The sequence below is a fragment of the Actinoalloteichus fjordicus genome (genome assembly GCF_001941625.1).
Lineage (GTDB): Bacteria > Actinomycetota > Actinomycetes > Mycobacteriales > Pseudonocardiaceae > Actinoalloteichus_A > Actinoalloteichus_A fjordicus.
The window spans coordinates 115,344-173,014 of the sequence record NZ_CP016076.1 but is presented as its reverse complement, the minus strand read 5'-3'; the positions used below and the strand labels follow the sequence as shown (position 1 = coordinate 173,014).

General features: G+C 69.9%; 50 protein-coding genes and 1 tRNA gene (2 of these 51 cut by a window edge). 24 read left to right on the top strand and 27 right to left on the bottom strand.

Features of this window, described 5'->3' with window-relative positions:
* From UA74_RS00750 to UA74_RS33225, 4 genes are all read left to right on the top strand, one after another.
* Positions 1-452 carry the 3' portion of a GntR family transcriptional regulator gene (locus UA74_RS00750; protein WP_232237586.1) on the top strand. Its footprint begins 331 nt before the window's first position, so 452 of the gene's 783 nt are visible here — the last part of the coding sequence; its start codon lies beyond the left edge, outside the window; the stop codon is at positions 450-452.
* Positions 453-564: 112 nt separating this feature from the next.
* On the top strand, positions 565-987 hold the full coding sequence (locus UA74_RS00745; protein ID WP_075737990.1) for a hypothetical protein: 423 nt from the start codon (positions 565-567) through the stop codon (positions 985-987).
* Between the two features lie 214 nt (positions 988-1,201).
* On the top strand, positions 1,202-2,119 hold the full coding sequence (locus UA74_RS33230) for an FtsK/SpoIIIE domain-containing protein (protein WP_232237585.1): 918 nt from the start codon (positions 1,202-1,204) through the stop codon (positions 2,117-2,119).
* A complete protein-coding gene (locus tag UA74_RS33225; RefSeq protein WP_232237584.1) occupies positions 2,062-2,679 on the top strand; it encodes a hypothetical protein in 618 nt (205 codons plus the stop codon). The genes UA74_RS33230 and UA74_RS33225 overlap by 58 nt, the downstream gene beginning before the upstream one ends.
* A 184-nt stretch (positions 2,680-2,863) precedes the next feature.
* Here UA74_RS33225 and UA74_RS00735 read toward each other — a convergent pair.
* The 4 genes from UA74_RS00735 to UA74_RS00720 all read right to left on the bottom strand — a co-directional run bounded on the left by UA74_RS00735 (position 2,864) and on the right by UA74_RS00720 (position 7,191).
* Positions 2,864-2,948 (bottom strand) — tRNA-Ser (locus tag UA74_RS00735).
* A gap of 28 nt (positions 2,949-2,976) precedes the next feature.
* Positions 2,977-3,408 (bottom strand): MarR family winged helix-turn-helix transcriptional regulator, encoded by a 432-nt coding sequence (locus tag UA74_RS00730; RefSeq protein ID WP_157434533.1) that lies wholly within the window; start codon positions 3,406-3,408, stop codon positions 2,977-2,979.
* A 691-nt stretch (positions 3,409-4,099) separates the two neighbouring features.
* Complete coding sequence (locus UA74_RS00725) at positions 4,100-5,248, bottom strand: endonuclease/exonuclease/phosphatase family protein (RefSeq protein ID WP_083683874.1); 1,149 nt, start codon at positions 5,246-5,248, stop codon at positions 4,100-4,102.
* 422 nt (positions 5,249-5,670) lie between these two features.
* Positions 5,671-7,191, bottom strand: coding sequence for a M28 family peptidase (locus UA74_RS00720; protein WP_075737988.1), 1,521 nt, complete (start codon positions 7,189-7,191; stop codon positions 5,671-5,673).
* Positions 7,192-7,773: 582 nt separating this feature from the next.
* Here UA74_RS00720 and UA74_RS00715 point away from each other — a divergent pair.
* Entirely contained in the window at positions 7,774-8,760 is a 987-nt protein-coding gene (locus UA74_RS00715; RefSeq protein WP_075763682.1) for an NAD(P)H-quinone oxidoreductase, read from the top strand.
* A 241-nt stretch (positions 8,761-9,001) separates the two neighbouring features.
* Here UA74_RS00715 and UA74_RS00710 read toward each other — a convergent pair whose 3' ends face one another.
* Both UA74_RS00710 and UA74_RS00705 read right to left on the bottom strand, forming a co-directional pair.
* The gene (locus tag UA74_RS00710; RefSeq protein WP_075737984.1) at positions 9,002-9,664 is read right to left on the bottom strand and encodes a class I SAM-dependent methyltransferase; all 663 of its coding nucleotides are present in this window, start codon (positions 9,662-9,664) and stop codon (positions 9,002-9,004) included.
* Positions 9,665-10,023: 359 nt separating this feature from the next.
* On the bottom strand, positions 10,024-11,223 hold the full coding sequence (locus tag UA74_RS00705) for a cysteine desulfurase-like protein (RefSeq protein WP_075737982.1): 1,200 nt from the start codon (positions 11,221-11,223) through the stop codon (positions 10,024-10,026).
* Positions 11,224-11,584: 361 nt separating this feature from the next.
* Between UA74_RS00705 and UA74_RS00700 the strand changes: the two genes are divergently transcribed.
* The 5 genes from UA74_RS00700 to UA74_RS00680 all read left to right on the top strand — a co-directional run bounded on the left by UA74_RS00700 (position 11,585) and on the right by UA74_RS00680 (position 15,444).
* Entirely contained in the window at positions 11,585-12,172 is a 588-nt protein-coding gene (locus tag UA74_RS00700; RefSeq protein WP_075737980.1) for a bacterial proteasome activator family protein, read from the top strand.
* A gap of 121 nt (positions 12,173-12,293) precedes the next feature.
* A complete protein-coding gene (wzm, locus tag UA74_RS00695) occupies positions 12,294-13,154 on the top strand; it encodes a galactan export ABC transporter permease subunit Wzm/RfbD (RefSeq protein ID WP_075743258.1) in 861 nt (286 codons plus the stop codon).
* A gap of 15 nt (positions 13,155-13,169) precedes the next feature.
* Entirely contained in the window at positions 13,170-13,988 is an 819-nt protein-coding gene (gene wzt / locus UA74_RS00690; RefSeq protein ID WP_075737978.1) for a galactan export ABC transporter ATP-binding subunit Wzt/RfbE, read from the top strand.
* Positions 13,985-14,932, top strand: a complete 948-nt coding sequence (glfT1, locus tag UA74_RS00685; protein ID WP_075737976.1) for a galactofuranosyltransferase GlfT1 — start codon at positions 13,985-13,987, stop codon at positions 14,930-14,932. Before wzt ends, glfT1 begins: the two co-directional genes overlap by 4 nt.
* Positions 14,933-15,189: 257 nt before the next feature.
* Positions 15,190-15,444, top strand: coding sequence for a hypothetical protein (locus tag UA74_RS00680; protein ID WP_075737974.1), 255 nt, complete (start codon positions 15,190-15,192; stop codon positions 15,442-15,444).
* 178 nt (positions 15,445-15,622) lie between these two features.
* Here UA74_RS00680 and UA74_RS00675 read toward each other — a convergent pair whose 3' ends face one another.
* From UA74_RS00675 to lhgO, 4 genes are all read right to left on the bottom strand, one after another.
* Entirely contained in the window at positions 15,623-17,641 is a 2,019-nt protein-coding gene (locus UA74_RS00675) for a glycosyltransferase (RefSeq protein WP_083682823.1), read from the bottom strand.
* A gap of 3 nt (positions 17,642-17,644) precedes the next feature.
* A complete protein-coding gene (glf, locus tag UA74_RS00670; RefSeq protein ID WP_075737972.1) occupies positions 17,645-18,832 on the bottom strand; it encodes a UDP-galactopyranose mutase in 1,188 nt (395 codons plus the stop codon).
* Between the two features lie 935 nt (positions 18,833-19,767).
* Positions 19,768-19,929: a hypothetical protein gene (locus UA74_RS31340; RefSeq protein ID WP_157433922.1), complete on the bottom strand. Its 162-nt coding sequence runs from the start codon at positions 19,927-19,929 to the stop codon at positions 19,768-19,770.
* Positions 19,930-20,630: 701 nt separating this feature from the next.
* Entirely contained in the window at positions 20,631-21,824 is a 1,194-nt protein-coding gene (lhgO, locus tag UA74_RS00660) for an L-2-hydroxyglutarate oxidase (RefSeq protein WP_075737968.1), read from the bottom strand.
* 187 nt (positions 21,825-22,011) lie between these two features.
* Between lhgO and UA74_RS00655 the strand changes: the two genes are divergently transcribed.
* From UA74_RS00655 to UA74_RS00635, 5 genes are all read left to right on the top strand, one after another.
* Positions 22,012-24,006, top strand: coding sequence for a DUF6541 family protein (locus UA74_RS00655; RefSeq protein WP_075737966.1), 1,995 nt, complete (start codon positions 22,012-22,014; stop codon positions 24,004-24,006).
* Positions 24,007-24,952: 946 nt separating this feature from the next.
* On the top strand, positions 24,953-25,858 hold the full coding sequence (locus tag UA74_RS00650; protein WP_232237583.1) for a glycosyltransferase family 2 protein: 906 nt from the start codon (positions 24,953-24,955) through the stop codon (positions 25,856-25,858).
* A 241-nt stretch (positions 25,859-26,099) separates the two neighbouring features.
* Complete coding sequence (locus tag UA74_RS00645) at positions 26,100-27,719, top strand: lipopolysaccharide biosynthesis protein (RefSeq protein WP_157433921.1); 1,620 nt, start codon at positions 26,100-26,102, stop codon at positions 27,717-27,719.
* 132 nt (positions 27,720-27,851) lie between these two features.
* Positions 27,852-28,538, top strand: a complete 687-nt coding sequence (locus UA74_RS00640) for a glycosyltransferase family 2 protein (protein WP_075737961.1) — start codon at positions 27,852-27,854, stop codon at positions 28,536-28,538.
* Positions 28,539-28,542: 4 nt separating this feature from the next.
* Complete coding sequence (locus UA74_RS00635) at positions 28,543-28,911, top strand: DUF2304 domain-containing protein (protein WP_075737959.1); 369 nt, start codon at positions 28,543-28,545, stop codon at positions 28,909-28,911.
* Between the two features lie 266 nt (positions 28,912-29,177).
* Here the strand turns inward: UA74_RS00635 and UA74_RS00630 are convergent, their stop codons facing one another.
* The 3 genes from UA74_RS00630 to UA74_RS33945 form a co-directional block, all read right to left on the bottom strand.
* Positions 29,178-30,110 carry an NAD-dependent epimerase/dehydratase family protein gene (locus UA74_RS00630; protein ID WP_075737957.1) on the bottom strand — a complete coding sequence of 311 codons (933 nt, stop codon included), beginning with the start codon at positions 30,108-30,110 and terminating at the stop codon, positions 29,178-29,180.
* A 155-nt stretch (positions 30,111-30,265) separates the two neighbouring features.
* Positions 30,266-31,213 (bottom strand): HAD family hydrolase, encoded by a 948-nt coding sequence (locus tag UA74_RS00625; RefSeq protein WP_083682822.1) that lies wholly within the window; start codon positions 31,211-31,213, stop codon positions 30,266-30,268.
* A 3-nt stretch (positions 31,214-31,216) separates the two neighbouring features.
* The gene (locus UA74_RS33945; RefSeq protein WP_257787494.1) at positions 31,217-31,348 is read right to left on the bottom strand and encodes a hypothetical protein; all 132 of its coding nucleotides are present in this window, start codon (positions 31,346-31,348) and stop codon (positions 31,217-31,219) included.
* Between the two features lie 239 nt (positions 31,349-31,587).
* On the opposite strand from UA74_RS33945, the gene UA74_RS00620 reads away from it, so the two are divergent.
* Positions 31,588-32,475 (top strand): LLM class flavin-dependent oxidoreductase, encoded by an 888-nt coding sequence (locus UA74_RS00620; protein ID WP_075737955.1) that lies wholly within the window; start codon positions 31,588-31,590, stop codon positions 32,473-32,475.
* A gap of 108 nt (positions 32,476-32,583) precedes the next feature.
* Here the strand turns inward: UA74_RS00620 and UA74_RS00615 are convergent, their stop codons facing one another.
* Entirely contained in the window at positions 32,584-33,153 is a 570-nt protein-coding gene (locus UA74_RS00615) for a helix-turn-helix domain-containing protein (protein WP_075737953.1), read from the bottom strand.
* Positions 33,154-33,456: 303 nt separating this feature from the next.
* Between UA74_RS00615 and UA74_RS00610 the strand changes: the two genes are divergently transcribed.
* The gene (locus UA74_RS00610) at positions 33,457-34,143 is read left to right on the top strand and encodes an endonuclease (protein ID WP_232237582.1); all 687 of its coding nucleotides are present in this window, start codon (positions 33,457-33,459) and stop codon (positions 34,141-34,143) included.
* Positions 34,144-34,240: 97 nt separating this feature from the next.
* Here the strand turns inward: UA74_RS00610 and UA74_RS00605 are convergent, their stop codons facing one another.
* From UA74_RS00605 to UA74_RS00595, 3 genes are all read right to left on the bottom strand, one after another.
* Positions 34,241-34,711 carry a DUF350 domain-containing protein gene (locus tag UA74_RS00605; RefSeq protein WP_075737951.1) on the bottom strand — a complete coding sequence of 157 codons (471 nt, stop codon included), beginning with the start codon at positions 34,709-34,711 and terminating at the stop codon, positions 34,241-34,243.
* 282 nt (positions 34,712-34,993) lie between these two features.
* Positions 34,994-36,157: a glutathionylspermidine synthase family protein gene (locus UA74_RS00600; protein ID WP_075737949.1), complete on the bottom strand. Its 1,164-nt coding sequence runs from the start codon at positions 36,155-36,157 to the stop codon at positions 34,994-34,996.
* Positions 36,158-36,161: 4 nt separating this feature from the next.
* Positions 36,162-36,797: a hypothetical protein gene (locus UA74_RS00595; protein WP_318533281.1), complete on the bottom strand. Its 636-nt coding sequence runs from the start codon at positions 36,795-36,797 to the stop codon at positions 36,162-36,164.
* Between the two features lie 262 nt (positions 36,798-37,059).
* Between UA74_RS00595 and UA74_RS00590 the strand changes: the two genes are divergently transcribed.
* Together UA74_RS00590 and UA74_RS00585 are read left to right on the top strand one after the other, a co-directional pair.
* On the top strand, positions 37,060-38,313 hold the full coding sequence (locus tag UA74_RS00590; RefSeq protein ID WP_075737947.1) for a septum formation family protein: 1,254 nt from the start codon (positions 37,060-37,062) through the stop codon (positions 38,311-38,313).
* The gene (locus tag UA74_RS00585) at positions 38,303-38,653 is read left to right on the top strand and encodes a metallopeptidase family protein (protein ID WP_075737945.1); all 351 of its coding nucleotides are present in this window, start codon (positions 38,303-38,305) and stop codon (positions 38,651-38,653) included. The genes UA74_RS00590 and UA74_RS00585 overlap by 11 nt, the downstream gene beginning before the upstream one ends.
* 277 nt (positions 38,654-38,930) lie before the next feature.
* Here UA74_RS00585 and UA74_RS00580 read toward each other — a convergent pair whose 3' ends face one another.
* Positions 38,931-39,548: a histidine phosphatase family protein gene (locus UA74_RS00580; RefSeq protein WP_075743253.1), complete on the bottom strand. Its 618-nt coding sequence runs from the start codon at positions 39,546-39,548 to the stop codon at positions 38,931-38,933.
* A 5-nt stretch (positions 39,549-39,553) separates the two neighbouring features.
* Positions 39,554-40,555, bottom strand: coding sequence for a prephenate dehydratase (pheA, locus tag UA74_RS00575; protein ID WP_075737943.1), 1,002 nt, complete (start codon positions 40,553-40,555; stop codon positions 39,554-39,556).
* 203 nt (positions 40,556-40,758) lie between these two features.
* On the opposite strand from pheA, the gene UA74_RS00570 reads away from it, so the two are divergent.
* Positions 40,759-41,337, top strand: coding sequence for a macro domain-containing protein (locus tag UA74_RS00570; protein ID WP_232237581.1), 579 nt, complete (start codon positions 40,759-40,761; stop codon positions 41,335-41,337).
* A 684-nt stretch (positions 41,338-42,021) separates the two neighbouring features.
* Here UA74_RS00570 and UA74_RS00565 read toward each other — a convergent pair.
* Entirely contained in the window at positions 42,022-42,558 is a 537-nt protein-coding gene (locus UA74_RS00565; protein ID WP_075737939.1) for an Hsp20/alpha crystallin family protein, read from the bottom strand.
* Positions 42,559-42,692: 134 nt separating this feature from the next.
* Here UA74_RS00565 and UA74_RS00560 point away from each other — a divergent pair, with 134 nt between their 5' ends.
* A complete protein-coding gene (locus tag UA74_RS00560; RefSeq protein ID WP_075737937.1) occupies positions 42,693-43,325 on the top strand; it encodes a response regulator in 633 nt (210 codons plus the stop codon).
* Between the two features lie 94 nt (positions 43,326-43,419).
* Here the strand turns inward: UA74_RS00560 and UA74_RS00555 are convergent, their stop codons facing one another.
* The 7 genes from UA74_RS00555 to UA74_RS00520 form a co-directional block, all read right to left on the bottom strand.
* Positions 43,420-44,580, bottom strand: coding sequence for a GAF domain-containing sensor histidine kinase (locus tag UA74_RS00555; protein WP_075737935.1), 1,161 nt, complete (start codon positions 44,578-44,580; stop codon positions 43,420-43,422).
* Between the two features lie 175 nt (positions 44,581-44,755).
* Positions 44,756-48,589 (bottom strand): thiol reductant ABC exporter subunit CydC, encoded by a 3,834-nt coding sequence (cydC, locus tag UA74_RS34105; RefSeq protein WP_157433919.1) that lies wholly within the window; start codon positions 48,587-48,589, stop codon positions 44,756-44,758.
* Positions 48,586-49,593, bottom strand: coding sequence for a cytochrome d ubiquinol oxidase subunit II (gene cydB / locus UA74_RS00545; protein ID WP_075737931.1), 1,008 nt, complete (start codon positions 49,591-49,593; stop codon positions 48,586-48,588). The genes cydC and cydB overlap by 4 nt, the downstream gene beginning before the upstream one ends.
* A 213-nt stretch (positions 49,594-49,806) precedes the next feature.
* Entirely contained in the window at positions 49,807-51,372 is a 1,566-nt protein-coding gene (locus tag UA74_RS00535) for a cytochrome ubiquinol oxidase subunit I (protein WP_075737927.1), read from the bottom strand.
* Between the two features lie 211 nt (positions 51,373-51,583).
* A complete protein-coding gene (locus UA74_RS00530) occupies positions 51,584-52,285 on the bottom strand; it encodes an IclR family transcriptional regulator (RefSeq protein ID WP_083683872.1) in 702 nt (233 codons plus the stop codon).
* 17 nt (positions 52,286-52,302) lie between these two features.
* Entirely contained in the window at positions 52,303-53,508 is a 1,206-nt protein-coding gene (gene fahA, locus UA74_RS00525) for a fumarylacetoacetase (protein ID WP_075737925.1), read from the bottom strand.
* Between the two features lie 202 nt (positions 53,509-53,710).
* Positions 53,711-54,577, bottom strand: a complete 867-nt coding sequence (locus UA74_RS00520; RefSeq protein WP_265737131.1) for a hypothetical protein — start codon at positions 54,575-54,577, stop codon at positions 53,711-53,713.
* Positions 54,578-54,645: 68 nt separating this feature from the next.
* Here UA74_RS00520 and UA74_RS00515 point away from each other — a divergent pair, with 68 nt between their 5' ends.
* The 3 genes from UA74_RS00515 to UA74_RS00505 all read left to right on the top strand — a co-directional run.
* A complete protein-coding gene (locus tag UA74_RS00515) occupies positions 54,646-55,830 on the top strand; it encodes a homogentisate 1,2-dioxygenase (RefSeq protein WP_075737921.1) in 1,185 nt (394 codons plus the stop codon).
* A 314-nt stretch (positions 55,831-56,144) separates the two neighbouring features.
* Entirely contained in the window at positions 56,145-56,915 is a 771-nt protein-coding gene (locus UA74_RS00510) for a DUF2470 domain-containing protein (protein ID WP_232237580.1), read from the top strand.
* A gap of 16 nt (positions 56,916-56,931) precedes the next feature.
* A protein-coding gene (locus tag UA74_RS00505) for a CPBP family intramembrane glutamic endopeptidase (RefSeq protein WP_404799957.1) crosses the window boundary here: on the top strand, positions 56,932-57,671 show its 5' portion. The gene runs 85 nt beyond the window's last position; the window shows 740 of its 825 coding nt (coding positions 1-740); it begins with the start codon at positions 56,932-56,934; its stop codon lies beyond the right edge, outside the window.

Genomic DNA, 57,671 nt, shown 5'->3' with positions numbered 1-57,671 from the left:
CGGCGGGGCAGAAGCCGCAGGTGGACCGCATCCGAGTCACCAACGAACCGGCCGGTGCCGACATCGCACGACGATTGAGACTGACCGAGGGGGATCGCATCGTCGTCCGCTCCCGGCGATACCTGGCCGACGGGCGTCCGGTGGAGATCGCGACGTCGTTCATCCCCGAGTCGATCGCGAAGGGGACGCCGATCGCCGCGACGGACACCGGCCCTGGTGGCATCTACGGTCGAATCGAGGACGCCGGGCACACCCTGGCCAGATTCGTCGAAGAGGTCTCGGCACGGATGCCGACTCCAGACGAGCGGAAGGCTCTCGACCTCGGTGCGGGCACCCCGGTGATCACGTTGACCCGTACGGCCTTCGATGCCGAGGGCACGGCGGTGGAGGTCTGCGACACGGTGAAGGCCGCCTCGGCGTTCGTGTTGGAGTACGACTTCCCCGCACGCTAGACCGATTGCAGTAGCGAACAACCCGACAAACTCATCGCAGCTCCTCTAGACGTCTATGTACTTCTTCTTACCTAGACGACTAGCCGACAGTTCGAGTAGGGAGAGAGCGCTCATGGCAGTGCCCAACGGTTACCGGTTTGCGGTGCCCTTCGACGACGTGTTCCCGGAGGGGGCGTTCGTGCTGGGTGTCGAACAGGGGATGGACTTCGACAACGGTCAGCGGCGGCCGGCCAAGGACAAGGTCAGCGGCAAGCCGGTGTGGAACGTGCAGGTCACCGACCCGTCGGCGAACGGTCGGAACACCGGCGTGGTGGTGAAGATCGCTGCGGACGTGCAGCCGGTCCCGCCGGAGGTGTTGCCGGGGACGCCGTTTCGCCCGGCGTTCTTCGAGGGGTTGACCGCGACGGCCTATGAGCAGAACGGTCGGGTGGCGTTCAGTCTGCGGGCGGCGTCGATGCACTCGGCGAACACCGGGGCCAAGCCTGCCGGTGGCAAGGGCGGTCAGTCCGGCGAGTCCGGGCGGGTGGCGGCGTGACGACCTTCATGCCCACCGCACCGCGTCTGGTCGTCCTACCCGCTGCCTGCCACAAGTTCGGCAAGTTCGCCCCGGCCACACCACCTGCCTGCGCTGCCTCGGGTGGCTGCCACTCAACTTCGGCCCGGCCGTGAACACCACGGGGCGGGGTGGTCGGGATGCCTGAACGCAGCAGGTGGATCGACCCCGCACCCCTGGAAGTCGCCCGGCCTCGGTGCCGTGGTGGACCCACTCGCCCCGATGGGCACTAGTCCTGGCCGTGCCGTTCCTGGCCGTCGGCCTCGCGGTGTGGCTGGTGACAGTCGTCCTGCGGAAGGCCGCCCGGTATCCGGTCGTGGCCTTCGTGGTCCTGGTGCTCGTCGTGGTCGGGCCGTGGTGGGGTTGGACCGTCGCCCTGGTCCTCGGTGCGGTGTTGGCCTTGGTGCTGCTCGGCTGGTGGTGGCGGTTCCGGCCGTCGTTCGTGCGCCTGGTCCTCGGCGAGGTGCGCACGGAGTGGCGACGGCTGACCGTGTACGCACCGGTATGGCATCGGACGATGCGGTTCTGCCACCTCGAACGCACGGTGGAACGCAAGACCCACGTCCCGACCTTCGTTCGGGTCCGTGCCGACGGGTGGCGCGACCGGGTCACCGTGCAACTGCTCCACGGGCAGGCTCCCGGCGAGTTCGAGACCTGCGCGGAAGCACTCGCGCACTCCTTCGGCGCCCGGTCCTGTCGCGTCCGGGTGATCGGTCCTCGCCGGATCGTCCTGGACCTGCTGCACGGCGACCCCTTGGCCTGGCCGATGTCCACACCCGCGCTCCCGAACACCACCGAGACCACCGCCGGATTCACCACCCGCGACCTACAACGAGTCCCCGTCGGACTCACCGAGTCCGGCCGCCCGTGGCTACTCCGACTCCTCGGCTCCCACATCCTTGCCGTCGGCGCGACCGGGGCGGGTAAGGCCTCGGTGGTCTGGTCCCTGCTCTGGTCCCTCGCCCCACTCCTGCGCTCGGGACTGGTCCGGGTCTACAGGATCGACCCGAAGGGCGGATGGAACTCGGCAGGGCCCCCGACCTGTTCCACCGCCTGGTGTTCGACAACGGACTTGCCGCCGTCGAGCTGCTGGAAGAGGTCGCGGCCGAGGTGAAGCAGCGGGCCGAGTCGTTCCGGGGCCAGCGGCGGGGGTGGTCTGTCGACTGCGGTCAGCCGTTCCTGCTCCTGGTGGTCGATGAGTTGGCCGATGTCGTGGCCTACCAGACCGACCGCAAACTCAAAGAACGCGCCAACTCCGCCTTGCAGACCATCACCTCCCAAGGCCGCGCACCCGCTGTCTGCGTCATCGGCGAGTTGCAAGACCCTCGTAAGGACGTCCTCTCCTTCCGGCATCTCTTCCCCACCCGGATCGCCCTGCGAGTCGACGAACCCGGCCAGGTGGACATGGTCTTGGGCGACGGCGTCCGGGAACGTGGCGCGGCTGCTCACGAGATTTCAGAGACGACTCCGGGCGTGGCGTGGGTGAAGTACACCGACCGACGCGAACCCCTCCGCGTCCGCGCGTTCCACGTCACCGATACCGACCTGGATCGACTCGTCGACTACGTCACCGGACCCGCTTCGGCCGAGGATGTCTCGGCGACGGTGCACGCCTTCCCGGTCCGCTCCGATGACGCGGACTCCGGCTCGGTGGTGCGGGGTGAGGCGGCATGACCAGTCACGACAACCCCGACCATCAACGTCACCATGACCATCTACGCTCACGTCTCGCTCGACGACAAGCGACAGGCCCTCACCCGGCTATCGGACGAACTGGCCTGAAGACGTTGCTACACCCGTTGCTACACGGGGGCGGGTGCGGTGATCTGCCTGAGGTCACCGCACTCCGCGTGACCTGCGGAAGCGGAGGGATTTGAACCCCCGGACCCGTGAAGGTCTCCCGCTTTCAAGGCGGGTGCATTCGGCCGCTCTGCCACGCTTCCTCTGTGTTGCAGAGTAGTCAATGCCCGCTCAGCCCCGCTCCCCGCCCAGTCGTTGCGTGACGCGCGCGAAGACTCGACCGAGGACGGCCTGCTCCTCACCGTCGAGCAGGTCGATCAGATGCCTGCGGACACCGTCGACATGGGTCGGCGCGGCCTTCGTCAGGACGTCATGGCCGCGCTCGGTGAGCACGGCGAAGACGCCTCGGCCGTCGCTGGGGCATTCGATCCGGTGCACCAGGCCCGCGTGCTGGAGGCGCGATATCTGGTGCGACACCCGGCTCTTCGAGGAGGCCACCTCGGCTGCGAGTTCGCTCATCCGCATCCGGCGGTCGGCTCGTTCGGAGAGCCGGACCAGGATTTCGTAGTCGGCCAAGGCCAGATCGTGTGCATCCTGCAACTCGCGATGCAGGTGGTATTCCAACAGGGAGCTGCCGACGACGTAGTTCCGCCAGGCCCGCATCTCATCGTCGTCGAGCCATTTCGGCTCGACCTGCGTTCCAGATGTCACCACCCCAGGTTATTGGTTCCGGCTCGGAACCGGACGATCCACCTCCGCTCACAGTCACCGTTCAACTACTCTCCGCACATGAACTGGCTCGGGTCGAGGGTACGGAGCTCAACGAATGGAGCAGGGGGCCAGGCGGCTGAGGCTGCCCGCCTGCTCCCGGTCCGCGTGCGGACGATCTCTTCGTCGAGCCCACGCAGGGTGACGGGCAGTGCGGACCGCGGCCTGCCCGCGAGCCCCGCAGGCAAGCCGTACCAGCACAGCTCGGCCGGCTCGGCCCTGGTCGCCGAGGCGTTTCCATGCCTGTCACGCCGCTCGGGCCCGCCATGAACTCCCGGCCGAGGCAGGGTCGACGACCCCCTCGAGGGCTCCGCCTGCATCGGGCCGAAAGGTTCACCCGCCTGGCGTAGCGCATCCGGACACCGAACCGCCCTGCTCAACCCGCTCCGCTACCGGTGATCCGGTTCGCAGCGCGGTCGGCCCCAGGGTCGACGACGCCACCCCGCACTCTCGGGTGCTGTGCCGCGACGGCACCCGTTCGCACCGCATCGCACGCACGGCGGGACACCGCGCGCCCGGTGACGAACCGGGACGGGTCCGAGTCGCGACCGGCCGAGCAGCGACGCGCCTCGGCACCGGCCTCGGTTCAGCCCCGAGAAGCCAGGACATCGACCCAGACGAGGTGGTGGTCAGAGGCCGAGTTGAGTCTGCTGAGCGGAGACTCCGGCAGCGGCCAGAACACCCCGCTGCCCACCGGGACCAGCCGCCGAGAGGGCAGCACGTAGTCGACTCGGAGATTTCCGGGGCTCTCGTCGTTGAAGTCGGCGGTGTCGAACCACGACAGGCCGCGATGCTCCCGGTTGGCGCCGCCCTGCTCCCAGGCCGCACGAATCGCACCGAGGCTGCCCGGCCACGGATCGACCAGCGTGGGGGCGTCCAGCAGTTGCGCGATCGCGCCGGGCTCGCCGTCGCCGTCCATCGGGTCGGCGTTCTGGTCGCCCGCGACGACGAACCGGGCGCCCGCAGGCAGCCCGCCCCGTCCACCCTGGTCGTCGTAGGCGTACTCGCCGAGGCCGGGGGTGACGTAGTCGGCCCAGAATCGGATCTCGTCGTGGTTGCGCAGCCGGTTGCGCCCCTCCGGACCGTCGAAGGCAGGGGGTGTCGGGTGGGAGACCAGGAAGTGCACCGTCTGCGAGCCGATGCGGATCGGCACGTCCCAGTGCGACTTCGACGACAGCGGCAGTACGTCCAGCGCCTCCGGCGAGTACCAGTCCGACGGCTCCGGGGTCTCGACGTCGTCAGGCAGCAGCGCACCGGGCATGTCCCGCCAGCGGAAGTTCTGGAAGGTGCGCACCGCGTCGAGGTCGATGGGGTGGCGGGACAGGACGACCATGCCGTACTGACCGGGGAACGCGCCGAAGCCGAGTGCGTCGTCGGGGCCGCCGATCTCGCCGTCTCGGTTGAGGTCGAACCCGCTGGGCACCCCGGTGTTCACCGGCGCCGTGTAGGCATAGGGGTAGTCGATTCCCCGCGCGCCCTGTTGCCCGACGGCCAGGTAGTTCCGTTGGAAGGCCTCGACGGCCGCACCGCCCTCGACGTGGTCGAACTCGTTGAGCAGCACGACGTCGGGCCGATTCCGCTGGATGACCTCGGCGATCTGGGCGGCCTGCTGGTCACCGGGAGCGCTCAGGTCGGCGAGCAGTTCGCCGTCGGCGGGCCGATTCAGCGAGGCGTTGAAGGTCGCGAACCGCGTCGCGCCGGGCAGCGTCGGGCGGGCGGCGCCGTCGGCCGCCATGGTGCTCGTGTCCGGGCCTGCCGAGAACGACGCCGTCGACGCCACGGCGGTCGCACCGCCCGCGGCCGCTCCGATGCTGATCGCCACGGCACTGAGTATCGCCGCAGATCCCACTGCGCCGCGCCTGACTCGGAGACCCACGGCCACTCCCTGCCCTTGTTCCACCCGCCCGAGGCCGCTCGACCGCACGCAGGCGACCCACCCGGTCGCGGCCTGACCCTGACAGAACGACGCGACGTCGGGAGGACACGGAGGTGAACGGGCGATGTGCTCCTCGGCACTCGATCACCGACGATGGCAGGGACGGCGATCGGGCGGCGACGCGAAACGGCTCGGCGCCGAGTCGGAAGGATTCTCGGCGCCGAGCCGTCATCGTCGCGTCCCGCGACCGGGTAGTCCCGCGCCCGGCGTCTCGAGCAGGCTCAGCTCGTGACGAGGTCCGCCCGGTCGGCGGGCGAGGACGCCGTCGAACGCGTCGCCGCCCGGACCGCAGCCCGCTCGGCGCGCGGCGGCACGCCGTTCACCGTCTCGGTGCTCTCGCCGTATGCCGCGGTCACGTAGGCGACGGCCTTGGCGTTGCGCTCCAGAGCGACCCGGTCGACGTTGCCGAGGTCATCCTCCGGGAAGTGGTAGTTCGGGTCGTAGGCCTCACCCGCGACACCGCCCCACTTCTCGGCCTGCTCCTCGGTCTTGAGTCCCTCCGCGCCGGTGAACAGACCACCGGAGGGGATGCCAACCGCGATGAACTCGGCGTAGTCGGATCGCCCGCTGAAGTCCGAGCCCTCCGTCTCGACGCCGCCGTCGGAGAAGTAGTCGACGAAGGCCTGTTCGATCTGCGCCGATCCGTACGGACCCGGTGCGGACAGACCCTCCGACCCGTCGCCGTCGAGGACGAAGTAGCCGGCGTTCGGCGAGCCGATCATGTCGAAGTTCAGGTACAGCGCGATGTCCAGCTGCTGCTCGAAGTCCAGGGAGCGGACGTACTCGGTAGAGCCGTGCAGTCCGAGTTCTTCCGCGCCCCACCAGGCGAAGCGCACCGCGTTGTCGACGTCGGGCGCGCCGCCAAGCTGGATCGCCGTCTCGAGCAGACCGGCCGAGCCGGTGCCGTTGTCGTTGATGCCCGCGTACACCGAGTCGAGGTGTGCCCCGGCGAGCACCACGTTGTCGGTCCGGCCGGTGCGGGTCTGGGCGATGACGTTGCGGCTGGTCCTGGTCTCGAAGCCCGCGATCAGCTCGAAGTCGACCTCGTCGCCCGCCTGGGAGAAGAGTGCGTCGCCCTCGGCGCGCGTCACTCCACCGGTCGGGATGGTCGCCAGCGACGGGTCGCCGAGCGTGCCGCTCAGCGAGCCCTCCGCGTTGTTGGCGATCAGCGCCGCCGCCGCGCCCGCCTCAGAGGCCAGTCGCGCCTTCAGCGCGAAGTCGCACTCGCCCCGACGGATCAGCAGGACGCTGCCCGCTGCCTCGACGCCTGCGTAGTCCTCGGGGGTGCAGCCCAGCTCCGAGCCTGCGGGCAGCACTGCCAGCGGCGCGGTGATCCCGCCCTCCGCGGTGCTCGGCGTGTACTCCAGCGCCTCGACCTCGACGCTCTCCCCTGCCACGGCGAGCCGCTCCGTCGTGGCGACGAAGAGCTCGTAGTCGAACTCGGGGGTGCTCACGTCGTAGCCCGCGGCCCGGAGCCTGCCCACCACGTACTCGACGCTCGCGTCGTAGCCCGGCTCCCCGTCTGCCCTGGTGCCGCCGTTCTGCTCGGCGATCCGCTGCAAGGCGATCAGGTGGCGGTTGACGCCCGTCAGGTTGACGGAGTTCGCCACGTCCTGCGGCAGGGAGCGCACCGCGAAAGTGTCCTGCTGATCCGCGACGGCGGGCGAGACCACCAGCCCGAGACCCAGACAAGCGGCGAGGACGACGGCGGCGGGTCTGGCGCCGCTTCTGGTGATCGACATAGACGATTCCCCTCAGTGTGACCAGTACAGGTGTAGGACCCGGCAGTGGACGGCGGCCGCACCGTCGACGTCACGCTGGGGGACGGACTCGGCCACCGCTGGTCACCTTCGTCGGTGGATCTGGGCGAGTCAAGGGTGGTCGTGCCGTGTCCGCACCCCGAGAATCGCCGCGCAGCCCGCGAATCCCGTGACCTCCGTCGTCCAGGCTGGCCGAGAGGTCTGGAACCAGGTGGCGGTGAGCCGCAACCGCTGCTCGACGGTCGGGCCGCCCCGCAGCATGAACTCCCCCGTCCCTGGCAGACAGCCGAGCCTGCGGCCGACGACGAGCGAACGAGGGTTCGGCGAGACAACAGCTCCGACGGTGGGTGGATGCCGGACTCGGCGCAGACGATCAGTTCGAGGAGTCCGGTGTCGTCGCCTGCGCGCCGCCAGCCGGAGGGTGCGCAGCGCGAGACCGCGCACGCGTCACGGATCGAAGGTCATGGGCGGCGATCACTGCGACTCCGGCCGGTTCATCGACTTCATACGGACCTCGGCGGGCGTCGGCACGCTCGGTCAGCCCGGAGCAACTAGCGTCAGGGGATGCGAGCGATCATGATCCGGGAGCCCGGCGGCCCCGACACGTTGGAATGGGTCGAACAGCCCGACCCGAGCGCCGCACCGGGCGAGGTCGTCATCGATGTCGCGGCGAGCGCGGTCAACCGAGCCGATCTGATGCAGCGACAGGGCTTCTACGACCCGCCGTCGGGCGCCACCCTGATCCCGGGCCTGGAGTGCTCCGGTGTGATCAGCGCCCTCGGCGCGAACGTGACCGACTGGCAGGTCGGCGACGAGGTCTGTGCGCTGCTCGCGGGCGGCGGCTACGCCGAGCGGGTGGCGGTCCCGGCAGGCCAGGTGCTGCCGGTTCCGAAGGGCGTCGACCTGGTCACGGCGGCGGGACTGCCCGAGGTCGCCTGCACCGTGTGGTCCAACATCGTCGGCGTCGGCAGGCTGACGGCAGGCGACGTGCTGCTGGTGCACGGCGGCGCGAGCGGCATCGGCACCTTCGCCATCCAGCTCGGCAAGGCCCTCGGCGCGACGGTCGCGGTGACGGCAGGCTCGGCCGATCGTGTCGCGCGATGCCGGGAACTCGGCGCGGACATCGCGATCGATCACCGGCAGGAGGACTTCGTCGCCGAAGTGCGTCGGGCCACCGACGGGCATGGCGCGGACGTCGTCCTGGACAACATGGGTGCCAAGTACCTGAGTCGCAACATCGACGTCCTCGCAGCCGACGGGCGGCTGGTGATCATCGGGATGCAGGGCGGCAGGAAGGCCGAACTCGACCTCGCCGCGCTCCTCCCCAGGCGGCTGAGCATCAGCGCGACGGGACTGCGGTCCCGCCCGGTGTCCGGTCCGAGCGGCAAGGCGGTGATCGTCGCGGAGGTCGTCGAGCGGCTGTGGCCGCTGGTCGAGGACGGGCGGATTCGGCCGGTCGTGCAGGATCGCGTGCCGCTGGCCGAGGCCGCCCGCGCCCACGAGCTGCTGGAGGCGGGCGGGGTCGTCGGGAAGCTGCTGCTGGTCCGCTGACTCCCGACTGCGGGCGTCCGGTCGGCAGGCACGGTCACGCGCGTCCGCAGCGGAATGCAGGCGGGCGGTCGTGGACGCACCGGGCGAGCTCCGAGCCGGGCGGCATCGGCATCGGGTGGCGCGACAGCCCTGCCCGGCACGCCCACGGACCGACGTCACCGCCAGAAACGCGTCTGCGGGGCACTGCGGCATTCCTCGTCGATACGGCTCGCGCGCCCGTCGCCTGCACAGGCTCGGTCGGTCAGATCCGCACGACGGCGACGGCCAGTCCGGCCGTCTCGTCGTGGCGGAACCGCAGACCGAACTCCCGCGACCAGCGGTCGAGCACCGCCTGTTCGCTCAGCCGATCCGCATCGTCCACCAGCACCGTCGCACCGGGCGACAACGCGCCCCGGAGCACCGGCAGCGCGGGATACCGCGACAGGTCCGGACTCGGGCCTCGATCCGCGCTCGGCGGGCCGTCCACCAGCAGCAGGTCGACGAGGCCGTTGCGGTCGACGAAGGTCGTCACCATCTCGAAGACGACCGACGGCTCATACCAGGCGAGCCCGCCGAGGGCGGCCGGATGAGCAGTCAACGGCGTGTGCACCACCCTCGCCACCTCGGAGAGCCGTTCTCGCCGTAACTGGCTGGTGACGAACGCCGCCGCCCGCTCGTCATGCTCCAGCGCCAGCAGCCTCCCGAAGCCCCGCCTGCTCAGCAGCCTGGCCAACAGGATCGAGGAGGAGCCGCTGCCGCACTGGACCACGACACTGCGATCGCCGATCAGCACCTCGTCCAGCAGGGCGACGATCGCGGTCGGGCGCAGAGAGCCTGCGGGAAAGGGCAGATAATCGGTCAACAGGGGTCCGAGGCGCTGCCAGGCGGCGAGGTCGGCGACTGCCTGGTGAAAGGAGTCGTCCACCGATCACCTGCCCCCGTGTCGCACGCCACTGCCCCTCGATGCCCGTGGTCGACGCCGCAGGCCTGACCACGCCATTCAATCGCACCATCAGGCGCGACGACCATCATCTGATCGGGGATGCGCCCAGAAGCATCAACGCAGGCAGGCTTATGCGCACCGAGGCACACCCAGCGAAACCGGATCCCACTATGGCAACGCCACGAAAGGATCAACGACAGCGATCAGGCGGCACGGTCGGGCCGGTGAGCGCGGCGGCCGGTGCAGGTCACGAGATCCAGCAGGCGGGGCCTGCGGGCCGACACGGCCGAGGCGACGCCGCAATGCGAGGGAGCGGACGCCGAGGCGAGGCAGACTGCACCTCAGGCGAGTTCGTCGACCGCCCTGAGTAACCGCTCCACCTCGACGGCCGTCGTGTAGTGGGCGAGTCCGACCCGCACCGCGCCGCCGACCTCGCCGACGCCCAACACCGCGAAGACGTCGTGCGTCCCTGGATCGGAGAAGGCGCACACCCCGCAGCGCAGCAGGTGGTCGACGACGTCACGGGCCTTGATCCCGTTCACGGTGAACGCCATCGTGGGCACGCGTCGCATGGCATCGCCGATCACCATCACCCTCGGCAGGGCGCGTAACCCGGTCGTCAGGCTCGCCAACAGCCCGGCCTGGTATGCCTTCACCGAACCGAGCGAGGTCAACAGCCGCTCGCGTCTCGGCCCCTTCGCCGTGTCGTCGAGGGCCGCCAGATAGTCGACGGAGCCCACCAGTCCCGCCAACAGCGGATAGGCATGGGGCCCCAGCTCCAGGCGCTCCTGGCCTCGGGCGGCCGGGTCGAGGGAGACCGAGGACCACCGGTCCAGCAGGGCCGGATCTCGGAACACCAGTGCCCCGACCGGCGGGCCGCCCCAGGATGTCGCCGACACGGCGACCACGTCGGCGCCCATCGCGGTGATGTCCAGCGGCAGGAACGGTGCGGCGAAGGAGGCGTCCACCACCACGAGCGCGTCGGCGGCCGAGGCGAACTCGGCGATCTGACGGATGTCCGGCCTGGTGCCGACCGCGCCGGAGGCCGCGGTCACGGCCACCACCTGGGTCCGCTCCCCGATCAGCTCGCGGTACTGCCACTCCGGCAGCTCGCATGTCTCGATGTCGACCTCCGCCCACCGGACGGCCGCCCCGCTGCGCTGAGCGGCCCGCCGCCACGGCGCGACGTTCGCCGGGTGGTCGAGCCGAGAGACGATGACCTCGTCGCCCAGCACCCAGTTCTCCGACACGACCTCGGCGAGCCGTTGGAGCAGCACCGCCGCGCTCGGCCCCAGGACGACCCCGGCCGGGTTGGCCCCCACCAGGTCGGCGATCGAGCGACGTGCCGCCTCCACGATCGCCGCCGAGCGTTGTGACGCAGGAAACAGTCCGCCGGGACCGGAGACGGGAGCGCGCAGTGCGGTGGCGACGGCGGTGGCGACCTGCTCCGGCACCTGCATGCCCGCAGGCGAGTCGAGATGCACCCAGCCATCGCCCAGCGCGGGGAACAGTCCGCGCACTCGTGCGACGTCGAACGCCATACGAACACCGTACGGAGCCGCTGCCGACGGCTTCTGCGCGGGTCAGGACCGGTGGACCCGCGGAAAGTACACGCCGCGAGCGGGCGCCCACGCTCCCGGCCCGCGCCGATTCGAGCGGCCCGGCTCGGACGTGATCCGCCGCCCCGGCCGCCCGAGCGAGCCGCCCGGCAGGAGCAGGCCCGCTGCGAGCACCGCCGCAGGCAGACGACAGGGAGCATCCGGGCCGGTAGACGGTGCGCGGGAGCACGAGGACGCGGGTGGTGAGACCGACGACACGTCGACACGGCCGCAGGCGGCGCGGCGAGGCGACTCCGGTCGGGCTCTTGACACGCCCGATATGTGCCGGGTCCAGGATGGGGACATGAGTCGCGAGAGGGAGAACGGACAGGGCCACCCCGACCAGGTGGATGCCGACGAGCGGCACCGGGTCGTCCTCATCGGCGACGACGGCCTGCCGTTGGAGACCGAGGAGGGCGTCGAGGCCGACGCCGACGAACTCGGTCAACACGACGGGGAGCAGATCGCCGACCTGGTGGAGCAGCCCGCGAAGGTGATGCGCATCGGAACCATGATCAAACAGCTGTTGGAGGAGGTCAGGGCGGCGCCGCTCGACGAGGCGAGCCGCAGCAGGCTCCGCGAGATCCACGTCTCCTCGATCAAGGAGCTGGAGCAGGGGCTGGCACCGGAGCTGGTCCGCGAACTGGAGCGGCTGTCCCTGCCCTTCGAGGAGGAGTCGGTGCCGTCCGAGGCCGAGCTGCGAATCGCCCAGGCCCAGCTCGTCGGCTGGTTGGAGGGCCTCTTCCACGGCATCCAGACCGCGTTGTTCGCCCAGCAGATGGCGGCCAGGGCGCAACTCGAGCAGATGCGTCGCGGAGCGCTGCCGCCGGGCACCAAAGCCACCGAGCCGGGTGAGTCCAGCCCCCTGCGGGGCATGGGTCAGTACCTGTGAATGCGGCGGAACATCGCAACACAGGGCTGAAGGGTCACCCGAACTGGTGATCTGAGGGAGTAACGGGAGCGTGACCTACCGGCGACGGACCACACACACCGTCGCCGGTACTCTCTCCCCCGTGCAGGCAACCAGCACGCGTGAGCGTACGACCGAGCCGCCCCAGCCCTCTTACCGAAGCTGGAGCCGTGCCTTCGGCGACCTGCGCCGAGGATGGCAGCAGCGCCCGTTGTGGGGCTACCTCGGCTGGCAGGACATCAAGCAGGGTTACAACCGCTCGGTGATCGGCCCGCTGTGGATCACGATCAGCATGGCCGTCACGGCATTCGCCCTCGGCGTGCTCTATTCGACGTTGTTCGATCAGGACCTCGCGGTACACCTGCCGTATCTGACGGTCGGTTTCATCGTGTGGAACTTCATCGCGGGCAACGTCAACGAGGGTGCCTCGGTCTTCATCGCCAATGAGGGGCTGATCAAGCAGCTCCCGGCGCCGCTGTCGGTGCACGTGTATCGACTGGTGTGGCGACAGATGCTGTTCTTCGCCCACAACCTGGTCGTCTACGTCATCCTGATGTTCATCTTCCCGAAGCCGCTCGGCTTCCACAGTCTGATGGCCGTTCCCGCGTTCGCCGTCCTGGCGATCAACGCGATGTGGATGGCGATCCTGGTGGGCATCATCTCCACCCGGTTCCGGGACATCCCGCCCGTCACCGGCAGTCTCATGCAGCTGTTGTTCTTCATGACGCCGATCGTGTGGAACTACGACATCATCGCCGACCGCAGCGAGGAAGTGGCTGCCCAGCTCTGGGTCGTGCAGTTGAACCCGTTCCTGCACTTCCTGGAGATCATCCGGCAGCCGATGCTCGGCGAGTGGGCCTCGTGGCACCATTGGGCCATCGTCGGCGGCATCACCGTCCTCGGCTGGGGGGCTGCCCTGGTCATCCTGCGCAACTACCGTGCCCGTGTGTCCTACTGGGTCTGAGTGAGGCCGTAACAAGTGGTCAGCATCGACGTCTGGAACGCTTCGGTCGACTTCCCGATCTTCGACGCGAAGTCTCGTTCTCTGAAGAAGGCCGTGCTCAACAAGGCGGGCGGCAGAATCGGCACCGACACGAAGGTGCCGCAGATCGAAGCACTGCGCGATATCAACCTGTCGCTCGGCGACGGCGATCGCGTGGCGCTGGTCGGTCACAACGGCGCAGGGAAGTCCACCCTGCTGCGGCTGCTGACCGGCATCTACGAGCCGACCAGGGGCCATTCCCAGATCGTCGGGAAGGTCGCGCCGGTCTTCGACCTCGCCGTGGGCATGGACCCGGAGATCTCCGGCTACGAGAACATCATCATTCGCGGGCTGTTCCTCGGAATGTCGCGCAGGCAGATGGAGAAGCGGACCGACGAGATCGCCGAGTTCTCCGAGCTGGGCGATTATCTGGCGATGCCGCTGCGCACCTACTCCACCGGTATGCGGGTCCGGCTGGCACTCGGCGTGGTCACCTCCATCGACCCCGAGATCCTGCTGTTGGACGAGGGCATCGGCGCGGTCGACGCCGCGTTCCTGGAGAAGGCTCGCGACCGACTGAATGATCTGGTCAAGCGATCCGGAATGCTCGTCTTCGCCTCACATTCCGACGAGTTCCTCGTCGAACTGTGCAACACGGCGATCTGGATGGACAAGGGTCGTATCCGCGAACACGGCTCGCTGCGCGAGGTCCTCACCCATTACAAGGGCAAGGACCCGTTCGAGAGCCTGACCCCGGAGACTCTGGCGCGCATCAGCTCGCCGGTCACGGTGAACGGTGCAGGTGAGCAGGAATGACACACGGCACTCCCTCGTCCGCCAGTGCCGATGAGCACGACGGAGAAGCCTCGACCCTGCCGCCGGGATCAGTGGTCGCGGTCATCGTCACCCGACATCGCGCCGAGCTGCTCGCCGACTCGCTCAAGGTGATCGCGGCGCAGACCCATCGCCCCGACCACGTCATCGTCGTGGACAACGGACCCGATCAGCCCGCGCGCGCGATCGTGGAGTCCTGCCCGCTGCCCACCACCTACCTCGTCTCGCACCGCAATCTCGGTGGTGCGGGCGGCTTCGCGCTCGGCATGCTGCACGCCCTGTCACTGGGCGCCGAGTGGGTGTGGCTGGGCGACGACGACGGCAGGCCCGGCGACGAGACCGCGCTGGAGACCCTGATGTCGGAGGCCGAGCAGCGCAGGCTGGCCGTCGTGTCGCCGGTCGTGGTCAACATCAACGATCCGGATCTACTGGCGTTCCCGCTGCGGCGCGGCCTGACCTGGAAGCGACGCAGGCGCGAGCTGGGCACCACATTCCTCCCCGGCATCGCCTCGTTCTTCAACGGGGCACTGTTCCGCGCGAGCGCGCTCGACGTGGTCGGCGTGCCCGACTACCGGCTGTTCTTCCGCGGCGACGAGGTGGAGATCCACCGCAGGGTGGTGCGCTCCGGCCTGCCGTTCGGCACCTCGCTCCGGGCGACCTTCGTGCATCCGGACGGCTCGGCCGAGTTCAAGCCGATGCTCGGCGGCCGATTCCACGCGCAGGACCCCGAGGACCCGGTCAAGCGCTACTACACCTACCGCAACCGGGGCTACCTGCTGTCGCAGCCGGGAATGCGCAGGCTCGGCCTGCTGGAGGTCTTCCGCTTCGGCCTGTACTTCCTGGCCGTCCGTCGCGACCCCAAGGCGTTCGGCCAGTGGCTCAAGCTCGTCCGGCAAGGTCGTCGGGAGCACTTCTTCCGCAAGTGATCTGCGGCGTCCGCACCGCAGCGAGGCCGTCTCGTCCGCAGCGACGAGGCGGTCTCGTCGTCTGTCGTCGACCGCGTGGACGGCCCGGCGATCGACGCGAGGCCTGCCGCCGCCGACGCGTCAGGAGCCGCGATGGCCGCGGGTCGGCGTGTCCCCCGCCGTCGAGACCGGCGCGTCCGCAGGGCACGCACGCCCGGACCGTTGCGCCCACGGTGAAAACTGCTGCCCCCGGCAGACCGGTCCGGTCTGATGGAGCCATGAGCACGCCTGGGCAGGCCTTGATCCTGCATCCCGTCAACGGCAGCGGTCCACTCACCATCGCGGTGTCCGACGACGCCGCGCAGGCCCTGCGTACCCGGCTGGTCGAGCTGGTCCAGAACGGCGCGACCGAGGCGGTGCCGACGCAGGACGGCGGAGAGATCATCGTCAACTTCGCTCAGCTGGTGACCGCGCATCTCAGTGCGCTGGGCCGGGGAACCGCCGCCTACGGCAGGCCTGCCAAGACCGACTAGGCCCGTCCGTGCCGGGCACGGTGACCGGGCGGTGTCGACGCCGGGGACATCCGGGCCCCGGCGCCGCCCAAGTGCACGAAGGGCGGTCGTGACCGGGAATTCTCCGGTCACGACCGCCCTCTAGTCGTGCGGCGGCGGTCTCCTCGGCCGTCGGTGGCCGTCGCCGCCGGTGTCGGCGTCAGTCGCCGAAGACCCGCTTCCACGAGTCGGCGCTGGTCAGCTCCGGCATGGCGTCCCGGTAGGCACGCTTGAGCCGAGGCCACTCCCGCATCAGGCGCCGGTAGTTGTTGATCACCTGGGCACCCAGCCTGCGGAACTCCTCCGGGTCGCGGCGGCGGAACGCCACCCCGGAGCCGTCCGCGTTGGACACGGTCGCGCTGTCCAGCGAGCCCAGCAGGAACCACAGCGCGCTGCTCGACGGCACGTTCATCTGCGGCCGTTCCTTGGCCGCCGTCTCCGGTGCGCGAAGGTTGTGCAGCAGCGCCTTCGAGGCGCGCGCCGCGATGACCACGGGGTTCACCGGCGGCTTCAGCATCGTCTCGGCCCGGACCATGTCGAAGGTCGGCGGCGGGAACTCGCGCGACGAAGGCAGTACCTGCGCGTCGCTGTAGTTGCTCCGCAGCGTGCGCACCTCCGGCAACGCCGTGCGCAACGACTCGACAAGGCCGTCCGGCCCCGCCAGGAAGTCCTCGATCGCCTTCTGCTGCACCGCGACGGTGGAGTACTCCATCGACAGCAGATGCCGCAGCGACAGCTTGAGGCCCTGCTTGAGCAGAGTCCGCCGCACGTCGTAGGGGCTGTGCAGTACGGCGAGGATCAGCCGGTTGCGGGTGTGGAAGTAGGCCGTCCAGTCCGTGGCGTCGTTCTTGTCCGTCCACGGCATGTGCCAGACCGCCGAACCGGGCAGGCTCACCGTCGGGAAGCCGTGCTCGGCCGCCCGCAGCGAGTACTCCGCGTCATCCCACTTGATGAACAGGGGCAGCGGGTACCCGGTGCGCTCGATGACCTCGCGCGGGAAGTTGCACATCCACCACCCGTTGTAGGTGGCGTTGATCCGGCTGTGCAGCTCCGGGGTCTCGCGGAGCGACTCCTCGCCGAAGTCGTGGTCCACGACGGCGCCCGGTGCGGGACGCCAGAAGCAGGTGTTGAGGTCGACGACCTCGCCCATGCTGTGCAGCCGTGCCCGCGCCTGGAGGTTCAGCATGTGGCTGCCGACCACCACCGGCTGCGCCAGCGCCCTGGTGAAGGCGTTGGAGCGAAGCACCGAGTCCGGTTCGAGGCGGATGTCGTCGTCCATCAGCATGACCTGATCGACGTCGGTGTGCTCGATCGCCTCGTAGAGGCCTCGGGTGAAGCCGCCAGAGCCGCCGAGGTTCTCCTGCTCGATGACCTGGAGCCTGCTGCCGAGGAGCTTGGCCGCCTCGGCGAAGCCCTCGGTGTCTCGGACCTTCACGTTGCCCTGGTCGGCGACGAAGACCTTCTCGACGACGTCGAGGACGTCCCGGTCCTCGCCGAGTGCCCGCAGCGCGATCACGGCGTCGACGGGGCGCATGGTCGTGATGCCGATCGCCATCTTCTGCCGAGGCAGGTCCTCGTCAGTGGTCCAGGCGGCGTCCTTGATCTGAAGCGGGGAGTCGTCGGTGAAGATGTCGAACCAGATCCAGCCGCCGTCCTCGAACGGCGCCAGGCTGACCCGGATCTCCACCGTGCTCCACGCCTTGGCGCTGCGGACCGGGTGGCCTTCAAGGTGGACGATGTCGCCGCTGGGCTTCGAGCGGTACAGGTCGACGCGCCCCGTGCCCTTCACCGACAGCCGGAGCGTCACCTCGTCGACGCGCGTCCACCGCTTCCAGTAACTGGCGGGGAACGCGTTGAAGTACGCCGCGAAGGACACCTTCGCCGACGGGGGCACCGTCACCGCGTGCCTGCCGGAGACGTGCGTGTGCAGATTCTCCGGCTCGTCGAGGTACAGCGGACGGACGTCGAGCGGGTCCTCGTCCCTCGGCAGGATAAGGCGTTGCAGCACCTGCGCCGGCTGGACACCGGAGCGGCTGCTCACCCGGACCGAGGTCTGATCACTGACCTTGCTGTCGATGACGTCGGCGTCGGCGGCGGGAACGGACTCCCCTGCCTCGCCGTCGGCGGGCGCGGGATCGTGCTGACGGGTCGCCTTCGGCGGCCCGGGTTGCTCGGTCACGTCTCAGTCCTCCAGCGAGCCGTCGAGCGAGCGGCCCTCGGTGAAGTAGGGGGCGATGCGGTTGTCGAACATGCTCAGCGCCGAACCGATGGCCATGTGCATGTCAAGGTACTTGTAGGTACCGAGCCTGCCACCGAAGAGGACCTTGCGCTGCTTCGCCTCCTGCTTGGCGAGCTCGCGGTACTTCTCCAGCTTGGCCCGGTCCTCGGCGGTGTTGATCGGGTAGTACGGCTCGTCCTTCTCCTCGGCGAACCGGGAGAACTCGCGCACCACGACGGTCTTGTCGGTCGGGTACTCCCGCTCCGGATGGAAGTGCCGGAACTCGTGGATGCGGGTGTAGGTGACGTCCTCGTCGGCGTAGTTCATCACCGGGGTGCCCTGGAAGTCCCCGATCGGCAGCACCTCCTGCTCGAAGTCCAGCGTCCGCCACGACAGCGCGCCCTCGGCGTAGTCGAAGTAGCGGTCCAGCGCGCCGGTGAAGACGATCGGAGCGCCCTCGGGCAGCTGGTCGCGGACGTCGAAGAAGTCGACACCCAGCCGGACCTCGATGTTCTCGTGCTCGGCCATCTTCTCCAGCCACGCGGTGTACCCGTCGACGGGCAGACCCTCGTAGGTGTCGTTGAAGTACCGATTGTTGAAGTTGTAACGAACGGGAAGGCGCGAGATGATCGCGGCGGGCAGGTTCTTCGGGTCGGTCTGCCACTGCTTGGCGGTGTAGCCCCGGACGAACGCCTCGTACAGCGGGCGACCGATCAGCGAGATCGCCTTCTCCTCGAGGTTCGAGGCCTCCTTGGTGTCGATCTCGCCCGCCTGCTCGGCGACCAGCGCCTTGGCCTGCTCCGGCGTCAGGTACTCACCGAAGTACTCGCAGATCGTCGCCAGGTTGACCGGCATCGGGAAAACCCGGCCCTGGAAGATCGTGAACACCCGGTGTTGGTAATCCGTGAAGTCGGTGAACTGGTTGACGTAATCCCACACCCGCTTGTTCGAGGTGTGGAACAGGTGTGCCCCGTAGCGGTGCACCTCGATCCCGGTCTCGGGCTCGGCCTCAGAATACGCGTTGCCTCCGATGTGCTCACGGCGATCGAGCACCAGTACCCGCTTGTTCAGCTGGGTGGCGGCCCGCTCGGCAACCGTAAGACCGAAGAAACCCGAACCCACAACGATCAAGTCATAGCCATCAAAGCTCACGGTCGTCGAGAGTACTAATAGCGTCGTCGACGCATGAACCCACCGTCTCCTCACGGGCCCGGCGCCGGGACGGGTGCCCCCGCGCGGCGGTCGAGGGCTCCGGCACAGCGGCCGCGCCGAGGGAGCCCATGTCCACGGAGATCGCAGGCCATCTGCCGCGTCACCTGCCGAATCACCCGCCCGGCCGCGATCGGCATCCGACCGATGGACTACCCGAGTCCTCGCCGAGACGACGACGCACAGAGCGATGACGCACCGGAGGAAGACAGGGCGCGGACGGGCCTCCTCGACCCGTCTGATGACTCGAATCGACCGATCTCGACACGATCACCGATCGATCGTCGGCGGTCCCGACGAACCACCGCCCAGGACTCCGATTCGACTGATCGCCTATTTCACCGCGACCTCACCGGCCGCGGAGCACTCGAACGATCACCTTCCGTGACAATCAATGCGCGAGGAATATCCGCTACCCGAAGAAGAGCGGCGCACTCGATCCGGACAACGGGGCCGACACCGACCCGTCGGTCCATCCGGCGCTCGGGCCGGAGTACTACGCCAGGCAGCGGTTGCTCATCAGATGATTTACCCCGGAGAATGACGACCACTCCGCCGCAGGCAGCGTCCCGCAATTCACCGCCGTGACTCCGATTCGCAGGCGGGCGTCGAGTCGTGAGTTCGCGCGGGCATCCGCGCAAGGCAGGTCGGTCCGGGGATGACGATGCCCACTCTTCCATCCGATGAACTCACCGAGGCGAGCGCACGACGCAGGCGGATCGACTCGCCCGGCCCGGTAGCACGGACGAATACGGCGCGGGCCGCTCCCGGGACGCCAGGTTTTCTCGCCTGCCGGGAAGAGAACTCGGACAGCGGGCGACGAGTGACCTCGATGCAGATCGACGGCCTGCCGCCGATCCGATCTCCCCGACGACGGATCACGAGGAATCGTCTGCCCGCCCGGCTGCGGTCCGCGCCTCGTACCGACGGGACGGTGACAGCTCGTCGGGCACGAACCCGCAGGCCAGGGCTGCCAGGACCGCAGGCAGGCCGCAGCACTCCGGCACGATGCGGCCGATCTGCGTGCCGCTGAGCATCACCGGACGACGATGGCGGGGAGAATGCGACACCGGAGCACACCGGAGAATCCCGAGGCGGCCTGCCGCGAAGCCACTCGTTCCCCGATGCCGAACGGTCGTCCACCCGCACGCGAATCCATCGGCCACCCGCGTTATCACCGAGACATGCCGATCGACAACGTGATGCGGCGTGTCGTGTCGGCTGCGATCGGAGCAGGATCGCAGCCGCACCGAACCGCCCGACCGAACCGGTGATGGAATACGCGAGATCGATCAGCTCCGCCCCCGTTCGCTTCGAGCAGCCAATGCGTTGTGGATCACCCGAGGCACGGGCGGGACGACGTCGGGAAACAGGCCGCACCACCTTCCGGTTCCTGGAAGATCGGCTTGCCGAGGAGTCCGAGACCGCATCAGCCGAAGAAAGTCGCCCGGATCGACGTCGGCCATCCGGTGAACTGCGGGCAGGACATCGGCGGAGCAGGCGCCGGGCTCGACGACAGGCGGTGGGATCGCGGCCTGCGGAACCGGGCGGAATTACCCACGGTGATGGCCCGGCCCTGCCCGATCCGGCCCCGCGAGTGCGGGTGATCAGCGGAGGCGGAACGGTCGCCGGTCCCTCGATGATCAGGCCGCCACCCGGTCGGCAGCCGACCGCCCCCGGGCAGGCAGGGGCGGCGTCGATCGGGCGCGGCTCGGCAGCGGCCGCCGCGCACGCGGGCTGGTCAGGACCCGACGGCCTCCGCGACGCGGTCCCCGAGGTGCCGGGCGATCTCCAACGCGCTGGTCGCCGCAGGTGAGGGAGAGTTGAGTACGTGGACCTGGCGGCGCGCCGTCTGCACGAGGAAGTCGTCGACCAGCCTGCCGTCCGGCAGCACGGCCTGCGCCCGTACCCCGGCCGTGTCCGGGACGAGGTCCGCGACCTCGATCGCGGGGACCAGCCGGGCCAGACTGCGGGCGAAACGACGTCGCGACAACGATCGGAGGATCTCGGCAGCCCCGGTACGCAGCTGTCGTCGTGCCAGGCGCCAACTGCCTGCGAAGGACGCCACCTCGGCCAGATCACGCGCGGACACGTCCCGCCACCGATAACCCTCGCGGGCGAGGGCGAGCACCGCGTTCGGGCCCGCGTGCACCGAGCCGTCGACTCCTCTGGTCAGGTGGACGCCGAGGAACGGCAGCGTCGGATCGGGAACCGGGTAGATCAGACCCCGCACCAGGTGTCGCCGCTCCGGGCGCAACGCGTGGAACTCGCCCCGGAACGGGATGATCCTGGCCGAGGGCACGATCCCGGCCATCCTCGCCACGACGTCGCTGTGCAGTCCGGCGCAGTTCACCAGCCCATCGAAGGCGTCGACGCCGTGCCGGGTGGCGACCTGGACCCGGCCTCGCACCTCCCGAATCCCGAGCACCGCGCTGTCCAGGCGCAGCTCGACCTCGTGATCGGCCAGCTCCCGGACCATGGCCATGCTGAGCGCGGAGTAGTCCAGCACGCCGGTGTCGGCGACGTGCAACGCGGCGACACAGTCGACCTCTGGTTCATACTCCCGCGCCTGACCTGCACTGATCAGTCGCGCCGTCACTCCGTTGGCGACGGCCCGTTCCGCGAGGGCATGCAGCCGGGGACGCTCGGACTCGTCGACGGCGACGACGAGCTTGCCGGTTCTCCTGACCTCGACGCCTCGGGATCGGGCGTAGTCGACGATGGATCGGTTCCCCGCCCGACACATCCGCGCCTTGAGGCTGCCCACCGGGTAATAGAGACCGGCGTGGACCACGCCGCTGTTGTGCCCCGTCTGGTGGTGCGCCCACCGATGTTCCTTTTCCAGGACGGTGACCCGGCAGCCCCGTCGGAGGGCGAGTTCACGAGCGACCGCCAAGCCGACGATGCCGCCCCCGATCACCACGATGTGCGACATTCCCCGCTCCAGTTCACCCGGTTGGCTGTACCACTCACGCTGTGCACCGATCGCCCATCCAGCCTGCCGGCTTAGAATCCGACCGACGGCATGGCACGCAGTGCGGCCCGACGACGATCTCGCCGAACACACGCGGCACGCCCTGGGGGAAAGAGGCCGTGCCGCCAAGGCAATGGGGACTTGACGAATGAGCTGGTTGGAAGCCGTCCCGACAGCGCTGATCGCACTCGGCTGGCTGTTGGCGCCCGGTCTGCTCCTCGCCTATGCGGCGGGCTTTCGCGGCATTCCGGCCTGGGGAGCGGCCCCGCTGGGCAGCCTCGCGCTGATCGGGACGATCGCGGTCGCGGCCGGGGCCGCAGGCATCACCTGGGGCCCGCTGGTCGTCGCGGGCGGCACGATCCTCGCCTCGATCGTGGCGGTCGTGATCCGCCTCCTGCTGGCTCGCCGCAGGCCCGCCCCGCTCGCCACCGAGAATGATCCGCGCTCGGTGCGGATCGCCGCCGTGGTGGGCATCCTGCTGGCGGTCCCGATCGGCGCCGTGACCGTGGCTGTGGGCATGGGCTCGCCGGACCGGCTCGTGCAGTCCTTCGACGCCGTCTTCCACCTCAACGCCATCACCTTCATCCTGGAAGACGGCAACGCGTCGACCCTCGCCGTCGGGGGCACCACCGATCCGAACGGCGACGGCGGCTTCTATCCGGCGGTCTTCCACGCCCTCGCCGCGCTGGTCGAGCCCTTCACCAGCGTCGGCGTGGTCACCGCAGCGAACATCACCGCGGCCGTCATCGCGCTGATCGCCTGGCCGCTCTCCTGTCTCCTGCTGGTCCGGGTGGTCACCGGCCCGTCCATGCCCGCGATGGCCCTGACCGGCCTGATCAGCATGGGCTTCGCGTCATTCCCGTGGAACCTGCTCGGCTTCGGGGTGATCTGGCCGAACCTGGCAGGTCTGGCGGTGCTGCCCGCAGGTCTGGCGGCCGTGGTCGCGCTGACTGGATTGATCGAACGGGTGACCCTGGGCCGGGGCCAGGCGGTCCTGCTGCTCCTGGCGGCACTGGCGGGCGGCGGCCTCGCCCACCCGAACTCGGTGTTCAGCCTGATCGCGCTGAGCATCGCCCCCGTGGCCATCGCCATCCTCCGGCGGGCTCGGGTGCTGATGACGGCGAAGCGGTACGTCCTGGCCTGCGCCGTCGTGATCGTCCCGCTGGCACTCGCCCTCACGGGCTGGGCGGTCTTCCGGTCGACGGCGATGTACGCCGAACTCAGCTCACACGACTGGCCCGCCTACGAGACACCTGCCCAGGCCTTCGGCGAGGTCCTCTTCGGCGGCCTCGCCGGCCGATCAGCGACCTGGCTGCTCTCCGCCATCGTGATCGTCGGCCTGGTGTCGGCCTGGCGATCCGGCGTCCATCGCTGGCTCGTCTACTCCCACGTCATCACGGCGGTGCTCTACATGTTCGCCGCCGCGCTGGACACCGATCTGTCGATGCTGCTCACCGCCGTCTGGTACAACGACGCGCACCGACTCGCCGCGATGGTGCCGATCACCTCGGTCCCGCTTGCGCTGCTCGGACTGATCAGCATCGCGACCGCGATCCGCAAGGCCGCCGCCGATCACCAGTGGTCCTCCCGAGGCGCGGTCGGCAGACTGACCAGCACGGGCGGCCCGGTCACGCTCCTGCTCGGCGTCCTGTTGGTCATTCTCACCGGCGGCATGTACGCGCGTGACCACCCGCACCTCATCGCCCGCCTCTACCCGGAGGGCGTCCCCGACCCGGCGATGAACCTGGTGAACGCCGAGGAGCGCCGGTTTTTCGAGGAGGTGGCCGCGATCGTCCCCTCGGACGCGACGGTCGCCAACCAGCCGTGGGACGGCAGCGCGCTGTTGTGGGCGACGGAGGGCCGTCGGGTCCTGTATCCGCACCTTGTCTTCGAGTGGAGCGAGGATCAGGAGTACCTCGCCGCTCATCTCGCCGACGTGGGCGAAGACCCACGCGCCTGCCAAGCTGTGCAGGATCAGGGCGTCGAGTATCTGATCAAGGGTTCGCCGGACTACTTCTGGCCGTGGGACTCCCGACAGGCGAACTACCCCGGAATCGACAACGCGCCGGAGTCACCCGGTTTCGAGCTCGTCGCCGAGGACGGGGACCTGCAGCTCTACCGGATCACCGCCTGCGCGAGCTGAGCTGCCCCGTCAGGAACAGGCGGGCCGCCGCCGCTCGATCCGGCGGCGGCCCGCTTGCCGCCGTGCGGGTGAACCGCCTCCGTTCGACGAAGTCATGCGCGAGAGGCCGCGCCTGACCGGCCGGGGGAAGCAGGGCATCGGCGACCGGAACGCCGCCTGAGATCGGGCCTGCTCGAGCCGCTTCGGGCCGCCGGACGGCGAACGACCTGGCGGCGGCTCGTCATCCGCATTCATCGCGAGCGGGATTATCCGTTGTGGACCGTCAGATGTCTCCGGACGCGCCACGCACACGGTCGAATCCACCACAGGTATTCGTTGCTGACCGTCATCCCGTCGGCGATTAAACACGTTCGAGTGGAGGAAATCACACCGGGGCCTGATCTCACCCCGGTCACACGGCCAGCCCGGGATCACCGAAACGACGCGAAATCGGCATCACGTCACCCGAATCGGTATCCGAATCGGAAATAACGGGCGATTCTCCGGCTCTTTCACCGACGGCCGCTCCCTTTCGATTCCCTGGGCCTGCGCAGGGGCGTTCGGACGACGTGCGGGCTCGACGTGATCCCGCACGCCCCGCGAGGCCGGCAGGAACGCGGCGGAACTGTGCCTGCTCTCATGCTGGTGAGGCGCCTGACCAGCGAGCCGTCCCCGAGCGGGCCTGGGCATGGCGGCGGCCCGTCACCCACTCGGGGTCGAGATCGACAGGGACCCGCATCGCCGGGCCGACGCCCGCCCGACGCATTCACGGACCGCTCGTGTCGAGGAGTGGTCCACGCCGAACTCATCTCGTCCACACTTTCGAGCCAGCTGCCACTACATCGATGACCTAAACCAACGCACGAGGCTAAATCGACGTCAAATCAACGTGATGGCCAAGTGAAATCGATCTTGTTCCCATTCGACTTTCTCAGCATCCGGTTCGTCAATCACATACAGTGGCGCAGTGGCCTCTCCTCTCGACATCATGCTTCCGTATTACGGCGACGTCGGCCTGATGCAGACGACCGTGCGCAGCGTGCTCGCTCAGGACGACCAGGACTGGCGGCTGACGGTCGTCGACGACGGCTACCCCGACGACTCGATCCCCGGCTGGTTCGCGTCGCTGGGGGACGACCGGATCACCTACCTGCGCAATGAGGAGAACCTCGGCGCGAACCGCAACTTCCAGAAGTGCATCGGGCTCATCAAGCACGAACTCGTCGTGGTGATGGGCGCGGACGACGTGATGCTGCCCAACTATGTGCGTACCGTGCGCGCAGCCCATGAGGCCCAGCCGAACGCTTCGGTGATCCAGCCCGGCGTCGAGTTGATCGACGAGAACGGCGAGCCCGCGAAGACACTGGTCGACGAGGCCAAGCGCAGGCTGTACTCCCCGAAGGGACACGGCAGGCAGATCTTCTGCGGCGAAGACCTGGCGGTCAGCCTCCTGCGAGGCAACTGGCTGTACTTTCCCTCGCTGGCCTGGCGAGCCGACGCGATCACGACGGTCGGATTCCGCGAGGGACTGAACGTCGTCCAGGATCTCGCCCTGGTCATGGACCTGGTTCAACGCGGAGATCAGCTCGTCGTCGACGACACGGTGTGCTTCCAGTACCGACGGCACCGGGCGAGCGACTCCTCCTGGCGTGCCATGGCGGGAACCCGCTTCATCGAGGAGCGCAACTACTTCCTCGACGTCGCGGGCAGGCTCCAGCGACAGGGCTGGACCCGCGCGGCCAAGGTCGCCAGGACTCACGTCTCCTCACGGCTGCACGCCCTGTCGCTGCTGCCCAAAGCCGTGAAGAACCGACACCGCGAGGGCATGCGCAACCTCAGCAGGCATGCCTTCGGGCCCAGCAGGCCAGTCTGACCCCGCCACCACGCCGTGCGCGGCCGCAAGACGTCCACCGGGTCCGCCGGGGTGAGGCCACATCTAAGAGCCTGTTTTTGATCCCCACTTTCGGAGTTGCGCGGGGCCAGCGTGGCGATCTGCGGCGCTGTCGTCGGTCACCATAACTCCGTTATGGCTCTCTCCTCCGCCTGGCAGCTCATCCACGCTGATCCCCGCTCACGACTTCAGGCGGATCAAAAACAGGCTCTAAGCTGTCGCCGTGACTCGATCAGTCCGATCCTCTCGATCCGCCATCCTGATGGGGATCGGGCTGGTGATCGTCGGCATCGCGGGATTCGGCTTCCTGGCGATCGTCGGCAACACCATGCCCCCCGCCCAGACCGTCGCCCTCCAGTCCCTCTACATGATGGTCAGCATCATCGGGCCCGGCCTGTTCGTCTCGCTCGAACAGGAGACCAACCGTGTCGTCAGCAGCGGTCTGGCGACGGGAGTGGACCCTCGGTCGGGTATCCGACGCATCGGGTTGCTGGGACTGGCACTGGCCGGTCTGACGGTCGTCGTGCTGCTCGCCGCGTCACCACTGCTGATCGATCGGCTGCTGGGCGGCAACCCCATGCTGCTGGTCCTGACGCTGTTGTCGGTGGCCATGTCCGCCGCCATGTTCCTCACCCGAGGCCTGTTGGGCGCCAGCCAGCAGTTCACCGGCTATTCGGCCTCCCTGGCCGCCGAGGGTCTGTCTCGGCTGATCGGCTGTGTCGTCATCGTGCTGCTCGGCCTCAGTACCGAGTCGCTGTTCGGCCTCGCCTTCGTCGCGGGTGGCGGCTTCGCCGCACTGGTCGCGCTGCCCTGGCTTCGCCGGGAGTTCTCGCGGTATCCCCGCGCGGGTGCCGCACCGACCGCGCCCCCCGCCGATCCCGAGGCCGAGGCCGGGCAGCACCTGGCCTCGGCCGCCGTCGCGGCAGGCAGCCCGCCCCCGGCGGTGGAGCCGTCGACGACCGAATCGTCGGCATCCGGTGCGCAGGCAGCGGGGACTCGCCCACAGAGCGGACTCACGGTCGGGGTGCCCGGCGCCGAGGTGCCTGCCGACACGGCAGCCGAGGTCACGGCCGACCTGACCCGCGAGGATCAGATCCCGGCGCCCACGGCGTCGGCCGACGAGGCGACCCACGCCGGAACCAGCCGGCAGTCCGTGGACCATGCCACGGCCGTCGCCGAGGTCGTCGCCGGTCACACGGTCGGGCGGATCGCCAAGGGACTGGTCTTCCTCGGCGTCGCGACGCTGCTCGCCCAGCTCGTCGCGAACCTCGCACCGCTGGTGGTCAACGGCAGGCTCGTCGAGGACCGGGCCACCGCCACGGCATTCGGCTTCGCCTTCGTCCTCACTCGCATCCCCCTGCTGCTCTTCAGCCCCATTCAGGCGATGCTGCTGCCGGTACTCACCAAGGCCGCCGTGCACGGCGAGTACGACGTGGTGCGCAAGCGCGTCGGCATCATCCTCATCGCGGTCGGCGTGGTCGGCCTGCCCGGCGCGGTCTTCTCCGCGCTCGTCGGACCGTGGCTGGTGGTGACCTTCTTCGGCGCACAGACGCTGCCGTCGGCAGGGGTGATGGGCCTGCTCGGCCTCTCCACGGTGCTGCTGATGCTGGCGCAGATCCTCCAGCCCGCGCTGGTGGCGATGGGAATGCACCAGACGGTGTCACTGGCCTGGGTACTGGGCACGCTGCTGCTCATCGGCCTGCTGGCGCTGCCAGGCGACCCCATCACCGCTGCCGTCATCGCGCAGCTCGCGGGCCCGCTCGTCGTGGTGCTGCTCACCGGAGTGGGGCTGGCCCGTCGGCTGCGTTCGCACCATCGGCCACGCCCGCTACCGAGTGAATGATCGGGGCGGCCGTCAAGACCCTCGACCCCATTGGAGTAAGCTCACATCGCCTCGCGCAGAGCGGCCTGGCGCCTCGACAGGCAGCCTGAGAGTCCAGGCGCGACATCTTCTCCACGACCCGGGAGCTCTGGCATGTCTGAATACGACGATGTCTGGCTGATCGTCCCTGTCTACAACGAGGCTCAGGTGATCTGCGACGTCGTGCAGAAGGCGCGACTGACCTTCCCTAACATCGTCTGCGTCGACGACGGCAGCCGAGACGCATCCGTTTCCGAGATTCGCAAGTCCGGCGCGCATCTGGTGCGCCATCCGGTGAACCTCGGCCAAGGCGCCTCGTTGCAGACCGGCATCGAATACGCCCGCACCCAGCCGGGAGCCCGATTCTTCGTCACCTTCGACGCCGATGGGCAGCATCAGGTCGAAGACGTGGTCCGGATGATCGACCGGCTCCGCGAAGAGCCCATCGACATCCTGGTCGGTACCCGCTTCCACGGCGACACCAGCCACATTCCGTGGATCAAGCGGGTGGTGCTCAAGACCGTCGTCGCACTCAGCCCGCGTACCCGACGGATGAAGCTCACCGACGCGCACAACGGCCTTCGCGCTTTCAACAAGACGGTGGCCGAGGGCCTCGACATCACGATCAACGGAATGGGACACGCTTCCGAGATCATGGCGATCATCGACCACAAGGGCTGGCGAGTCGCCGAGGAGAAGGTGACCATCATCTACACCGAGTACTCGATGGCCAAGGGTCAGTCCCTGATCAACGGCGTCAACATCCTGTTCGACAGCGCCCTGCGCAGTTCGAGGCGGTGACTTCATGATCATTCAGATTCTGCTGATCGGCGCGGTACTCGTGCTGATGGTGTTCTTCCTGCGCAACCACGGCACCACCCGTACCGCAGCAGGCGTGAAGATCGGCTTCGTGCTGTTCATCCTCTTCGGAGTGCTCGCGGTCCTGTGGCCGGACGCCCTGACGGTGGTGGCCGATCTCGTCGGCGTGGGTCGCGGCACCGACCTGCTGCTCTACGGCCTGGTGGTGGCCTTCGCCTTCGCCATGGTCAACACCTACCTGCGTTTCAAGGAGCTGGAACTCCGCCACGCGCGCCTGGCCCGGGCCATCGCGGTCCAGTCGGCCGAGCCGCCCGCGCTGGACCACGAGGAGAAGAACGTCCCGAGCGCGTCCTGACTCGGGGCGGGTGGTCGCACGAACCAGACGTCGAGAAGCGGGGACGACCGAGGTCGGTCGTCCCCGCTTCCGCGTCCGTACCGGTCCCTCGCGGGCCGACGGCCCGACATGCTCCCCGCAGCTCGCGGCCGCGGCGGCCCGGCCGGTCGACCCCCGACGTCGCGCAGGCGTGCTGGGTGCCGCAGACGACCGGTCGCCGAACTCGGCAGGCAGAGGTGCCGGGCAGAAGAACTCGGCCCCGCCAGCATCTGTCCGGGGGAGCCGACTCAGCGGCGGAAGTATTCGACCGTGCGACGCACGCCCTCGGCGACGTCGACCGCAGGCTTCCATCCCAGCTCACGCTGGGCGGCGGTCGAGTCCAGCGCCGAGGCACGCAGGTCGCCGAGTCGCTCCGGATGGAACTCCGGGGTGTCCGGTGCGTCTGCGGCGGCGGCCACCAGGGTGTGCAGGCCACGATCGGAGGTCTGGACGCCGGTGCCGATGTTGTAACGCCTGCCGGAGCCGGACTCGCCCGCCGCAGCGGCGAAGGCGGCCACCACGTCGCCGACGAACACGTAGTCACGGGTGTTGCCGCCGTCGCCGAACACCTTGGTGGGGCGGCCCGCGAGCAGGGACTCGGCGAAGATCGCCACGACGCCCGCCTCACCGTGCGGGTCCTGTCGAGGCCCGTAGACGTTGGACAACGCCAGATGGGTGCAGTCGAGCCCGTACAGGCCTCGGTAGGTGTTCAGGTACACCTCGCCGGACACCTTCGCCGCCGCGTACGGCGACTGCGGATCGACGGGGACCGTCTCGGCGATGGGCAGCGTGTCCGGCGTGCCGTAGATCGAGCCGCCCGACGAGGAGAAGACCACCTTGCGCACCTCGGCGCGTCGAGCCGCCTCGGCGACGGTGATCGTGCCGAGCACGTTCTGTCGCGCGTCCAGCAGCGGATCGGCCACGCTGACCCGGACGTCGATCTGCGCGGCCAGGTGGAAGACGACCTCGGGACGGACGCGAGCGACCAGCTCGATCAGTTCGGGATCGACGATGTCGAGCTCGTGCAGCGTGGCGCGGCCGGTGTCGAGCGCGGCAGTGAGGTTCTCCCGCCTTCCCCGGCTGAGGTCGTCGACGACGGCGACCTCGCAACCATCGGCGAGCAGCCGGTCGACGAGCGTGGAGCCGATGAACCCGGCCCCACCGGTTACCAGAACGCGCATGGCTTGACAGATCCTTCTCCGAGGCGGCGGATTACTCGGTCATCGTAACGACGCGAGCGCTCTGCGCAGCCCAGGCGGTCGAACGCCGTCGGCGACGATGCGGACGCGCGCCGCGCCGCAGCCGGTCCGGCAGGCACCGCGCGAAGCCTGCTCGCTCAGAACCAGCGTTCGAGGACCTTCGCCACGCCGTCCTCGGCATTGCTCGCCGTCACCTCGTCGGCCACCGACAGTACGGCGGGGTGGGCGTTGGCCATGGCCACCCCGTGCCCGGCCCAGCTCAGCATCGCGAGGTCGTTCGGCATGTCGCCGAAGGCGATGACGTCCTCGGCGGTGCGGCCGAGCCCGGCGGCGACCTCCGAGAGACCGCTCGCCTTGGTCACCCCGGCAGGCATCAGGTCGATCAGACCCAGGTCGGTGGAGAAGGTGACGTCGACCGCGTCGCCGAGGAGCGCCGTCACGGCGTCGACCATCTCCGTGCTGTTCAGCGAGTCGTGTCTGACCATCAGCCGCACCGCAGGTCGGGCGAACAGCTCGGCGACCGACGTCCTGATGAGGAGCGACTCCGGCCAGGGGTGCAGGTAGCCCGGCCCAGCACGGAACTCCTCGATGAAGTCGGCCCGTCCCTCGCCCTCGACGCGCTCGACCGCGAGGCCGCAGCCGGGAAGCACCGTCTGCAGCGCCTCGCCGAGGTCGCCCAGCAGAATCGGGTCCAGGGTGTACACGCGGTCGACTCGATCATCACGGGTGTCGAGGATCACCGCACCGTTCACGCAGACCGCCGGGCCTGCGACGCCGATGAGCCTGCTGATCGGGGTCACCCACCTCGGGGAGCGTCCGGTGGCGAGCACGAAGGGCACGCCTGCCGCACTCAGTCTTCCGATCACGTCGGCTGTTCTCGGCCGAAGTCGCTCCAACGGATCGAGCAGTGTTCCGTCGATGTCCGAGGCGACGAGTCTGGGGGTTCGCACTCCGTCATAGTGCCCGCCATCAGGCTGATCAGCGGCTGGATACCGCAGCTCGTCGGCTACTCGCAGCCGCCGCCGGGTCCACGCCGCCGCCGAGCCGGAGAGGTCCACCACACCGTGGCCGCCCCACCTCGGCATAGGTCACTCCTCGTTGCTCACGAGTTCGATGCTGACCGTCGGTGCGGAGTCGACGAGATTGAACAGGACGAACCCGAACGCGGCCACCACTGCGAACACGAAGGCAGCGAGCATGGCGGTCAGTCGAAGCGCCATTCGGCTGTACCTCCCCAATGGACATCGGCTTGGTATCCACTTGGGGTATCGTGTCTGCGGTCACTTTCGTTAGTCGGTCTCATTCCGCTACACCCGATAGGCCCAATGAGGCGCGAACGAGTACCGCTGGTCACGGCTGGTCCGGTGCCATGGGCCGAGTCCGCAGCGGCTCTGCTCTCATCGGGTGATCGTCTGATGGTGGTTTGCAACCGGCTGCGCGGCCCGTAACGTGAGCCCGCGTGCGAATCGGCATCGTGATCCTTCCCGAGTACCGGTGGTGGATCGCCGAACCCAAGTGGCGGGCCGTCGAGACCTACGGGTTCGATCATGCCTGGACCTACGATCACCTGGGTTGGCGTTCTCTGGTGGACGAGCCGTGGTTCGGCGCCATGCCGACCCTCACGGCGGCGGCGATGGTCACCTCCCGAATCCGACTCGGCACGCTCGTCGCCTCGCCGAACTTCCGACATCCGGTCGCCTTCGCTCGCGAGGTGACCGCCTTGGACGACGTCTCGGACGGGCGGCTGCAACTCGGCATCGGCGCGGGCGGCACCGGCTTCGACCTCTCGGTCCTCGGCACGGACCACGGCACGCCCCGCGACCGGACCGACCGGTTCGAGGAGTTCGTCGAGTTACTCGACGCGGTACTGACCCGAGACAAGACCACCTGGCAGGGCACGCACTTCCACGCCGTCGAGGCACGCAGCACACCGGGGTGCGTGCAGCAGCCTCGAGTCCCGTTCCTGATCGCGGCCAACGCGCCCCGATCCATGCGGCTGGCCGCCCGCTTCGGCCAGGGCTGGCTGACCAACGGCGACCGGACCGAGAACCGAGCCGACTGGTGGCGCTCGGTGGACGTGCTCTCGCGGCGGATGAGCGAGGCGTTGGACGCCGCCGGTCGCAGGCAGGACAGCATCGATCGGTACCTGAGCGTGGACTCCGCGACCTCCTATTCGATGGGCAGCGTGGAGCAGTTTCGCGACGTGGTCGGCCGCGCGGACGAACTGGGCTTCACCGACGTCGTGGCGCACTGGCCCCGGTCCGACGGCGTGTACGCGGGCAATGAATCGGTGCTGGAGCAGATCGCGGCCGAGGTGCTGCCCTCGCTGCGTTCGAACACCTGGTGATGCGTCGCGGCCACGCGAGAGGCCGCCCTGCCACGCGGGCCCGCAGGCGGATCAGGTCGGCGCCTGCTCCCCTCAGGTCGCCGCACCGACATCCGATGCGATCAGGCGTCAGCTGGTGAGCGTATGGCCGATGGCCAGGAAGTCCACTGGCCTGCCGTTCTCGGCGCGCAGCCGATGCGGCACCCGCGAGCTGAAGCTGACGCTGTCCCCCGGCGCGAGACTGATCGAATCCGTCCCGAAGTCGATGAGCAGTGCTCCACTGAGCACGTAGATCCAGTCGTTGCCGTCGTGGATGAGGAGATCAGTCGTCTCGGCGGAGGGTTCGAGCTGGTAGCGAGTGGCGTACATCCCCGGAACGACCGATCTCGGGGTGAGCACCTGCGTCGACAGTCCGCCTGCGGAGACCGTCGGCACGCTGTCGCCCCGCATGACGACCGCAGCAGGCCCCGGCGGCTGATCGGTGAGCAGTTCGGCCAGCGAAACGTCCAGTCCGGCGGCCAGCCTGGCCAGCATGTGCAGGGAGGGCAGCCGCTCCCCGTTCTCCAGCCGCGACAGGTGCGGCTCGCTCAGGCCGCTGCGTGCGGCGAGCTGTGATCGGCTCAGGCCTCGACGCGTCCGCAGCCCGCGCACCCGCGCACCGAGACCGGCCAGCGCCTGTTCCGACACGTCGACGGACATGCCTTGCAGGCTACGTCAGCAACCGCCGATCGGCCCGCCGCCGACCGGCCCCGCCCGATGGCCCGCCGCCGACCGGGTGGGCGGCGCCTGCCTGTCGTCCGATGCCCCGTCAGGCATCCCCCGCTCCGCCTCGCCCGCCTACCGAGGTCACGGCTCGGCGGGCCCGGCTCCCGGCACCCGAGCACCAGGAGGCCGCCCGGCCGAAGCAGCTCCGCGCGACCGCCACCAGGCGGCCTGACCTGCACGGGTGTCGCCCAAGAGTGTGGCGGGTAGCCCCAGAGGCGAGACTCGAAGGAGGTAGGCATGGCGAAGAAGAAGCAGGCGGGCCACGGCTCCGGCCAGGCCGCCGCAGGGGACCGCGAGCTCGTCGACCGACTGCTGACCGAGGCGGGCCGTACCTATGCGGAGGAGGCGGGCATCCGAGTCGCGGACAAGCCTGCCGCGCTCTATCGACTGCTCATGCTGGCCGAGCTGGTGTCGGTGCCGATCCGGGCGAACACCGCCGTGGCCGCCGCCCGCGAGATCGCCGACAGCGGGATGGGCACGCCACGGGCCGTGCGCGAGTCGAGCAGGCGAGAGTTGATCCACGCGTTGGGGCGGGCTCGATACGTGCGCTATGACGAGAGCACCGCCACCGCGCTGCATCGGGGCGCCGAGCTGATGCGGGAGCGATACCACGACGACCTGCGTCGACTGCGGGATGCCGCAGCACGCGATCCGGCCAGGATGCCCGAGCTGATCCGCGAGTTCCCTCGGCTCGGCCCGGTCGGCGCCGACGTCTTCTGCCGCGAGGCACAGGCCGTGTGGCCGGAACTCCGTCCGTACTTCGACGGCAAGGCACAGGCGGGCGCCGAACGACTGGGGCTGCCCACCGATCCCGACCGCCTCGCCAGGCTGGTCGAGCCCGACGACTACGCCAGGCTCGCCGCCGCCCTGGTACGAGCCACCCTCGAGCGCGACCTCGTCGCGCGGGTGACCGAGCCGGCCTGACCGGCGCCGTCTCGCACAACCCGCCGAGCGAGGTCCGCGTCCGCCCTGACCGCCGAGTCCCGGAGCGCCCGAGTCCCGACGCACCCGCGCGGGAGGCTCAGGCGACCGCGACCGCGACCACGAGGCCCAGTCCGAGGTGTGCGGCACCGACGACGAAGCTGGCGGGGGTCAGCGCGTCGGCGTGGATGAGCTGTCCGATCTGGATGCCTGCCACCCATTCCAGAACCCGGACCGCGAGCACCTGCGCCACGATGCCGACGAGGCCGAAGACCAGCGCGGCCAGCAGGCCCTCCAGCAATCCGCCGGACGCGTTGAAGATCGCGACGACCACGATGAAGGCCATGCTGAACAGTCCGGCGGCGGTGAGCACGACCGCGTTGGGCTTGCCCGCCCTGACCAGCTCGCTCAGCTTGCCGGGGGTGGTCAGGTCGATCGCGTAGAAGCCGACCAGCATCAGCAGCAGGCCGAGGATGGCGTAGAGGGCGATGGCGCCGACGCCCGCGCCGAGGAAACCGAGGAAGCCTTCTTGCAACGCAAGGCTCGTCTGGGCGACGTTGGTGGTGGCCACCGGGTTCTACCTCCTCGAACCAGCCAGGTGGTTCGTCCCGGCCGATGGTTCGTCATCATCGAGTGTCTTCGTCTGCAAGCGGTTCGCCGGGAGACGGCGAAAGATCATCACCAGGTATGATGATCATGGGTCGAACGGCGCACCGAGGCGGACATCCGCGAGCAGCCGTTCGCCTGATTTGTCGCACCGCGATGACGATCGTCGCATCATCATCGAGATCCGGCTCGGCCGGGGATGCCGAAGATCCCAGGCCCAGTCCGTCATGCCGTGTCCGCAGCCGGCTCAGCCGGGAATGCGGTGTGGAACGAACGACGCCCCGTCATCGGTCACCAGGCCCACCGTCTCGCGAATGCCGAGCCCGGCCGCCTGATCGCCGACGACCCAGGCGCCTAACGCGGGCCGCATCCCGTCGAACTCGGGCAGCGGCGCGAAGAGCTGGTAGACGAAGCCCTCCTCGCCGTACACCCCGCCGGTCTCCTGCTCGATCCCCGGCGCGACGATCTTGATGTTCGCGCCCTCCCTGCCGAGTCGAGGCTTGCGGACGTACTCGGTGAGGAAACCCGGCTCGTCGAGGAACGCGGGCAGCAGGTTGGGGTGGCCGGGATACATCTCCCAGAGCACGGCGAGCAGCGCCTTGTTCGACAGCAGCATCTTCCACAGCGGCTCGACCCACAGCGTCTCCGGCAGCGACGTGATCGCGTGCTTGCCGAACACGTCGTCCACCACCCACTCCCACGGGTAGAGCTTGCAGATGGTGGAGATCGGCGCCTCCTCCAGATCCACGAAGCGTTCGAGCAGCGTGTCCCAGCCGAGGTCCTCGATGGCCAGCCCGATGGTGTTCAGTCCCGCCTCGGCGGCCGTCTCCTGCAGGTAGGCCGCGGTGACGTGGTCCTCGCCGCTGGTGTCCCCGGAGGACCAGCTGAAGTGGACCTCGTTGGACGGCAGCATGTCGGCGATCTCGCCCCAGCGCTCGACCAGCTTCTCGTGGATCGAGTTCCACTGATCGTCACCCTCGCGGGTGTCGGTCAGCCAGTGCCACTGAAGCACCGCCGCCTCGAGCAGCGAGGTGGGCGTGTCCGCGTTGTACTCGAGCATCTTCGCGGGACCGCTGCCGTCGTAACGCAGATCGAACCGGCCGTACAGATGCGGATCGCGGCGCCGCCACGACTCGACCACGGCGGGCCAGGCCTCCTCGGAGATGCCGAAGTCCCGGTACCGGTCGGTCATCACCGCGTTGTCCACCGCCTCGAGACACATGGAGTGCAGCAGCTCGACGTCGGCCTCCATCGACAGGACCTCGTCCAGGCTGAAGACGTAGTGCACCGACTCGTCCCAGTAGGGCCGGGGGGCGCCGCCGGGCCCGCGTGAAGGAGTGCCGAAGACGAGGCCCTGCTCGGCCGTTCGCTCCCGCCAGTCCGGCCGTGGCGTCGAGGTCTCGCGGTGCACCGTGTCAGCTCCCCCCGCTGCCGCGGCCCGTGCCGAAGCCGCCGCGCTGGATCGTGGACCCGGACTTGCTCCGGATCTCGGCATTGTCAGGACGAACCGTAGTCCCCCCGCTCACCGTCCCCCCGGCCCCAGGGGTCCCGCCGTAGTTGTAGTGGTACTGATTTCCCCCGCCGCCGAAACCGGGCAGGAAGATGATGCCGCTCGGGCCGACCGTGCCGCCCTGCTGCTGGGCGTACGCCGGGTCGCAGACCCGCTCGTCCTCGGCCTCCACGCCGTTCTCGTCCACGCAGTACGCCGTCACCGGTTGGGGACGCGAGGCATAGGCGACGGCGATGAGGGCCACGACGCCGAGGGTCACGCCGCCGCCGATCATCACCCGCTTGCGGAGCTTCCGTTTGCGTTCGGACTCCTGGAACTCCTGCTCCTCCGCCTCCCGCTGCCTGCGCTCCGCGGCGAGGCGGGCCCGCTTCTCGGCCAGCGTGGGCTCGCGAGGCGTGGTGGTGCCTGCCTCCTGGTGCCGGATCCGCCCTCGCCCCGGCCCGCCGCCCGACATCCGAGGCCGGGGCTTCGGTGGTCCGCCCGCAGCAGCGTCGGCCGGTTCCTGTGGGCCGTCGACTCTGTTCTCGTCGCCGTTGGTCATCAGTCACTCCCCCGAAATCCAGACACAGCTGACCCTTGAGAGCCGCTCGGTCCCGTGTCCGTTCACCACGTCCGAGGACCGCTTACAGGCACTTGAGACGTCAACTCCTGATTACAGGAAACATGTTTCACCCGAATGGAGCAAGAAGCGGTGTCGCGTCCTCCTCCGCCACCTACCGTACGACGGACAGCCGCCAGGCATGATGGACACGATGTCCGATGCAACCGAGACTCCCGAATCATCGCGGCCCAGACCCGGCGCGATGAACACGCGACTCGTGATGATCGGCGCCGCCGCAGGCGCGCTGATCGTCCTGACGGCGTCAGCGCTCTCCCTGCTCCCCGGCGATCGGTCGGGCGGCGGGCCGGGCGGTGGCGGCGGCCGGCCCGGAGCGGGTCCTCAACAACCACAGCAGGCGGCGCTGCTCTTCGAGACCGAGCCGGGTGAGTGCCTGACCTGGGCCGAGTCCGATGCCTCTGACATCCGCCCCGTGACCTGCGCGGAGCCACATCTCTTCGAGGTCTCGGGCTCCATCGACCTCGCCACGCTCCCTGCCGAGGACGCTGCGGACGACGAGGGCGCTGACGGCACGGAGCCCGAGGGCGGCGGTGCAGGTGCGGGCGGTGTCGAGGACGGCGAGCCCGGCACCGATCCGTCCGACTCCGCCGACGAGCCGGAGCCCTACGGCGAGGACGCGCCGTTCCCGGACACCGACATCTGGCTGGCGCTCAAGGACACCCACTGCCTGCCGCAGGCAGCCGACTACCTCGACGGACTGCTCGACCCTTACGGCCGGTTCCGGGTCAACGCGTTCACGCCGAGCGCCGAGAGCTGGGAGGAGGGCGACCGGACGATGCACTGCGGGCTCCAGTGGCCCGCGACCTCCGGCGGGCTCTATCCGATCGTCGGCGAGGTCGCGACCCTGGACCAGGCCAACGTGCACGAGCCGGGAGTGTGCCTCGGGATCAACGGCGGCGCCGTCACCGACCCGGTCGACTGCGCCGAGCCGCACTCTCAGGAGATCATCGAGGTCTACGACCTCTCCGAGGGCTTCGACGTGCACCCCTCCGACGCCCAACAGGACGAGTATCTGCAACCGCTGTGCAGGCAGGCCTCCACCGACTACGCGGGCGGGCCGGTGAGTGAACAGGGGCTCATCTACGCCTGGGACCTGCTCCCCTTGGAGAGCTGGGAGGCAGGGACCCGACACGTGAAGTGCTACGTGGCGGCGGTGCTGCCCGATGAGAGCGGGATAGCGCCGATCACCGGCAGCGTGCGGGGCGAGTTCGAGGTCAGCGACGAGGAGGCCGCCCCGGAGGAGAACACCGTCACGCCGGGCGCGCCACTGCCCAATCCGACCGGGCCGCCCATGCACGGCAACCCGGACGAGTCCGGGGCGCCCGAGTCGGACGAGAACGGTGACGACACCGACGAGGAACCCGACGAGACCGATCCCGAGGGCGGCGAGGGCGGCGAGGACACCGGCGCCGAGGGAGGCACCGGCGATGGCGGTTGAGATGTCGCGGAGCCGGTTCGACGAACTCGTGTCCGATGCGCTCGACCTGATCCCGGTCGAGTTCGCCCGGGCGATGAACAACGTGGTCGTGCTGGTGGAGGACCACAACCCGGAGGAGCCGAGCCTGCTCGGACTCTACGAGGGGATCGCCCTCACCGAACGGGACTCGACCTACGGCGGCGTGCTGCCCGATCGGATCACCGTCTACCGGGAACCGCTGCTGGCGATGTGCGCCGATGAGGCGGAGGTGGTGGACGAGATCGCCGTGACCGTCGTCCACGAGGTCGCCCACCACTTCGGGATCGACGACGAGCGGCTGCACGAACTCGGCTGGGGCTGAGCCGCCGCCGCCCGGTGGGGACTCTGGGCCGGGGTCGTCAGCGACGCGGGGACGTCCCGGCGAAGGACCTGCTGCCGGGGTCGATCGCAGCGGGTCGAGCGCGCCGAGGGCGCGCCCTGCGGCCGCCTGCCGAACCGGTGGTGCAGGCAGGCGCGCCGTCGTCAGCTCACCGTCCCGCGACTCGCACCCCCGTCGCCTGCTGCTCTTCGCACCCGCCGAGAGACCCCCGCCGCGAGACCGAGGCCGGGCGCGCGGGTCGAGACTGGTGTTCCGACGCTCAGACCGAGATCTCGTGGCCGGTCCACTCCAGGCAACGCCATCCCGACGTCGCGGCGTCGTCCTCGCTCATGACGATGCGTCCGGTGTTGGGCAGATGCGTGGCATTCGCCAGCGAACCGGTCACGTTCTCGGCGAGGCAGCCGCCGACCAGCCGCAGCGCAGCCCCATGGCTGACCAGGACCACCGTCCCGGTCCGATGCAGGGTCTTGAGCTTGTCGATCACCGACAGGAACCGGTCGACGACCTGCCTGCCGCTCTCCCCGCCGGGGAACGCCCGTCCGAGGTCGCCCTCCTGCCACTGGGCGTACACCTCGGCGAAGCGGGCCAGCGAGGCGAGATCGGAGGCGCCTTCGAGGTCGCCGACGAACACCTCGTGCACGCCGTCCAGCACCTCGACGTCGAGATCATGTCGGGCGGCCACCGGAGCGGCGGTGAGCTGGGCGCGCAACGCCCGGCTGGCGTAGACGGCGGTCACCGGTTCGACGGCCAGGTCCTCGCCGAGTCGCTCCGCCTGTCGGAAGCCCTCGTCGGTGAGCGGCGGTCCTGGCGGGACGGTGTCGAGGGCGAGTCGGACATTCGACTCAGTCTCCCCATGCCTGACCAGCATCAATCGCAGGCCGCTCATGCCCGACTCCTCTCTTGTAGCGACTGAACCCAGGCCGCCGCGTCGGCGAAGGCCGCATCGGAGACCGACTCCGGCGGCGAGATCACGGCGGCGACCGCGCATCCCGAAGGAAGCGCTCGCGGGAATGATCCGAGAAACCTGACCTCCTGACTACGACGACGCAGCGCGGCGACCGCGTCGGCGACCCGCCGCTCGGCGAGATGGCCGTCGAGATCCAGGAAGAAGCGATAGCTCCCGAGTCTGCTCCTTGTCGGCCGGGACTCGATCCTGGTGAGGTTCACGCCCCTGGTGGCCAGTTCGGTGAGCAGATCGGCGAGGGTGCCGATCCGGTCGTCGACGGTGACCACCAGCGAGGTCCGATCGACGCCGGTGGGCTCGGGCATCCTGCCGGGCAGTCGGAGCAGGCGGAAGCTGGTGACCGCGTCCCGAACATCGGCCACGTCGGCGGCCAGCACGTCGAGCGCGTATCGCTCGGCCGCCAGCGGCGCGGTCACGGCCGCGTCGGCGCGGCCTGCGAGCACCTCGACGGCGGCGGCAGCGGTCGAGGTGGTGGACACGACGACGGCGTCCGGCAGCTCACGGGCGAGCCATTCCCGGACCTGGGCGGCGGCATGCGGATGCGTCGCCACCGTGCGGACCTGCTCCGCCGTCATTCCCGGGGCGGCCAGGACACTGAACCGGACGGGCAGCACCGTCTCGGCGACCGCGACGATCGGATCGGCGGCGACGAGTGCGTCGAGAGTGGCGGGCACGGAGCCCTCGACGGAGTTCTCCACGGGCGCGACGACCGCCTCCGCCCGCCCTGCGGACACCTCGACCATGGCAGCCCGCACCGTGACGGCCGGTTCCAGGATCAGGTCGACGTCGGACCGGGCCTGGCCGGAGAGGGCGGTCGGATCGGCACCGAAGGTGGAGTCCGGGTAGACCCGGCTCACGAGTGTCCTGGCTGCCTGTTCGGTGAAGGTGCCCTCGGGGCCGAGGTAGAGGATGCGCCGCACCAGGCCACCCTACGGGCAGGGTTCGACGCTGGATGCCCTGCACCACGGCGACCCGCTCTGCCCGATCGGGGGATACGCCCTGACGCACTGCCAGGGAATCGGCACCCACGGTGACAGGACCTAGATCACTCTGATCCGGTCGGGCGCCCAGGTTACGTGAGACGGTGGTGTCCTGTAATGCTTGCAGGGTGACCGTCGGTTCGGTGGGCACCACTTCGGTAGATCAACAGGCCCTGCACCTCGTCCTGTGCGCGGTCGAGTCAGGGCTCGCCGACGCCTGGCACGAGATCGCCGCCACGAGGCCGGGGATCTCCGTGCACGTGGGCTCCGTGCTGGACGTCGGAGCCGACGCCGTGGTCAGTCCGGCCAACTCCTACGGCTGGATGCGGGGCGGTATCGACGCGCTGTACGCGCGAACGTTCCCGATGGCCGAGGAGAACGTACGCAGCGCCGTGCTCGCCTATCACGGCGGTGAACTCCCTGTCGGCGAGGCACTGCTCGTGCCGACCGGCGCGGGATCGCCTCGATGGCTGGTGAGCGCACCCACGATGCGAGAGCCCGGCGAGCAGCTCGCCGCCGACACGGTGCATCCCTATCTCGCCGCACGGGCGATCCTGCGGCTGTGGGCGGAGGGCGCGCTGGAACAGGGCATCCCCGTCCGACGGGCCGTCCGCACGATCGCCATGCCTGGACTGGGCACCGGGATCGGCGGAGTGGACCCGGCGACCTGCGCGCGTCAGGTGGCGGCGGCCTGGGACGAGGTCTTCGCCCTACGACGCTGAGCACGGGCTCCGTGATCGGTAGACCTGCGCAGAGCGACTGCCCTGTCGGACAGGACTGCTCTGTCGGACAGGACGGCGGGCGCTGACTGCGCCGGGCCGTCTCTCCGTGGTGCAGGTGCCGCTCTAACAGTCCCGCTCAAGCCGGTTCACGACCAGGGCCGCAGGCGTTCAGAGCACAGCTGCCGGGCCGTCGTGCTGCGTCCGGCGGGACCTCCGGGGAGACGCCGCTCAGCCGGGTACGGCCGATCTGAGGCTGAGCCTCGCGCCGACCGATCACGCGCGACCGGGGCGACGTCCGCGCCTGCTGCTCCGAGTCCGGTCGTCGGCCCTGCCGTGTTCCTGCCGACCAGTCCAGTCCTGCCCGGCTCTCAGAACGCGACCGGAGACCCGACCGGGATCGCAGACCCGGCCGTCAGCAGCGCACCCGCCGCTCAGGCGGGACTCGGCTGTCACCCCAGACTCCGGCCCGCCGTTGCCGGGCCTGCTTCTCACCGGCCCTGACCTGGCACGGCGGCCGAGCAGGCGTCGAGCTTCCGGGCCCGGAAGCTCGACGCCGTCGTCGGGAGCACCCCGGAGGGCCGGCGGATGCGGAGGGCCGGCGACCCCGGAGGGCCGGCGGATGCGGCCGCCCAGGGCGGAGTCGGCGCTGCGCGCCGACTCCGCCGCGAGTGCAGCCACCGCACCTCAGTCGCCGCTCGGCACGACGGCCGCTCCGTCCTGGCCCGAGGACTGCTCGCCGTCGGCGGGCGCCTCGACCGTCGCGCCCTGTCGGACCGTCACCCTGGTGGTGGTCGGCTCCGGCCGGACGATGCGGCTGACCCGGACCTGAAGCAGGCCGCGGTCGTAGGAGGCCTCAACCTGATCGGGGGTCACGTGCTCCGGGATCGTGAACTCCCGCCGGAAGGCCCCGACGCGGATCTCCTTGGCGATGCGGTCGCCCTTGTCGGTCTCGCGCGCCGCACGCCTGCTCCCGCTGATCAGGAGCCTGCCCGCGGAGACCTCCACCGCCACGTCGGAATCGATGTCCACACCGGGCAGTTCCAGAGTGATGAGGACGTCGGTGCCGTCGCGGCTGACGTCGGCGGCTGGCGTGAAGTAGTCGGCGCGGCGGGTCTGCGCGGCGCCGAACGCCCTGCCGACCAGCGCATCGAACGTCGCGTCGAGTTCGCGGCCCCGGCCGCCGAACGTCTCCCAGCCGGACCTTCGCGTGATGATGGCCATGGACTCATCCCTTCTCGCACTGCTGCACTCGCTTTACATGAGCCTCAACGACTCAACTTTGCCCGGTGTTCCCGACTCCGCGAAATTCTTCGAGCTGATGTCGGAGCCCGATCGCCACTCCGTACGGTGGACAGGTGTCCATCCGCGTGCTGCTCGTCGACGACCACGAGGTGGTTCGGCGCGGACTGCGGGACCTGCTCTCCGCCGAGTCCGACATCGAGGTCGTCGCCGAGGCGGGCAGCGTCGGCGAGGCGCTCGTGGTGGCATCGGCGGCCCGGCCCGAGGTGGCCCTGGTCGACATGCGCCTGCCGGACGGGGACGGTTCAGCCCTCTGCAGGCAGCTGCGCGCGAGCCGGCACCCGCCCGCCTGCCTGGTGCTGACCGCGTTCGACGACGAAGACCTGCTCGTCGAGGCGATCCAGGCCGGAGCGGCGGGTTATCTCCTCAAGCAGGTCCGGGGCCAGGATCTCGTGACGGCGATCCGCGAGGTCGCGGCGGGCCGATCCCTGCTCGATCCGGTCACCACCGCCCGAGTGCTCGACCGACTCCGTCGACCGGCGCCGATCGACGAACTCGCCGTCCTGACCGAGCAGGAGCGTCGCGTCCTGGAACTGATCGGCGAGGGGCTGACGAACCGTCAGATCGGCCTGCGCCTGTTCCTGGCCGAGAAGACGGTGAAGAACTACGTGACGGCGGTGCTGGCGAAGCTGGGCATGGAACGGCGGACGCAGGCCGCCGCCTGGCTGGCTCGCCGACAGGCACGCTGAATCCTCCCGCCGCCTGCGCATCGGCTCGGCCGCTCTCCAGCGGCACGGCGGACATCGTCGACCCGGACCGAGTCGTCGTCGCGCCCGCTGGCCGTCACGGCAGCGGAACCGTCCAGGTCACATCCGTTCCCGATCGGGGAGAGGAGACCACCGTGCAGCGCCCGCCTGCCGACGCGGCCCGCTCCTCCAGATGCCGCAGGCCTCGCCGGGTGACACCGGGCGGGATGCCGCAGCCGTCATCGACCACCTGCACGCGCAGCCCGTGCTCGTCTCGCCGCAGCCGGATGACCACGCGCCCCGCTCCGGAGTGCCGCACGACGTTGGACAACGCCTCTCGCAGGGCCGCCCTGGCGTGGTCGGCCACCGTGTTCGGGACGTCGTCCACCGGGCCGGTCAGTTCCAGGGTCGGGGCGACGCCCAGCAGCTCTCCCGCCGTCGCCGCCTCCGCCCGCGCCGAGTCGGCGAGGCCGCTGGGGGCGGACTCGGCCGGGTCCGCCGAACGCAGTGCGCGCACCGTGGCCCGGATCTCCCCGATGGTGGTGTCCAGCTGGTCCACGGTCTCCGCGAGTCGCTGCGCCTCACCCGACTCCAACCGCCCGGCCAGGCCCCTGCCCAGCAGGTCCAGCTGCATGCCCGCCGCGTAGAGCCGCTGCACGATCACGTCGTGCAGGTCCCGCGCGATGCGTTCGCGCTCCTGGTACACCGCCACCCGGCGTCGGGCAGTGGTCCCCTCCGCCAGGACCAAAGCCAGCCCCGCCTGGGCGGCGAACGCAGTGAGGACCTCCACCGACTCGGCGGAGAAGCCTGCCGCTCCGCGTCTGCGGTATACGGCCAGCGCGCCGAGCCGCCGTTCCCTGGTGCCGAAGGGTGCCACCGCGAAGGGTCCGTATCCGCGCAGCGCCTTCGGCACGAACGGCGCGGTCCTCGGGTCGGACGTCAGCTCGTCGACCACCACCGGGACGCCGCCACGCGCCACCCTGGCCGCCGTCGACCGCGCCGACAGCACCGCGCCGACGGGGTCGCCCACCGACGAGGAACCCTCGAGGGTGCCGCCGTCGACACCACCGTGCGCTGCCTCGACCGTCAGCGTCCCGTCCGACGAACGCACCATCGCCAGACCGAGGTCGGCGCCGGTGAGCGCGGCGGCCTGCTCGACGACCAGCGGCAGCACGAGGTCCGGATCGTCACCGGCCAGCGCGGCGGTGGTGATCCCGGTCGCGGCGGCGAGCGTGCGGCCCGCGAGAGACGAGTCCATGGTCGTGCTCAGGATAGGAGCCCGCCTGCGATCCCCGCAGGCCGCCCGAGCAGCGACGGGGCGGGCGGCTGCCGCGTCGTCGCCCGACGGCGGGGCCGCCCCCAATCCAGCAGCGGCGGTGGCCCCGGTGGACTCCCTGGCAGCTCCTCGCGCCCGGCTCGACAGTCGCATTCGACTAGTCCGCCCTCGGCTGCTGCACCGGGACCACCACCGGGCCGCTGTGCAGGCCGATCTCCATCGAGAGCGGCTGGCTGGACAACGCGAGTGCGCTCAGCTCGGGATAGGCACGCACCGTGCCGTCGCGCACCTCCAGGACGAGATCGGCGTCCTCGGCCTCCTCGACATGGTGGGTCACGTGCACGACGGTGTGCTCGGCCAGTTCGGAACGGATCGCGGTACGGATGCGCGCAGCGGCCTCGGCGTCGAGCGATGCCGTCGGCTCGTCCAGCAGCACCAGGTCGGCCTCCCGCGCCGCGAGCAGCGTCCTGGCGAAGGACAGCCTGCCCGCCTCGCCACCGGACAACGCGATTCCGTCCCCGCCGACGACGGTGTCCAGCCGGTCGACGAAGTCGGCCAGTCCCGCCGATCGCAGGGCGGCCCGCAGTCGCTCGTCGTCCGCGGTCGGGTCCGCCAGCCGGAGGTTCTCTCGGATGCTGGTGGAGACCAGCGAGGCGTCCTGCGGGCACCAGGCGACCCTGGCGGGACGGTTGATCATGCCCTGCTCCGCAGGAAGGAAGCCGAGCAGCAGCGCGAGCAGCGTCGACTTCCCCGCACCGGACGGGCCGAGCACCGCGACCCTGGAGCCCGGCGGCAGCTCCGTCGTCACGCCGCGCAGCGCAGGCTCGGCCGCACCCGGCCACCGGGCGTCGACCTCGACCAGTCGCACCTCGGCCGTGTCCGAGGTCGGTCGCAGTGCGGTGTCCCCGCGCGGCCTGGTCACATCGAGGCTCTCGGCAGGGAGGAGTCGGCCCTGCGCACTGCGCAGCACGTCGGCCTGCTGCCAGGCAGCGGGCACGGTCGCGACGAGTTCGCCTGCGGCCAGGGCGACCAGCACCACCACGGCGGCCCACGGTCCGCTCAGCGCACCCGCCGCGACCGCGTCGGCGGCCGCCACGAGGCACACCAGCAGGGCGGCACCCGTCGCCGTCCCCACCACGGCGGCCGCCGCGCCGACGCCGACGGCCTCCCGCCTGCTCACCCTGGTCAGTTCTCGATCAGCACGGTCCAGCGCATCGCGGCGGTGCCGATCGGCGCCCATCGCGATCAGGTCGGCCGCGCCGTCGAGAAGTCCGAGCACTCCGTCGGCCACCCGCCTGCGCAGGACGGCGGGCACCGCGATGCCACGCCGCTGCACCGCCGCCGCGGCCCACCCGCCGCCGACCGAGGCGATCAGCAGACCGACGGCCATGGCCGCGCCCGCCGCAGGCAGCAGCGACCACTGCGCGATCACCACGGCGACGCCGACGACCCCGGCGACCAACGGTGGCAGCAGCACGCGGGGCACCAGATCGCGCACGACGTCCACGTCCGTGACGAGGGTGCGCAGCGCCTCGGCGTTGCCCCGGTGATTCACCTGCGCGGGGCCCGAGTGCACCAACGATCGCCACAGCGAGACCCGCAGTCTTCCCGCCAGCCGGAACGCCGCATCGTGCGTGAACAGCCGCTCCAGATACCGCAGCATCGCCTTCGACAGGGCGAAGGTGCGGACCAGGACCGCAGCGACGGTGAGGGTGAGGACCGGCGGATGGTCGGCGGCGGTGGCGATCAGCCAGGCGGCGGCGCCGGTGAGCGCCACTCCGGCGAGAACGGAGAGGGCGCCCAGCCCCACGGCCGCCGCCCACCGACGGTCCAGCAGGTCCCAGAGCCTGCCCGGCTGCGCGGGCCGAGGTGCGGCGGCCGCGGCCACCGGGCGCGTCGCCTCGACGGCGGTGCCGGCGTCGGTCGGCCGATGGTTCGCCAGCACCACCACTGCGCCCTCGGCGGCGAACCGGTGGATGCTCGCGGCCACCGTGCCCGCAGTGGCGGCGTCCAGGTGCGAAGTGGGCTCGTCGAGCAACAGCAGCCGCGCACCTCGGGCCATCCGCAGGAACGCGCGAGCCGCCGCCACCCGCTGCCGTTCCCCCAGCGAGAGGGCCGTGGTGGATCGGCCAAGCAGGTGGCCCGCGGCGGCTGCTCGGGCGGCCACGATCAGCTCTCGCTGACTCGGCGGTCCGCCCGGTTGGTCGACCGTCGCCAGGGCCAGTTCCTCGGCGACGGTCGGCTCGGTGAACCGGGGCCGCTGCGGAACCCAGGCCACGGTGCGTCGCCATTCCCGAATGTCGCAGCCCGACACCTCGACGTCGCCGATCCACACCTCACCGGAGTCGGCGGGCAGCAGCCCGAGCAGCACGGCGAAGGTGGTCGACTTTCCGCTGCCGCTGGGTCCGATGCCGTTCTGCCCATCCAGCCGCAGGATCTTGCCCGGTTCGGCATGGAAGCTCAGTCCGTCGGGCGCGTCTCGATCCCGTCTGCGCACCCGGAGACCTGCGACTCGAAGGCCGTGCCTGGCGAGTTCGGCGGCGAGCCGCCCAGACTTTTCAGCGGCGAGCGCATCCCGCTCCTCCGCGGCGAGCGCATCCCGCTCCTCCGCGGCGAGCACACCCGTCCCCTCCGCGGCGACACTCCGTGAGCCGTCAGCGGCGAGCCCCGAACCTGCGACGACGGGCTCCCCCGCGTGGGCCGTCGAAGCCGACGTGGTCGCGACGTCGATGTCGGCCGTGATCCCCGCCGAGGGTCCGGCTGCGGGTCTGGTCACGGAAGCGCCACCCGTCGGTCGGGTCGCGGCGGCGGACACCGCATCCGCCCCGGCCGGGGCGGGCGTACCGGGTCTCGGCTCCGGCGCGAGCGAGTCGGCGAGGTCGAGCACGTCGTGGACGCGGCGGACGGCCTCCACGCCGTCCTCGGCGGCATGATGCGCCGCCCCGGCCGCCCGCAGCGGCAGGTAGCACTCGGCCACCAGGATGAGCACGACCAGCGCGGTCGTCAGCTCGACGTCGCCCGCCACCACCCGGAGTCCGATGTTGACGGCCACCAGTGCGACCGACATGGACGCGATCAACTCCAGCGCCAACGCCGAGAGGAACGCGACGCGCAGGGTCGCCATTCCCGCCAGCCGGTGCTCCTCGTCGACGCGCTCCACGACCGCAGCCTGGGCCTCCGCCCGGCGGAACGCCGTGAGCAGCGGCAGCGCCTTGACCAGTTCCCGCAGCCGGTCGGACAGCCGCGAGGCGGCGTCGGCCGTCCTGGCCGACCGCGCCTCGGTGAAACGGCCGATCAGAACCGCGAAGAGCGGGATCAGCGGGACGGTCAGCAAAATTAGCACCGCGGAGGGCGGGTCGGTGAGCAGAATCCAACCGCCGACCAGCGGCGGCACCACCGCCGCCGTGACGAGCGCAGGCAGCAGCCGGATGAAGTAGGCGTCCAGCGCGTCCAGACCGGTGGTCGCGATCGAGGCGAGATGCGCGGCGCCGCCCCGCACCGTCGACCCGGGCCTGCCGCCTGCCGCCGTCGCGTCGGACCCGGTCGTTTCGGAGTTCGACCCGCCGCCGTGAATCCACTCCGGCCCGATCCGGAGCGCCGCGTCGAGCAGCGCACCTCGCAGCTCACGCCGTGCCGCGCCTGCGGCACGGGCGGCGACGGACTCGGTCGCCCAGCTCAAGCCGGCCCTGACCAGGATGGCGACGCCCAACACCCACAGCGTGCCGGTGAGCTCGGCCGCCGGAGCACCCGAGGTGACCACGGCTCCGAGTGCCTCGGCCATCGCCACCGCCTGCACGACGAGCGCGACCGCGTTGCCCACCGCGAGCAGGCCGGTGAGCAGCAGCGCCCGCCGCGTCGAACTCGGCAGCAGCGCCAGCCCTGCCACCGGCCCGCGCCCGCCCGCCCGTGCCTTCGCCCGTGCTCCTCGGGTGGACTGAGCGGCCGCGTCCCCCGACGACACGGCCGCCACGCCCGTGGTCGACGCCCTCACGGCACGCGCACCGTGGGGATGTGCGCGGTGCTGATCCGACGTCGGAACACCCAGTAGGTCCAGCCCTGGTAGATCAGCACCGCAGGCGTCCCGAATGCGGCGACCCAAGTAATCACGCTAAGTGTGTAGGGGCTGGAGGCTGCTTCGGCAACCGTCAGGGTGAACATCGAGTCGATCGTGGACGGCATGACATTGGGATACAGCGATCCGAACAGAACCACCACCACTGCGGCGAGCATCACTCCCAACAAGGTGAAGGCCTGACCGGTTCTTCCCCTCGGCAACAGAAGCAGGGCACCGACCGAGGCGAGGACCGCCACCCCGGCGACCACGGCCGTCCAGGCCGAGCCATGCCGGATCTGGACGATCGCGAGCAGAGCTGCACCGGGCAGCAGGAGCAGGGCACCGTAGCGACGGGCGAACCGCTGCATCCGCCATCGGATGTCGCCGTCGGTCTTCAATCCGAGGAACACCGCGCCGTGCAGCAGGCTGAACCCGGCGAGCGCGAGGGCGCCCAGCAGCGTCTCGATGCGTACCAGGTCGATCGGTCCGCCGCGGAGATCGCCGTTGACGTCGATCGGCAGCCCGGTGACCGTCGCGGTGATGATGAATCCCCAACCGAGCGGCGGCACCCAGGACCCGATCTGGATGATCCGATCCCAGTTGCGCCGCCATCGGACGCTGTCCACCTTGCCTCGGTACTCGAAGGCGACACCCCGACCGATCAGGCTCAGCAGGACGAACAACACCGGCAGATAGGCCCCGGACAGCAGCGCGGCGTACCAGTCGGGGAAGGCGGCGAAGGTCGCCCCGACGGCGACGATCACCCAGACCTCGTTGCCGTCCCAGACCGGACCGATGGTGTTGATGAGGACCCGACGTTCCTTCTCGTCCCTGGTTCCGATGCCCAGCAGCATCCCGACGCCGAAGTCGAATCCCTCGAGGAAGAAGTAGCCGAGCCACAGCGTCGCGATGAGGAAGAACCAGACGGTGGGCAGATCCATGGTCAACTCCCGGCTCGAACAGTGCGATGCGGGTGGCGGCGATCGGTTCGACGTCGCGGACCGGCCCCGATGGCGGACGATCCGGCGCGGCAGGATCCGGCGCGGGTGGATCTGCGGTGCGCAGGACGTGCACCGGTCCCGACGCGGACCCGCCCGGCCCGAACACGTTCGCAGGCCGCATCCCGGCGGGATCGTGATTCGACGATCCCGGGCTCAGTAGGCGAAGGAGAGGACATCCTGCCCCGTTCCCTTCGCGTCGCCGTCCCCGTCGTCGTCCCCGGAGTCCGAGGGGCCGGACGGGTCGTCGTCGGGCGGATCGGGCTTCTCCCAGGGCGGCCGCATCACCCCGCCGACACCTGCCCTGGCGTATCTGATCAGCAGGAACAGCTCGACGACCGCGAGTGCCGCGTACACGAGCGTCAGCGCGACCAGGGAGAACACCGCCTCACCCAGTGACACGCCCGCCGAGACGGCGCTGGCGGTGAACATGTACACCCCGTCCACCCCGGTCGGGTTCGGGACCACGACGAACGGCTGGCGGCCCATCTCGGTGAAGATCCAGCCGAAGGTGTTCGCGAGGAACGGGGTGGCGATCGAGGCGAGGGCGACCGGCGCGAACCACCGCGACCGGGGCACCCGGCCGCCTCGGGTGAACCAGAGTGCCGCAGCAGCCGCGGCGGCGGCGATCGTCCCGAAGCCGATCATGAATCGGAAGCCCCAGTAGGTCACCGGCAGCGAGGGGACGTAGTCGATGGGCATGCCCGCGAGTTCGCCGAGCCGGGGATCGTCGGGATAGTGCGACCCGTACTGCTCCTGGTAGGCGGGAATGAGGTCCTCGATGCCCTGGACCTCGCTCTCGAAGTCGCCCTCGGCGAGGAAGGACAGCAGGGCGGGCACGGTGACGCTGACGACGTTGTCGCAGCTCGGGTCGGTGAGGTCGCCGATGGCGAAGATCGAGAATCCGGCGGGCTCCTCGGTCTCGCAGAGCGCCTCGGCCGCCGCCATCTTCATCGGCTGCTGCTCGAACATCAGCTTGGCCTGGAAGTCGCCGGACACCGCCACCGCGGCGAACGACGCCAAGCCGACCCAGCCGCCCAGTCGCAACGAGGTGTGCCAGACCCGACGGTCCGGGTCGTCGATCGGAGTGTCCCGATGCCTGCGGGCCAGGTGCCAGGCCGAGATTCCGATGAGGACGGTGCCCGCCACCGCGAGGCTGCCCGCCAGGGTGTGCGGGAAGGCGGCGAGCACGGTGGAATTGGTCAACAGCTCCCAGATGGAGTTCAGCCGAGGGTCGCCGTCCGGTCCGATCTCCACCCCGACGGGATGCTGCATCCAGGAGTTCGCGGCGAGGATGAAGTAGGCGGAGGCGACGGTGGCCAGCGCGGCGGCCCAGATCGAGGCCAGATGCAGTCGCTTCGACAGCCGATCCCAGCCGAAGATCCACAGTCCGAGGAAGGTCGACTCGACGAAGAAGGCGACGAGGCCCTCCATCGCCAGCGGGGCGCCGAAGACGTCGCCGACGAACCGAGAATAGGCACTCCAGTTCATCCCGAACTGGAACTCCTGGACGATGCCGGTGACCACGCCCATGGCGAAGTTGATGAGCATCAGCTTGCCCCAGAACTTGGTCATCGCCAGATACCTGGGGTCTCCGGTGCGATGCCAGGCCGTCTGCATGATCGCGACGAGCAGGGCGAGTCCGATGGTCAACGGCACCATCAGGAAGTGGTAGACGGTGGTGATGCCGAACTGCCACCGTGCGACGTCGAGGATCTCCACGCTGCCTCCTTCAGGGCACGTGGCGAACCTAGCCGCGGTGTATGAGTGATCTTCAGGTTCGAGAGTCCCGTCCGGACGGGACCAAGGTCCCGTCTCGGGCCGCTCGATCACCGGCGCGCAGGCGGCCCCGGTCGTCCGTACACCGCCCGCAAGGTCGACCGGCCGCCCCTCGGCACCGCCTGCGCGGAACGGACCGCGCGGGCGGCCCTCGTCAGCTCAGGGCTGCGGCGATGTCCTCGGCGGCCCGCAACACCTGCGGACCCACCACCTCGGCGTCCAGCGGGGCCAGCGCCACCACGCCCACGCTGGCGCGCAGCCCGTCGACGCCCATGACCGGTGCCGCCACCCCGTGCGCACCGGTCTGGAGCTCGCCGCAGGACACCACCCAGGCCGCGTCCTGCGGTGCGAGGTCGATCGCCCGGCCCGCCGCGCCGAAGCGCACCGGATGCCGGGTGCCGACCCGGTAGGAGACGTGGAAGGCCGTCCAGGACGGCTCGACGACGGCGACGGCCTGCGCGTCCATCCCGTCGGCGACGGTGATGTGCGCGGTCGCGCCCACCTGCTCCGCCAGGATCCGCAAGGACGGCAGCGCGGCGAAACGCACCTGCGGCAGCACCCGGTTGGCCAGCCGCAGCACCCCCAGCCCCAGCCGGACCTTGGAGCCCTCACGACGGACCAGCCCACGAGCCTGCAGCGGTCCGAGCATCCGATAGACCGCCGCCCGGCTGGCGCCGATGGCCGTGGCCAGGTCGCTGATGCTCGGGGCGTCGGACTCCGCGTCCGCGACCGCCTGGAGCAGGGCGAGCCCGCGTTCGAGGGTCAGCGAGCGTTCTCTGCCCGCCGGTACGTCGTCGCCCTCTGCCGGTGTCGTCGACCCGCCGGGAGGTCGCCGCCGCGCGGCCGGTGCCACCATCGCCTCAGTCCTCACGCTCACGCCGACGCCGCAGGTCGGATGGTGCCCGCCACCTCGGCGAGTCCGATCACCGAACCCTCCGGGCCCGGAGCCGTCGCGGTGACGACCACCGAGTCGCCGTCCTCCAGGAAGGTTCGTCGCGCGCCGCCGGCCAGCTCGACGGGCTCGGCGCCGCCCCAGCTCAGTTCCAGGAAGGAGCCGCGTTCGGACCGGAGCGGCCCGGACACCGTGCCGGAGGCGAAGAGGTCCCCCGGCCGCACCGTAGCGCCGTTCACCGACAGGTGGGCGAGTTGCTGGGCGAACGACCAGGACATCTCCGCGAACCGAGGCCGGGTGACGACCGTGCCGTTCCAGCTGACCGCCAGCCGCAGATCCAACCCGGCCTGCCGGTCCTCGACGAGATAGTCGAGCAGCCGATGCGGCGGTGCGGGCGGCGACACCCTGGCGTGGTCGAAGGCGGCCAGCGGGGTGATCCATCCCGCGATCGAGGTGGCGAACGACTTCCCGAGGAACGGCCCCAGCGGCTGATACTCCCAGGCCTGGATGTCTCTGGCCGACCAGTCGTTGACCAGCACCACGCCGAAGACGTGCTCCTCGGCCTCGGCGGTCGAGAGCCTGCCCCCGACCGGGCCGCCGCAGACGAAGCCGACCTCGGCCTCGATGTCGAGCCGGGTGCTCGGCCCGAAGACGGGCAGCTCGGCGCCCGGCGGGCGACGCTGTCCGTGCGGACGGACGACGTCGGTCCCCGATACGACCACCGTTCCCGACCGACCGTGATAGCCGACCGGCAGGTGCGTCCAGTTCGGCAGCAGCGGCGCCGAATCCGGGCGCAGGATGCGGCCGACGTTCTCGGCATGGTGGCGCGAGGAGTAGAAGTCCACGTAGTCGCCGACGGTGAAGGGCAGGGCGGACCGGACCTCGTCGAGCGAGATCAGCCGCGCGCCGCGCGGCGCCGTCGACCCGCCGGTCAGCTCCTGCAGCCGCTCGCGGAGCTCACGCCAGATCGCCGCCTCCCGCGCGAGCAGCGGATCGAGGGAGTCCTCGGAGACCAGACCCGCCAGCCGAGGCCCCAGCGCACCCGCCAGTCCGCGCAAGGGCAGCACGTGGTCACCCACTCGGACCGCAGGGGTCCAGCGGTCGTCCACCCGCACCAGCCCGTAGGGCAGGGTCTGCGGCCCGAACGGTGCGGCGGCGTGGAATCCGGGCACGTCGATCCAGCTCACCTGCTCAGCCTCTCTCGAGAGGCCAGATCGTGGATACCTCTTTTCGTCGATTCCTCTCGGATTCGCTCAGAGCGTGATCGCGCACACGGCGGTCCACCGCCGTCGTGCCTGCCACTGCCCCCGTCGGCCGACGGCCGAGCAGCGCCCTCGGCCTGCGCCGTCCTCCCGCACGCGGAGACCGCGCGCACGGCGGGCGAGGTCCTCACAGGAGGCCGAGCTGTTCCAGGTCCTCGACCGGCTCGGTGAGGGAACAGGAGCCGTAGGAGGCGAAGACCGACCGGACCGCGGCGGCCGCCTCGTCTCCGAGTGCCTTCGCCTCACCGACCAGCGTCTCGGCATCGGTGCTCAGCAGTGCCTCGCGCACGTCCTTGCCCGACAACGACCGCGCGGTGGCGACGATCAGGTTGAGGAATCCGTGGTGGGTGAAGCCGGTCTGCTCGTCGGTATGGCGCACTGCGTGATGCATGCCTGCGGTGGCCTTGAAGGGAAGGCCGGTCGTGCTGGCCACGGCGAGGAAGTCGGCCACCTGATCGGCGCCGGGGAACGCCTCCATCGTCTGACCACCGCACCGCAGCTTCGGCCACGACCCGTGCTCCGCCACCCGCCGCACGCTCTCCAGCCAGCCCGCCCCGCCGCGACGGGGCTCGATGACCCGGATGACGTCCTCGGGGACGAACTCCGAGACCCGCTCCAGCCACACGGCGTCGAGATCGGAGGGAGCGGGCATCTCGACCATCCGCAACGCGAGCAGCTCGCTGCGCGACTCGACGATCGACACGGCCTTGGGCACACCTCCCAGGCCGGTGTCGATCACCAATGACAGGGCGACCGGGCGGATGGGCTTGGCCTTGATCAGCTCGGTGATCAGTTCCGACAGCCTCGATGCCGGACAGAGGAACAGACCCAGCACACCGGCCGTTCCTCCTGCCCTGGCCTCGAGGTGGCGGCGTACCGCATCCGGCATGCTCGCGCTGCCAGGTGGGAACAGTGCGGCGTCATCGACCAACCTCGCCAACAGGGGTGGGATACCGCGCGGACCGGGCGCATGGAGTTCTACGGCGCTTGACACGGCTGCGAGGCTAGTGCGTACCACAGAATGAACAAAGGTGTCCGTATAACGAACGCCGGGAGCAGATCGTGCCGCACTACCGCGCCGTGGGCGAGATTCCCCCTAAACGACACACCCAATTCCGCAGGCCAGACGGCGGCCTGTACGCCGAGGAACTGATGGGTGTCGAGGGCTTCTCCGCCGACTCCTCGCTGCTCTACCACCGCCATCTTCCCACCGCCGTCGTGAACGCGGAGACGGTCGAGGAGACAGGTCGTGGTTCCACGCCGAACCTGCCGCTGAAGCCGCGACACTTCCGCACCCAGGCCCTGAGCTGGCCCGATGCAGGCGACTCCGATGCCGTAACGCATCGAAGGCAACTCTTTCATAACGCGGACGTCTCGATCTGCTTCGTGGTGGCGAACTCGGTGAGTCCGCTGTACCGCAACGCCGTCGGGGACGAGCTGATCTACGTCCAGTCCGGACGCGGCACGGTCGAGACGATCTACGGTGCGCTCGCCGTCGGCGAGGGCGACTACGTCGTGCTGCCCACCTCTTGCACCTATCGGGTGAAACCTGAACTTCCGCTGCGGATGTTGATCCTGGAGGCGACCGGCCACATCGGACCGCCGCGCCGTCACCTGTCGGCCAAGGGCCAGTTCCTGGAGCACTCGCCGTACTCGGAACGAGACCTTCGCGGCCCGGACAGCCCCCTGCTCGTGGACGGCGACGACGTCCCCGTACTGGTCAGACATCGAGCGGGACTCACCCGTCTCACCTATGCCAGGCATCCGTTCGACGTGGTGGGCTGGGACGGCTGCCTCTACCCGTGGGTCTTCAACATCCGCGACTTCGAGCCGATCACCGGCCGGATCCATCAGCCGCCGCCGGTGCACCAGACCTTCGAGGGCCCCAACTTCGTGGTCTGCTCGTTCTGCCCGCGCAAGGTCGACTACCACCCGCAGGCCGTCCCGGTGCCCTACAACCACGCGAACGTCGACTCCGACGAGCTGATGTTCTACGTGGGCGGCGACTACGAGGCGCGGAAGGGGTCCGGGATCGGCCTCGGGTCACTGTCCCTGCACCCGGCAGGCTGCACCCACGGCCCCCAGCCGGGTGCGGTGGAGGCCTCGCTCGGCGTGGAGTACTTCGACGAGACGGCCGTCATGGTCGACACCTTCCGCCCGCTGGAGCTCGGCGAGGCGGCCGAGGCCTGCGAGGACCCTCGCTACGCCTGGTCCTGGGCCAGGCGAGGGCCGGACTGGACGGACTAGCGACGGCGCCGCGGTCACCCGGTCGGGTCGATCGCAGCGCACCGAGGCCGCCGTCGAAGGGTAAGGCGAGGTCGGCTAGACGGCGGAGCACGTATTCGTCCGCTTCGCCCCTCCTTGTCGAGAGCCGGCGTGGCGAGCTTCCATCCCGAGCAGAAATAACTTAGGCTCCCCTAAGAACCTGCCGTCGATCCTCGTCACCGTCCCGATCGCGGACCCGGCGAACCACGGCGTCGTCGCAGGCAGCTCATCTACGCTGATCCTCACTCTCGGCGGACGTGAGGGCCGTACACCGACGCAGAGTCCTGGAGGCGAGAGTGGACATCAACACGAGTCGCAGGCCGCCGTCGCCCACTGCGGCGGAGCGGGCCAGGTCGATGGCGACCCGAGGACGCGCCGTCATCCTGCCCGCGATCGAGAGCGCGGCCCGGGTGAATCCCGTGCTGCATCACGTTCATCCCGACGGCGCCGTGTCCGCACTCCTCTCGCGCAGGCATCCGCTGGTCGGCCTGGCCCTGCACGGAGCGGGCGGCGAGCTCGCCGCGATGATCGAGGTCGCCGACACCGCACCCGTCGCCCTACGCGAACCGGTACGAGGGCTGCTGTGGATCAGCGGCCTGCTGAGCGTGCTGCCCGAGACAGCGGCCCGCGCGGTCGCGGTGAACATCGCCGAATCCCGACCCGATCCCCGGCTGCTCGACGTCGGGCACGACATGGTCGTCCTCCGGCTACGAGTCGCCTCGCTGGTCCTCGCCGATGCGGAGAGCAGCGGCCCGCTCGAGGTCGCCGAGTTCGCCTCGGCCACGCCGGACCCGTTCTGTCGCTTCGAGGCGGGCTGGCTGCGGCACCTCGAAGGCGCACATCGCAACGTCGTCGACATGCTCGCCCGGCATCTCCCCGAGAAGATCAGGGGCGGTCGAGTGCGGCCGCTGGGTCTGGACCGGCTCGGGCTGCGGCTGCGCATCGAGGACGACAACGGTGATCACGACGTGCGGCTGGCCTTCGCCAGGCCGGTGCGGGACGTCACCGAGCTCTCCGCGGAACTGCGCAGGCTCGTCGGCTGTCCGTTCCTCGCCCGCCAGATCTGAGCTAGGGGTCTCCGACGTGCCCTCCGGTTCGCCCAGTCCCCTGCTCGGCTGGTTCAGGCCGCGACGGCCCGACGATCCGGCGGTCATCGCCGATCCGGCCGAACGCCGTGCGGTGGTCATCGAACTGGTCATCGTCTTCACCGCGACGTTGGGGCTCTCCGGACTGCGGAGTCTGCTCTCCCTGCTGGACCGGCTGCTGCGACCGGAGCCGCTGAACGAGCAGGAAGTGGCGATCAACGTCCCGCAGGCCGCGCTGGGCCTGTTGGACTTCGCCCGACAGCTCACCAGCGTGCTGCAACTCCTCTCCTGGGGGGCGCTGGGGGTCTACCTGATCTGGCGCGGCGGCATCGCGCTGCGGCGGATCGGCCTCGACCGCGCCAGGCCAGGTCGCGACCTGATGCACGGGCTCGGCCTCGCGGCGCTGATCGGGGTACCGGGGCTGGCCTTCTACCTCGGCACTCGGGCGCTCGGCATCAACCTCACCGTGGTGCCGTCGGCCTTGGACGAACAGTGGTGGCGGAGCCTGGTGCTCGTGCTGTCGGCGCTGGGCAACTCCTGGGCCGAGGAGATCCTCGTCGTCGGATACCTGCTCACTCGGCTGCGGCAGCTCGGCTGGTCGGAGAACGCAGGGCTGCTCGTCTCGGCCGTGCTGCGCGGCTCGTATCACCTCTATCAGGGCTTCGGCGGCTTCCTCGGCAACATCGTGATGGGTCTGATCTACGGCCGGTACTGGCAGCGGACCAATCGGCTGTGGGC

Coding starts and splice junctions, on each gene's coding strand:
- UA74_RS00585 (WP_075737945.1), top strand. CDS start 38,303: ATGGCGGTTGAGATGTCGCGGAGCCGGTTCGACGAACTCGTGTCCGAT.
- UA74_RS00630 (WP_075737957.1), bottom strand. CDS start 30,110: ATGCGCGTTCTGGTAACCGGTGGGGCCGGGTTCATCGGCTCCACGCTC.
- UA74_RS00730 (WP_157434533.1), bottom strand. CDS start 3,408: ATGCGGGCCTGGCGGAACTACGTCGTCGGCAGCTCCCTGTTGGAATAC.
- UA74_RS00745 (WP_075737990.1), top strand. CDS start 565: ATGGCAGTGCCCAACGGTTACCGGTTTGCGGTGCCCTTCGACGACGTG.
- UA74_RS00640 (WP_075737961.1), top strand. CDS start 27,852: ATGTCTGAATACGACGATGTCTGGCTGATCGTCCCTGTCTACAACGAG.
- UA74_RS00700 (WP_075737980.1), top strand. CDS start 11,585: ATGAGTCGCGAGAGGGAGAACGGACAGGGCCACCCCGACCAGGTGGAT.
- UA74_RS00610 (WP_232237582.1), top strand. CDS start 33,457: ATGGCGAAGAAGAAGCAGGCGGGCCACGGCTCCGGCCAGGCCGCCGCA.
- UA74_RS00595 (WP_318533281.1), bottom strand. CDS start 36,797: ATGACCAACGGCGACGAGAACAGAGTCGACGGCCCACAGGAACCGGCC.
- UA74_RS33945 (WP_257787494.1), bottom strand. CDS start 31,348: ATGGCGCTTCGACTGACCGCCATGCTCGCTGCCTTCGTGTTCGCAGTG.
- UA74_RS00555 (WP_075737935.1), bottom strand. CDS start 44,580: ATGGACTCGTCTCTCGCGGGCCGCACGCTCGCCGCCGCGACCGGGATC.
- lhgO (WP_075737968.1), bottom strand. CDS start 21,824: ATGTCGCACATCGTGGTGATCGGGGGCGGCATCGTCGGCTTGGCGGTC.
- cydB (WP_075737931.1), bottom strand. CDS start 49,593: ATGGATCTGCCCACCGTCTGGTTCTTCCTCATCGCGACGCTGTGGCTC.
- UA74_RS00590 (WP_075737947.1), top strand. CDS start 37,060: ATGAACACGCGACTCGTGATGATCGGCGCCGCCGCAGGCGCGCTGATC.
- UA74_RS00680 (WP_075737974.1), top strand. CDS start 15,190: ATGAGCACGCCTGGGCAGGCCTTGATCCTGCATCCCGTCAACGGCAGC.
- UA74_RS00655 (WP_075737966.1), top strand. CDS start 22,012: ATGAGCTGGTTGGAAGCCGTCCCGACAGCGCTGATCGCACTCGGCTGG.
- UA74_RS00635 (WP_075737959.1), top strand. CDS start 28,543: ATGATCATTCAGATTCTGCTGATCGGCGCGGTACTCGTGCTGATGGTG.
- UA74_RS00565 (WP_075737939.1), bottom strand. CDS start 42,558: ATGGCCATCATCACGCGAAGGTCCGGCTGGGAGACGTTCGGCGGCCGG.
- UA74_RS00720 (WP_075737988.1), bottom strand. CDS start 7,191: ATGTCGATCACCAGAAGCGGCGCCAGACCCGCCGCCGTCGTCCTCGCC.
- UA74_RS00725 (WP_083683874.1), bottom strand. CDS start 5,248: ATGGCGGCCGACGGCGCCGCCCGCCCGACGCTGCCCGGCGCGACGCGG.
- UA74_RS00530 (WP_083683872.1), bottom strand. CDS start 52,285: ATGGTGGCACCGGCCGCGCGGCGGCGACCTCCCGGCGGGTCGACGACA.
- UA74_RS00625 (WP_083682822.1), bottom strand. CDS start 31,213: ATGCCGAGGTGGGGCGGCCACGGTGTGGTGGACCTCTCCGGCTCGGCG.
- UA74_RS00715 (WP_075763682.1), top strand. CDS start 7,774: ATGCGAGCGATCATGATCCGGGAGCCCGGCGGCCCCGACACGTTGGAA.
- glfT1 (WP_075737976.1), top strand. CDS start 13,985: ATGACACACGGCACTCCCTCGTCCGCCAGTGCCGATGAGCACGACGGA.
- UA74_RS00615 (WP_075737953.1), bottom strand. CDS start 33,153: ATGTCCGTCGACGTGTCGGAACAGGCGCTGGCCGGTCTCGGTGCGCGG.
- UA74_RS00705 (WP_075737982.1), bottom strand. CDS start 11,223: ATGGCGTTCGACGTCGCACGAGTGCGCGGACTGTTCCCCGCGCTGGGC.